50 protein-coding genes and 1 riboswitch (2 of these 51 running past the window's edge) are annotated in these 57,445 nt (G+C 60.6%); of the genes, 26 read left to right on the forward strand and 24 right to left on the reverse strand.

Annotated features, from left to right (window positions below; all coding sequences use genetic code 11):
* Positions 1 to 176, forward strand: partial view of an alpha/beta hydrolase family protein gene (locus HZ99_RS02615; protein WP_038441165.1) — the 3' end only. Its footprint begins 862 nt before the window's first position; 176 of the gene's 1,038 nt are visible here — the last part of the coding sequence; its start codon lies beyond the left edge, outside the window; the stop codon is at positions 174 to 176.
* Here the strand turns inward: HZ99_RS02615 and HZ99_RS02620 are convergent.
* Complete coding sequence (locus HZ99_RS02620; RefSeq protein ID WP_038441167.1) at positions 170 to 1,342, reverse strand: MFS transporter; 1,173 nt, start codon at positions 1,340 to 1,342, stop codon at positions 170 to 172. The two genes, HZ99_RS02615 and HZ99_RS02620, sit on opposite strands and share 7 nt — an antisense overlap.
* Positions 1,343 to 1,524: 182 nt before the next feature.
* Entirely contained in the window at positions 1,525 to 3,111 is a 1,587-nt protein-coding gene (locus tag HZ99_RS02625) for an ABC-F family ATPase (RefSeq protein ID WP_080727650.1), read from the reverse strand.
* A gap of 468 nt (positions 3,112 to 3,579) precedes the next feature.
* Here HZ99_RS02625 and HZ99_RS02630 point away from each other — a divergent pair, with 468 nt between their 5' ends.
* A complete protein-coding gene (locus tag HZ99_RS02630; RefSeq protein WP_038441171.1) occupies positions 3,580 to 4,392 on the forward strand; it encodes a class I SAM-dependent methyltransferase in 813 nt (270 codons plus the stop codon).
* A 126-nt stretch (positions 4,393 to 4,518) separates the two neighbouring features.
* Here the strand turns inward: HZ99_RS02630 and HZ99_RS02635 are convergent, their stop codons facing one another.
* On the reverse strand, positions 4,519 to 4,929 hold the full coding sequence (locus HZ99_RS02635) for a TIGR03067 domain-containing protein (RefSeq protein ID WP_051903008.1): 411 nt from the start codon (positions 4,927 to 4,929) through the stop codon (positions 4,519 to 4,521).
* Positions 4,930 to 5,331: 402 nt separating this feature from the next.
* Here HZ99_RS02635 and HZ99_RS02640 point away from each other — a divergent pair, with 402 nt between their 5' ends.
* From HZ99_RS02640 to HZ99_RS02655, 4 genes are all read left to right on the forward strand, one after another.
* A complete protein-coding gene (locus HZ99_RS02640) occupies positions 5,332 to 6,675 on the forward strand; it encodes an LPS O-antigen chain length determinant protein WzzB (RefSeq protein ID WP_038441173.1) in 1,344 nt (447 codons plus the stop codon).
* Positions 6,676 to 6,959: 284 nt separating this feature from the next.
* Positions 6,960 to 7,859: a lipid A hydroxylase LpxO gene (lpxO, locus tag HZ99_RS02645; RefSeq protein ID WP_038441175.1), complete on the forward strand. Its 900-nt coding sequence runs from the start codon at positions 6,960 to 6,962 to the stop codon at positions 7,857 to 7,859.
* 157 nt (positions 7,860 to 8,016) lie between these two features.
* On the forward strand, positions 8,017 to 8,334 hold the full coding sequence (locus HZ99_RS02650) for a hypothetical protein (RefSeq protein ID WP_038441177.1): 318 nt from the start codon (positions 8,017 to 8,019) through the stop codon (positions 8,332 to 8,334).
* Positions 8,335 to 8,353: 19 nt separating this feature from the next.
* A complete protein-coding gene (locus tag HZ99_RS02655; RefSeq protein WP_038441179.1) occupies positions 8,354 to 9,511 on the forward strand; it encodes a PQQ-dependent sugar dehydrogenase in 1,158 nt (385 codons plus the stop codon).
* An 81-nt stretch (positions 9,512 to 9,592) separates the two neighbouring features.
* Here HZ99_RS02655 and HZ99_RS02660 read toward each other — a convergent pair whose 3' ends face one another.
* Positions 9,593 to 10,072 (reverse strand): DUF1348 family protein, encoded by a 480-nt coding sequence (locus HZ99_RS02660; RefSeq protein ID WP_038441180.1) that lies wholly within the window; start codon positions 10,070 to 10,072, stop codon positions 9,593 to 9,595.
* Positions 10,073 to 10,111: 39 nt separating this feature from the next.
* Positions 10,112 to 10,675: a TetR/AcrR family transcriptional regulator gene (locus HZ99_RS02665; RefSeq protein ID WP_038441181.1), complete on the reverse strand. Its 564-nt coding sequence runs from the start codon at positions 10,673 to 10,675 to the stop codon at positions 10,112 to 10,114.
* Positions 10,676 to 10,799: 124 nt separating this feature from the next.
* Here HZ99_RS02665 and pssA point away from each other — a divergent pair, with 124 nt between their 5' ends.
* Both pssA and HZ99_RS02675 read left to right on the forward strand, forming a co-directional pair.
* Positions 10,800 to 12,143, forward strand: a complete 1,344-nt coding sequence (pssA, locus tag HZ99_RS02670) for a CDP-diacylglycerol--serine O-phosphatidyltransferase (RefSeq protein WP_038441182.1) — start codon at positions 10,800 to 10,802, stop codon at positions 12,141 to 12,143.
* A 349-nt stretch (positions 12,144 to 12,492) separates the two neighbouring features.
* Positions 12,493 to 16,179, forward strand: a complete 3,687-nt coding sequence (locus HZ99_RS02675) for a hypothetical protein (RefSeq protein ID WP_235205556.1) — start codon at positions 12,493 to 12,495, stop codon at positions 16,177 to 16,179.
* Positions 16,180 to 16,198: 19 nt separating this feature from the next.
* On the opposite strand, the gene HZ99_RS02680 is transcribed toward HZ99_RS02675, so the two are convergent.
* The 5 genes from HZ99_RS02680 to efeU all read right to left on the reverse strand — a co-directional run bounded on the left by HZ99_RS02680 (position 16,199) and on the right by efeU (position 21,818).
* On the reverse strand, positions 16,199 to 17,404 hold the full coding sequence (locus tag HZ99_RS02680; protein ID WP_038441184.1) for an MFS transporter: 1,206 nt from the start codon (positions 17,402 to 17,404) through the stop codon (positions 16,199 to 16,201).
* Between the two features lie 236 nt (positions 17,405 to 17,640).
* Entirely contained in the window at positions 17,641 to 18,453 is an 813-nt protein-coding gene (gene efeO, locus HZ99_RS02685) for an iron uptake system protein EfeO (protein WP_038441186.1), read from the reverse strand.
* 27 nt (positions 18,454 to 18,480) lie between these two features.
* Positions 18,481 to 19,764: an iron uptake transporter deferrochelatase/peroxidase subunit gene (efeB, locus tag HZ99_RS02690; RefSeq protein WP_038441189.1), complete on the reverse strand. Its 1,284-nt coding sequence runs from the start codon at positions 19,762 to 19,764 to the stop codon at positions 18,481 to 18,483.
* A gap of 14 nt (positions 19,765 to 19,778) precedes the next feature.
* Complete coding sequence (gene efeO, locus HZ99_RS02695; RefSeq protein ID WP_038441191.1) at positions 19,779 to 20,975, reverse strand: iron uptake system protein EfeO; 1,197 nt, start codon at positions 20,973 to 20,975, stop codon at positions 19,779 to 19,781.
* Between the two features lie 9 nt (positions 20,976 to 20,984).
* On the reverse strand, positions 20,985 to 21,818 hold the full coding sequence (efeU, locus tag HZ99_RS02700; protein WP_038441192.1) for an iron uptake transporter permease EfeU: 834 nt from the start codon (positions 21,816 to 21,818) through the stop codon (positions 20,985 to 20,987).
* A gap of 287 nt (positions 21,819 to 22,105) precedes the next feature.
* On the opposite strand from efeU, the gene HZ99_RS02705 reads away from it, so the two are divergent.
* Positions 22,106 to 23,122: an AraC family transcriptional regulator gene (locus HZ99_RS02705; protein ID WP_038441194.1), complete on the forward strand. Its 1,017-nt coding sequence runs from the start codon at positions 22,106 to 22,108 to the stop codon at positions 23,120 to 23,122.
* 182 nt (positions 23,123 to 23,304) lie between these two features.
* Here HZ99_RS02705 and HZ99_RS02710 read toward each other — a convergent pair whose 3' ends face one another.
* The 11 genes from HZ99_RS02710 to HZ99_RS02760 form a co-directional block, all read right to left on the reverse strand.
* On the reverse strand, positions 23,305 to 24,720 hold the full coding sequence (locus HZ99_RS02710) for an efflux transporter outer membrane subunit (protein ID WP_038441196.1): 1,416 nt from the start codon (positions 24,718 to 24,720) through the stop codon (positions 23,305 to 23,307).
* Positions 24,717 to 27,896, reverse strand: a complete 3,180-nt coding sequence (locus HZ99_RS02715; protein ID WP_038441197.1) for an efflux RND transporter permease subunit — start codon at positions 27,894 to 27,896, stop codon at positions 24,717 to 24,719. Before HZ99_RS02715 ends, HZ99_RS02710 begins: the two co-directional genes overlap by 4 nt.
* Before the next feature lie 15 nt (positions 27,897 to 27,911).
* The gene (gene mexE, locus HZ99_RS02720; protein WP_038447804.1) at positions 27,912 to 29,156 is read right to left on the reverse strand and encodes a multidrug efflux RND transporter periplasmic adaptor subunit MexE; all 1,245 of its coding nucleotides are present in this window, start codon (positions 29,154 to 29,156) and stop codon (positions 27,912 to 27,914) included.
* Between the two features lie 374 nt (positions 29,157 to 29,530).
* Positions 29,531 to 30,493: an arsenic resistance protein gene (locus HZ99_RS02725; protein ID WP_038441198.1), complete on the reverse strand. Its 963-nt coding sequence runs from the start codon at positions 30,491 to 30,493 to the stop codon at positions 29,531 to 29,533.
* 161 nt (positions 30,494 to 30,654) lie between these two features.
* Entirely contained in the window at positions 30,655 to 31,281 is a 627-nt protein-coding gene (locus HZ99_RS02730; protein ID WP_038441199.1) for a LysE family translocator, read from the reverse strand.
* A gap of 156 nt (positions 31,282 to 31,437) precedes the next feature.
* Positions 31,438 to 32,862, reverse strand: coding sequence for an ArnT family glycosyltransferase (locus tag HZ99_RS02735; RefSeq protein WP_235205557.1), 1,425 nt, complete (start codon positions 32,860 to 32,862; stop codon positions 31,438 to 31,440).
* Complete coding sequence (locus tag HZ99_RS02740) at positions 32,862 to 33,848, reverse strand: glycosyltransferase family 2 protein (protein WP_309544533.1); 987 nt, start codon at positions 33,846 to 33,848, stop codon at positions 32,862 to 32,864. Before HZ99_RS02740 ends, HZ99_RS02735 begins: the two co-directional genes overlap by 1 nt.
* Positions 33,829 to 34,236, reverse strand: coding sequence for a GtrA family protein (locus HZ99_RS02745; RefSeq protein ID WP_080727651.1), 408 nt, complete (start codon positions 34,234 to 34,236; stop codon positions 33,829 to 33,831). The genes HZ99_RS02740 and HZ99_RS02745 overlap by 20 nt, the downstream gene beginning before the upstream one ends.
* 185 nt (positions 34,237 to 34,421) lie before the next feature.
* Positions 34,422 to 34,985, reverse strand: coding sequence for a manganese efflux pump MntP (mntP, locus tag HZ99_RS02750; protein ID WP_038441204.1), 564 nt, complete (start codon positions 34,983 to 34,985; stop codon positions 34,422 to 34,424).
* A gap of 5 nt (positions 34,986 to 34,990) precedes the next feature.
* Positions 34,991 to 35,162: riboswitch (yybP-ykoY riboswitch) on the reverse strand.
* A 30-nt stretch (positions 35,163 to 35,192) separates the two neighbouring features.
* A complete protein-coding gene (locus tag HZ99_RS02755; protein ID WP_038441205.1) occupies positions 35,193 to 36,584 on the reverse strand; it encodes an ATP-binding protein in 1,392 nt (463 codons plus the stop codon).
* Complete coding sequence (locus HZ99_RS02760; RefSeq protein ID WP_038441207.1) at positions 36,581 to 37,243, reverse strand: response regulator; 663 nt, start codon at positions 37,241 to 37,243, stop codon at positions 36,581 to 36,583. Before HZ99_RS02760 ends, HZ99_RS02755 begins: the two co-directional genes overlap by 4 nt.
* Positions 37,244 to 37,401: 158 nt before the next feature.
* Here HZ99_RS02760 and HZ99_RS02765 point away from each other — a divergent pair, with 158 nt between their 5' ends.
* Genes HZ99_RS02765 through HZ99_RS02785 form a run of 5 tightly spaced genes read left to right on the forward strand, consistent with a single transcriptional unit; the run spans position 37,402 to position 42,161 of the window.
* Complete coding sequence (locus tag HZ99_RS02765; RefSeq protein WP_038441209.1) at positions 37,402 to 37,668, forward strand: PepSY domain-containing protein; 267 nt, start codon at positions 37,402 to 37,404, stop codon at positions 37,666 to 37,668.
* A complete protein-coding gene (locus HZ99_RS02770) occupies positions 37,668 to 38,213 on the forward strand; it encodes a cytochrome b/b6 domain-containing protein (protein WP_038441210.1) in 546 nt (181 codons plus the stop codon). Before HZ99_RS02765 ends, HZ99_RS02770 begins: the two co-directional genes overlap by 1 nt.
* A 50-nt stretch (positions 38,214 to 38,263) precedes the next feature.
* Positions 38,264 to 39,550 carry a sialidase family protein gene (locus HZ99_RS02775; protein ID WP_038441211.1) on the forward strand — a complete coding sequence of 429 codons (1,287 nt, stop codon included), beginning with the start codon at positions 38,264 to 38,266 and terminating at the stop codon, positions 39,548 to 39,550.
* Positions 39,550 to 40,134 carry a hypothetical protein gene (locus HZ99_RS02780; protein WP_038441212.1) on the forward strand — a complete coding sequence of 195 codons (585 nt, stop codon included), beginning with the start codon at positions 39,550 to 39,552 and terminating at the stop codon, positions 40,132 to 40,134. The genes HZ99_RS02775 and HZ99_RS02780 overlap by 1 nt, the downstream gene beginning before the upstream one ends.
* Entirely contained in the window at positions 40,134 to 42,161 is a 2,028-nt protein-coding gene (locus HZ99_RS02785) for an LTA synthase family protein (RefSeq protein WP_038441213.1), read from the forward strand. Before HZ99_RS02780 ends, HZ99_RS02785 begins: the two co-directional genes overlap by 1 nt.
* A 31-nt stretch (positions 42,162 to 42,192) precedes the next feature.
* Here the strand turns inward: HZ99_RS02785 and HZ99_RS02790 are convergent, their stop codons facing one another.
* A complete protein-coding gene (locus HZ99_RS02790) occupies positions 42,193 to 42,954 on the reverse strand; it encodes a type 1 glutamine amidotransferase (RefSeq protein ID WP_235205558.1) in 762 nt (253 codons plus the stop codon).
* A gap of 75 nt (positions 42,955 to 43,029) precedes the next feature.
* A complete protein-coding gene (locus tag HZ99_RS02795; RefSeq protein WP_038447807.1) occupies positions 43,030 to 43,923 on the reverse strand; it encodes an AraC family transcriptional regulator in 894 nt (297 codons plus the stop codon).
* Between the two features lie 136 nt (positions 43,924 to 44,059).
* Here HZ99_RS02795 and HZ99_RS02800 point away from each other — a divergent pair, with 136 nt between their 5' ends.
* The 10 genes from HZ99_RS02800 to HZ99_RS02845 all read left to right on the forward strand — a co-directional run bounded on the left by HZ99_RS02800 (position 44,060) and on the right by HZ99_RS02845 (position 53,943).
* Positions 44,060 to 44,803, forward strand: coding sequence for an SDR family NAD(P)-dependent oxidoreductase (locus HZ99_RS02800; RefSeq protein WP_038441215.1), 744 nt, complete (start codon positions 44,060 to 44,062; stop codon positions 44,801 to 44,803).
* 18 nt (positions 44,804 to 44,821) lie between these two features.
* Complete coding sequence (locus HZ99_RS02805) at positions 44,822 to 45,223, forward strand: VOC family protein (protein ID WP_038441216.1); 402 nt, start codon at positions 44,822 to 44,824, stop codon at positions 45,221 to 45,223.
* A gap of 281 nt (positions 45,224 to 45,504) precedes the next feature.
* A complete protein-coding gene (locus HZ99_RS02810; protein WP_038441217.1) occupies positions 45,505 to 46,452 on the forward strand; it encodes an AraC family transcriptional regulator in 948 nt (315 codons plus the stop codon).
* A 107-nt stretch (positions 46,453 to 46,559) separates the two neighbouring features.
* Positions 46,560 to 47,936, forward strand: coding sequence for a Rieske 2Fe-2S domain-containing protein (locus HZ99_RS02815; protein ID WP_038441219.1), 1,377 nt, complete (start codon positions 46,560 to 46,562; stop codon positions 47,934 to 47,936).
* On the forward strand, positions 47,933 to 48,421 hold the full coding sequence (gene benB, locus HZ99_RS02820) for a benzoate 1,2-dioxygenase small subunit (RefSeq protein ID WP_038441221.1): 489 nt from the start codon (positions 47,933 to 47,935) through the stop codon (positions 48,419 to 48,421). The genes HZ99_RS02815 and benB overlap by 4 nt, the downstream gene beginning before the upstream one ends.
* 10 nt (positions 48,422 to 48,431) lie before the next feature.
* A complete protein-coding gene (benC, locus tag HZ99_RS02825; RefSeq protein ID WP_038441223.1) occupies positions 48,432 to 49,454 on the forward strand; it encodes a benzoate 1,2-dioxygenase electron transfer component BenC in 1,023 nt (340 codons plus the stop codon).
* A 10-nt stretch (positions 49,455 to 49,464) separates the two neighbouring features.
* Positions 49,465 to 50,226, forward strand: coding sequence for a 1,6-dihydroxycyclohexa-2,4-diene-1-carboxylate dehydrogenase (locus tag HZ99_RS02830; protein WP_038441224.1), 762 nt, complete (start codon positions 49,465 to 49,467; stop codon positions 50,224 to 50,226).
* Between the two features lie 53 nt (positions 50,227 to 50,279).
* A complete protein-coding gene (locus HZ99_RS02835) occupies positions 50,280 to 51,614 on the forward strand; it encodes an MFS transporter (RefSeq protein ID WP_038441225.1) in 1,335 nt (444 codons plus the stop codon).
* 40 nt (positions 51,615 to 51,654) lie between these two features.
* Entirely contained in the window at positions 51,655 to 52,902 is a 1,248-nt protein-coding gene (locus HZ99_RS02840) for an OprD family porin (RefSeq protein ID WP_038441226.1), read from the forward strand.
* Positions 52,903 to 52,998: 96 nt separating this feature from the next.
* Complete coding sequence (locus tag HZ99_RS02845) at positions 52,999 to 53,943, forward strand: Dyp-type peroxidase (protein ID WP_038441227.1); 945 nt, start codon at positions 52,999 to 53,001, stop codon at positions 53,941 to 53,943.
* A gap of 155 nt (positions 53,944 to 54,098) precedes the next feature.
* On the opposite strand, the gene HZ99_RS02850 is transcribed toward HZ99_RS02845, so the two are convergent.
* Positions 54,099 to 55,013: a LysR family transcriptional regulator gene (locus HZ99_RS02850; protein ID WP_038441229.1), complete on the reverse strand. Its 915-nt coding sequence runs from the start codon at positions 55,011 to 55,013 to the stop codon at positions 54,099 to 54,101.
* A gap of 247 nt (positions 55,014 to 55,260) precedes the next feature.
* On the opposite strand from HZ99_RS02850, the gene HZ99_RS02855 reads away from it, so the two are divergent.
* Together HZ99_RS02855 and HZ99_RS02860 are read left to right on the forward strand one after the other, a co-directional pair.
* Positions 55,261 to 56,283, forward strand: coding sequence for a zinc-dependent alcohol dehydrogenase family protein (locus HZ99_RS02855; protein WP_038441230.1), 1,023 nt, complete (start codon positions 55,261 to 55,263; stop codon positions 56,281 to 56,283).
* A gap of 700 nt (positions 56,284 to 56,983) precedes the next feature.
* Positions 56,984 to 57,445, forward strand: the 5' end (the start) of a protein-coding gene (locus HZ99_RS02860; RefSeq protein WP_051903010.1) for a hypothetical protein. The gene runs 948 nt beyond the window's last position; the window shows 462 of its 1,410 coding nt (coding positions 1-462); the start codon lies at positions 56,984 to 56,986; its stop codon lies off the right edge, out of view.

The raw sequence follows: 57,445 nt of genomic DNA on the forward strand, positions 1-57,445 counted from the left end.
TCTTCATGGCCCCGTGCGATGACGCACAACTGGCGCTGATGCCGACGCTCTGTACGGATGCCGATGGGGTGGACCGTGAGGGCATTCACCGCGACCTGGTCTCCGAGGCCGGGCGTTTTTTCAGCCGCACCCTTGGCCAGCATTCGCGGGCCGGCATGCAGACCGCGGATCAGTAGGCCCGGCGCATCAGCAGCAAGGTCAGGCCCAGGCCCGTGATGGACAACAGCGCCGCACAGAAGAAAATCCATGAGTAACCCAGGTTCAACGCCACCGCGCCCATCAAAGGCCCGGCAATCGCCAGTGCGAGGTCAAAAAACACGGCATAGGCACTCAGCCCGGCGCCCCGGCTACTGGCGGGTACCTGTTTGATGGCCTCGACGCCCAATGCCGGGTACACCAGTGATAGGCCGAAACCGGTGAGCCCGGCGCCGATCAGAGCGACGCCGGGAGAGGGTGCAAGCCACAGCAGGACCAGGCCGAGGGTTTCCAGGGTCATGCAGGCAATCGCTGCACGAAACCCGCCAAAGCGTTTAATGCTGGAAATAAACAACAGGCGCGACAGGATAAAGCAGATGCCAAATACCGTCAGGCACCAGGCGGCGCCGGTCCAGCCGCGACTGAGGTAGAACAGGGTAATGAATGTGGTGAGCGTGCCGTAGCCGATGGACGCCAGGCACAAGCTGGTGCCGAACGGCGCAATCCGCCCGAACACTGCCCAGAACGGCAGGCGCTCGCCGCGTACCACCGGCACCGAGGGTTTTTTGCGGATCAGTACCAGGCCCAGGGCCGCCAACCCTGCCAGGGCGGGACCCAGGCTGTTATAGCCATATTGCGCAACCATCACCACGCCCAGCGGTGCGCCAATGGCGATGGCGCCGTAGGAGGCGATGCCGTTCCAGGAGATTGAGCGTGCGGTGTGTTCGGTGCCGACCTGGCCCATGCACCAACTGATGGTGCCGACGCCGATCAGGCCCTGGGCCACGCCTAGCAGCACGCGGCCGACAATCAGAATTCCCAGGCTCAGGCTGGGCAGGCTCTGTAGCAGCGTGGCGACCCAGGTCAAGACGCCGCTGAGCAGGATGCCGCTCAAGCCAAGCACGATGGCGCGTTTGGTACCGACGTTGTCCGACATGCGCCCGGCCATGGGGCGGCTGAGGAGGGTGGCCAGGTACTGCGAGCCGATGGTAATGCCCGCCACTACGGCACTGAAGCCCAGTTGCTCATGGACGTAGCCGGGAATCACCGCAATCGGCAGGCCGATGCAGATAAACGCGATAAAGGTATAGAAGACGATGGAGACGATCTGCAAGGTGATCGACAGGGAGCTGGGAGCAGCGGGCATGGAGGCTCATTCGCGGCGGGGCGGTGAGCGCATCATGGCAAGGGCCAGGGAGAAAAGGAAGCAGGCTAACGATAGTAGGCGCCGGCTTGCCGGCGACGGCGGTCTCAAGCGCGCTATCGCCGGCAAGCCGGGCGCCTCCAGGCGATGGCGTCAAGGCCGTCATCGCCCGGTTCAGGCGGTGCTTAAAATACGACGCCCTGGCTGCGCAGGTAGTCGTCATAGGTGCCGCTGAAGTCGATGACGCCACTTGGACTCAACTCGATGATGCGGGTGGCCAGGGACGAAACGAACTCACGGTCGTGGCTGACGAAGATCAGTGTGCCCGGATAGTTCTCCAGCGCCAGGTTCAGCGCCTCGATGGACTCCATATCCAAGTGGTTGGTCGGTTCGTCCATGACCAGTACGTTAGGCTTTTGCAGGATCAGCTTGCCGAACAGCATCCGGCCTTGCTCACCACCGGAGATGACTTTCACCGACTTGAGGATCTCGTCGTTGGAGAACAGCATGCGACCGAGGGTGCCGCGGATCACTTGTTCGCCCTGGGCCCACTGGCCCATCCAGTCGAACAGGGTGACGTCGTCTTCGAAGTCGTGGGCGTGGTCCTGGGCGTAGTAGCCCAGTTCAGCGGCATCGGTCCACTTCACGCTGCCGGCGTCCGGGGTCAGTTCGTTGACCAGGGTGCGCAACAGGGTGGTCTTGCCGATACCGTTCGGGCCAATGATCGCCACGCGCTCGCCGGCTTCAACCTGGAAGCTGAAGTCCTTGAACAGCGGCTTGCCGTCAAAGCCTTTGGCCATGCGCTCGACGATGACCGCCTGGCGGTGCAGTTTCTTGGTCTGCTCGAACCGGATAAACGGGCTTACACGGCTCGAAGGCTTGACCTCGGCCAGTTGGATCTTGTCGATCGCCTTGGCACGGGACGTGGCCTGCTTGGCTTTCGAGGCGTTGGCCGAGAAGCGGCTGACGAAGGATTGCAGCTCGGAGATCTGCGCTTTCTTCTTGGCGTTGTCCGACAGCAACTGCTCGCGGGACTGGGTCGCCACGGTCATGTACTCATCGTAGTTGCCTGGGAACAGGCGCAACTCGCCGTAGTCCAGGTCAGCCATGTGGGTGCACACGCTGTTCAGGAAGTGACGGTCGTGAGAGATGATGATCATCAGGCTGTTGCGCTGGGTCAGGACGTTTTCCAGCCAGCGGATGGTGTTGATGTCCAGGTGGTTCGTCGGTTCGTCGAGCAGCAATACTTCCGGATCCGAGAACAGCGCCTGGGCCAGCAATACGCGCAGCTTCCAGCCAGGGGACACTTCGCTCATCGGGCCGAAGTGCTGCTCGATGCCGATACCCAGGCCCAGCAGCAGTTCACCGGCTCGGGATTCGGCGGTGTAGCCGTCCATTTCGGCGAACTCGGTTTCCAGCTCGGCCACGGCCATGCCGTCTTCTTCGCTCATTTCCGGCAGCGAGTAGATGCGATCGCGCTCGGCCTTGACCTTCCACAGCTCTTCGTGACCCATGATCACGGTATCGATCACGTTGAATTCTTCATAGGCGAACTGATCCTGGCGCAGCTTGCCCAGGCGCACATTCGGCTCCAGCATCACCTGGCCGGCGGATGGATCGAGGTCGCCACCGAGGATTTTCATGAAGGTCGACTTGCCGCAACCGTTGGCACCGATCAAACCATAACGGTTACCGGCGCCGAACTTGACCGAGACGTTCTCAAACAGTGGCTTGGCGCCGAACTGCATGGTGATGTTAGCTGTGGAGATCAATTACTTTACCTATCAATAGCTTGGAGTGCGCTTATTTGGGCCGGGCCCCATTCGGAGCCCAGGCCAACGGGCATGCGTCAACAGCGACATCAAGGCGTGAAGCCCTGTCGCCGAGCAGAAATATGGGGTGCATGTTGGAATTTGGCGCGCATTGTCGCATATGTAAGGCGCGAGTTATATGACAGGCAGGTTTGTCAGGCGGGGAGAAGTGCCTGGTTTGTCTGTTTTGGCTTGAAGTTCTACAAAATTCATCGAGTTGTATCGAAATTGTATCGATTGTCAGATCCAGTGTTGATAACAGTTGAACATCTAATGGCCGTGGATTAAGTTTCCACCGTTCGCCCTGCAGTGATGGCTCTTTACCGGTTCAAGGATGGCGAGGCTGTCGGTGCGGGGCGAACCACCTTCTGCTTCCCTGGCGGCGCTCATTGCCATTGTGTTGCGCGTGCCCAATAGTTTGGAGACGCAATGGACACGCTGTCTGCTCAACAGGTTATCGCCAGTAACAAGGCGGCCTGGAACGAATCCGCCGAACATCATAAAGCTACCGACCACTGGCAAAGCCTGCTGGCTGCGGTAGGCAAGCCCGGTTTTTCCTGCCTGGATCCCACGCTGACGGCCTTGTTAGTGCAAGTGGGCATCGAGGGGAGGGACGCGGTGCAGCTGGGTTGCAACAACGGCCGTGAGAGCCTCTCACTGTATGGCCTTGGTGCCAGTCACGTGGTCGGGATCGACCAATCCGATGCGTTTCTTGCACAGGCGGCTGAACTGGCCAGCCGGTCACCCCATTCACCCGAATTCGTCGAAGCCGATATTCATCATCTGCCAGAGCGTCTGCAGGGGCGCTTTGATATCGCCCTGATCACCATCGGGGTGCTGAATTGGATGCCGGATATCACACTGTTTATGCGCCATGTTGCCAGCACCCTGAAGGAGGGTGGAACGCTGGTGGTCTACGAGACCCATCCCTTCCTGGAGGTGTTTGACCCCGAAGCGGCCAACCCGATGCTGCCCGCCACCTCATACTTTCGCCGCGAGCCGTTTGTGCAGCGCGAAGCGATTGTCTATGAAGGGCAGAACAACAGTGCCACCGCTGCTTCCTACTGGTTCGTACACACCTTTGGGGAGGTTGTCAGCGCGGCCATCGCGGCGGGGTTGCAGATCAGCCATTTGGAGGAGTATCCGCACTCCAATCGCGAAGAACTCTATGACCAGTACGAGAACCAGCCGGCGCAATTGCCGATGTGCTACACGCTGACGGCCGTCAAACGCTCGGCCTGAAGGCAAAAAAAGGCCCGCTGGGGCGGCGGGCCAAGGGATCTATCTGAGGAGTTGGGTTCAACCTATCGTGTTAAACGTGAAGAGGGTGTGAAAACCCTGCTGTAAAAATGAATACTTCCCCTCCGTTCAAGATCTGCGCACAAATGTACGCATTGTCTGCCCTGGCGTCGTATTGAAATGCGTTGGCCGGGGCATGCCTTCATCCGCAGCAATAAAGACGAAGTACTTATCATCCAGGGTGTAGCTCGCGGGCAGGGATTTGCCGGCGTCGGCGCCTATGGCGTCAATCCAGGTGATGCTCTTGGGCGTCGTGCTGGCGTCCAGGGTAAAGCGCCCCTTCAGTAATACCTCGCCCTCCAGGGTCATGACCTGGAACTGGTCTCCCTCAATCGTGGTTAGCGCGCCGGGCGCACTGTGCTCATCCGGTGGGTTGGCGATGCCGCTGTCTTCCAGGGCGATTTGCTCCCAAGTGCCTTGCAGCGCCTGGCTATCCTGTTCGTTCGGGCACGGCGTACCGCGTGAATAGGGCGATGGCATACAAAAAATCCTTTTTTGATGGGGCATAAATAACGGGCCGCAACTACAAGAAATATCTCCTATCAAGTTTAGAAAGAGGTTTTGCAGGAAATTTCCTAAAGTTGTGCTTCAGTCGGGTTTTTTCCTTTGGCAGCAGATATTTAAAGCAATTTTGACATATCGTGAGAGCGATATTTCTCGATATGTCGTCTACGCTGGTCTATGTCCTATATGACATTAATCTTTCCGAAGGAAAACAATCTCGATGTTGTAGGGATTTTTTCAGTGACTGAATGGTCGGATGACCGTTGCCTCGTATCGTATTAGCCATGTCCAGGGCGTTGCCCCTGTATTTTCAGTTGGTTATTCAGATCTATCGTGTAGTGGGCAGCCAGCGTCCACTTTTTGAAGGGTGTCCCCATTTTGAATAGAACTCCCCAGGTTCAAGCCCCCGTGGTATCCGACGAAATTGATTTATTTGACCTGTTCCACTCGATTTGGCGGCAAAAGAAACTGGTCATCGGTTGTACCCTTTTTGCAGGCCTGGTTGGCGTTGGTTATGCGTTGTTGGCGCCCCGTGAGTATCAGGTCAGCAGCGTGCTGCGTCCGGCCGCTATCAATGAGTTGGACGCACTCAATCGCTCAGAGGTCTACAAGCTGCCGCCGGCAGATGCCCTGGCCAAAGTGGGCGCGCAGTTGGACTCGTACGATGCGCGGCTGAACTTCTTCAAGGCCAACCCAGGCTTGTTTGAAGCGTTCCAGAAACCGGGACGCAGCCTGGAGCAGAGTTTCGAGGCGTTCAACCGCAACTCGATCAACCTGATTCTGCCCGACCCGAAGAAAGCCGACTCCTTGAGCAGCTATATTCGCCTCGAATTGCAGTACCCCACGGACATGGACGGCGTCGCGATTCTCAATGGTTTTGTCGACTACGCCATTGCCGCAGAGCGTGAGCAAGTGGGCGCCGATCTCAAGGTGATCGTCAACAACCGCCTCGCCGAGCTCAAAGGCAAGATTGACGCGGCGCGCTCCAATTATGAAACCGACAAGGAATCGAAAATCGCCAAGTTGCTGGAGGGCGACAAGCTCAAGCGCGCGCAGCTTGAAGATGAGCTCAGTGCCCTACGCTTGCAGATGAAAATGCAGCGTTCCAACCGCCTGGCAGAGTTGAACGAAGCCATCTCGATTGCCAAGTCCATGGGTATCAAGAACCCGACCACCCCTTCGTCCATGGCCGATGTCGAGCGCAGTGGGTCCAGCCAGGTGATGCGCACCGAGGTCAACAACCAGCAGATTCCCCTGTATTTCCTCGGCACTGACGCCCTGGAAGCCGAGCGCAAGGCCCTGCAACAACGCACCAGCGATGATTTCACCAACAACCGTGTCGCGGAAATCGGCAAGGAACTGCAGTTGCTGGAGGTCAATCGCCAGGTCGAGGTCATGAAACGGCGGGGCAATGAAGATATTTTCCTGCAGGATGTCGAACCCTTGCGTGCCGAAGTGGCACGCCTGCGTGGCCTGAATATCGATATGAGCACCTTGAAACTGGTGACGATTGACCGGCGTGCCCAGGAGCCGCTGAGCCCGGTCAAACCGAAAAAACTGCTGGTGGTTGCGTTAAGCCTGGCGGTCGGGTTGCTGCTGGGGATGTTCGTTGCCCTGGTGCGCCATCTGGTCCAGACGCGTCGCAAGGCGGTGGAATATTCAGCCTTGGACGATGACCGTTTTACCCGGCGTGAACGCAAGGATGACCCGCCATTAGGCTAAGCCTTACCGCTCCTTTCCCGGGTTGCGTCGCAGCCCGGCATACCCGCCACCGCACTTTCGAGGTGGCGCGGCTACACAATTGCAAGACACCTTTTCACAATTCTTAGTTAACCTTTGGTTACAATCTGTGGCTAAAATAACTGCCACTGGCCACTATCCGAATGGTCTCCAAGACACTCGTGGGCCTGTTAATGAATTGTGATTTCATGTGCTGCATTTTCCATCCCTGGCCCGGCAGGGCCTAGAGGAGCAGCCTGTACTCTTCTGACATGTGACGAATTCCCGTGAAACTCATCATTGTTGCTCTCTACGTTGTCTCCATTGCGTATGTACACCTGCGTGGCCGGGTGCGACATAAGCTGGGCCGTCAATTAAGCGACCACTCGACCTTCCTTGCACCGGTCAATTGCTTTCTCTACCTGTTTTCCAGGCTGCCCGGCCGCCCGTACCTTTCGCCCAGCGACTTTCCCGACCTGAGCCCACTTCAGGAGCATTGGCAGGAGATTCGCGAGGAAGGCCAGAACCTGATGCGCGCCGGGGAGATCAAGCGTTCGGACCAATATAACGACGTAGGTTTCAACTCCTTTTTCAAGTCGGGCTGGAAGCGTTTCTACCTCAAGTGGTACGGCGACAGTCACCCCTCGGCCATGAAGCTGTGCCCACGTACGACTGAGCTTGTACAAAGCATCGGCTCGATCAAGGCGGCGATGTTTGCCGAACTGCCGCCCGGCTCCAAGTTGGTCCGCCATCGCGATCCTTATGCCGGCTCCTATCGCTACCACCTGGGGTTGGATACGCCCAACGACCCGGGCTGCTACATCAACGTGGACGGCGAGAACTATTACTGGCGTGACGGTGAGGCCGTGATGTTCGATGAGACCTACATCCACTATGCCGAAAACACCACGGCACAAAACCGCATCATTTTGTTCTGTGATATTGAGCGACCGATGAAGTACCGTTGGGCCGCGGCGTTCAATCGCTGGTTCAGCCGCAACGTCATGGCCGCCGCCGGCTCGCCCAATGATGCCGGAGACAAGACCGGTGGCTTGAACCGTGCCTTTACCCGCCTGTACAAGATCCGCCTGCGGGGCAAGGAACTGAAAAAGCGCAACCGCACCCGTTACTACCTGGAGAAGTGGGCGATCTTCGCTGGCCTGGCAGTGGTTTTCGTGCTGGTCTGAGGGCCAGCCTTTTCAAGCGGGGACTCCCGTAGAGCGGTATCTGGGGCGTTGGAAAAACTGTGTTACACCTGCCTGGAAACTATTTAGTTACCAAATCCGAACCCAGCGCGTAGCGTGGTATCGAATGCAGGTATTCCTCGCCCAGAGAATCTTTGTCATGAACAGCCGCACGCGCAGCCTTTTGGTGCTGGTCCTGGGCCTTGCCTTGAGTGGCGGGGTGCAGGCGCAGAACCTGCCCGGCAACAACAATCCGTATAACAGCCCGATCAAGCGGGCCAATCCCAACAGTATGCAGGGCACCCAGCCCAATATGCCTGCCACGCGCGGCACCTCTGTCGCACCGGTGCCTCGCCCGCCAACCCTGGAAAACGGTGGTATCGGCAACCGTTACCCGCAACGTGATGCGCCACCTTCACGCCCCGTCACCCAACCTTCAGCCCCGACGCTAGATGCCAATGGCAATCGCCGGCCCTGAACGAAAGGAATCCCACGGTATGTTTCTACGCAAAGCCTTTTTAGCGACCTGCTGCGCCAGTGCGCTGGCAACCGCGCTTCCCACGTTTGCCGCCGATACCCGGCAGTTCCCAAGTGAGCAGGGCAGCATCACCGCGACCCCGATTGTCACCGGCCTGGACCATCCATGGGCTGTGGCATTTTTGCCAGACAAGCAGGGTTTCCTGGTGACCGAACGGCCAGGTGCACTGCGCTTTGTGAGCGCTGATGGCAAATTATCCGCACCGCTCAGTGGGGTGCCGCAAGTGTGGGCCAAGGGGCAGGGCGGTTTGCTGGATGTGGTGCTGTCGCCTGACTTCAAGGAAGACCGCCTGGTCTATCTGTCCTACGCCGAAGGTGGCGGCGAGGGCGGCAAGGCTGGCACCGCGGTAGGACGTGGCCGCTTGAGTGATGACTTGAGCGGCCTGAAGGACTTCCAGGTGATCCTGCGCCAGGAGCCCAAGTTGTCTACCAGTAATCACTTCGGCTCGCGCCTGGTGTTTGACCGTGATGGCTACCTGTTTGTAACCCTGGGCGAGAACAATGATCGCTCCACGGCCCAGGACCTGGACAAGCTACAAGGCAAAGTGGTGCGAATCTACCCCGATGGCCGGGTGCCGGATGACAACCCGTTTGTCGGTCAGCCTGGGGCCAGGCCGGAGATCTGGTCCTATGGCCAGCGCAACCCCCAGGGCGCAGCGCTGAATCCCTGGACCGGCACCCTCTGGGAAAACGAGCACGGCCCGCGCGGTGGTGATGAAATCAATATCATCGAGCGTGGCAAGAACTACGGTTGGCCCCTGGCGACCCATGGCATCAACTATTCCTTGCAACCAATTCCCGAGGCTAAGGGCAAGACCGCCGAAGGCACTGTGGGGCCCCATCATGTGTGGGAAAAATCACCAGCCATCAGCGGCATGGCGTTCTACGACGCCGATCGCTTCAAGGCCTGGCAGCACAACCTGTTTATCGGTGCCCTGGCCAGCCAGGAGTTGATCCGCCTGCAGTTCGACGGCGACAAGGTCGTCCACGAAGAGCGCCTGCTGGGCGAGCTGAAGGCACGGATCCGCGATGTGCGTCAGGGCCCGGACGGTTTTCTGTACGTGCTCACGGATGAGGATAATGGCGTGTTGTACCAGGTGGGGTTGAAGCAGGATTGACCCGTTCAGCTTGCCGGCGACAGCCGTGCAGCAGTTAGCGATGATGTGTCATCAAAACCTTCATCGCCGGCAAGCCGACTCCTACAGTCCCAGTTCGGACAGCCCCGGATGATCATCCGGGCGTCGCCCCAGCGGCCAGTGGAATTTGCGTTCGCTTTCCTTGATCGGCATGTCATTGATGCATGCATGTCGGTTGGACATCAGGCCGTCCTGGTCAAACTCCCAGTTCTCGTTGCCGTAGGAGCGGAACCAGTTGCCGGAATCGTCGTGCCATTCATAGGCATAACGCACCGCGATACGGTTGCCGGTAAACGCCCATAACTCCTTGATCAAGCGATAGTCCAGCTCCCTGGCCCATTTGCGGGTAAGGAAATCCTTGGCCTGCTCACGGTTTTGGGCGAATTCGGCACGGTTACGCCATTTTGTGTCCAGGGTGTAGGCCAGCGACACGCGCTGCGGGTCCCGGGAGTTCCAGCCGTCTTCGGCAAGGCGGATCTTTTCAATGGCCGATTGTTCGGTAAAAGGCGGCAAGGGCGGACGCACTTGTGCATTGGCGGTCATCTGACGGCTCCTTTAGAACGTTAATAGTTAAACCAACTTTCAAAGCGCCAATAATGTTCGCGCCATGCATTGCGCATTATCGGCGGCTGTTACATCACCCATGATCAGGGCGATGGTAATGGCGCCATCGACCAGGATCAGCAGGTGCGCGGCCTGTTTCTCCGGGGCAGGGGTGCCATGTGCCTTGCACAGTTCAAGCAGGTACTCGAACAGTTTGAGTTTGTGGGCCTTGGCCAGCAGCCGTACCGGGTCTTGCGGGTCACCGGTTTCGCCGCTGGTGTTGATAAAAGCGCAGCCACGAAAGTCTGCGGTGTCGAACCAGGCCTTGAGCGCGCTGAACACACCGAGCAGGCGGGCATCGCTACCTTTGTATTGCTCGACCTCGTGGCGAAGCCACAGCAGCCAGCGCTCGTCGCGTCGTTGCAGGGCGGCGATCACCAGTTCGTCCTTGTTGGTGAAGTAACGGTAAATACTTTTCCTGGAAACCCCGGCGGTTTTCACCAACAGATCCATGCCGGTGGCAGCAATGCCATGCCGGTAGATCAGTTTCTCGGTGACGTCCAGGATAATGTCGCGGGTTTCACTGCTGGTCATATCGTTCATGGGATAAACAGTAGAACGATCGTTCTTCTTGGTCAATGAATTATTTTAAGCCCCCAGTGGGCAGACCTGGAGAGCCCCATGGTGTAAGCTCTCGGGCTCTTCGGATTCGATCATTGCGAGCCCTATGCCGTCGTTATTCAAACGTTCCCTGCTGCCCAAGTTGCGCGGTTTCCCCCTGACCACCGATGGGATTGAGGTGCTGTCCGGCGCCGCCGAGTTTCGTCGCTGCCTGCTGGAGAAAATCGCCCAGGCCCAACACCGTATCTATATCGTCGCCTTGTACCTGCAACAGGACGAAGCGGGCCAGGAGGTGTTTGACGCGCTGCATGCAGCCAAGGCCGCGCGGCCCGAGCTGGACATCGTGGTGGTGGTTGACTGGCTGCGGGCCCAGCGCGGGTTGATCGGTGCGGGCAAACAGCCGGGCAACAGCGCCTGGTACCAGGCGATGACCCAGTCACACCCGACACACGTGCCGGTGTACGGCGTGCCGGTGCAGACCCGCGAGTTGTTTGGCGTGCTGCATCTGAAGGGCTTTGTGATCGATGACAGCGTGCTGTACAGCGGTGCCAGCCTCAACAATGTGTATCTGCACAAATTCGATAAATACCGCTTTGATCGCTATCACCTGATCCACAGCAAGCCACTGGCTGACTCCATGCAACACCTGGTGGAGCACGGCCTGGTGGCTTCCAAGGCGGTGTGCCGCCTTGATCTGCCCAACCTGCCCAGCACGCGCAGCTTGCGCAATGACATCGGCGACTTGCGCAGCCGGCTTAAGCACGCGACCTATGACACCACGGCCGGTCAGGCTGGCCTTGACGGGTTGTCGGTCAGCCCGTTGCTGGGGGTGGGCAAGAACAACCCACTGAGCCGGGTAATCTGCGAGCTGATCGCCAGTGCCCAGCAGCAATTGACCATCTGCACCCCGTATTTCAACCTGCCATTGCCGGTGACCCGGGAGATCAACCGTGCGCTGGCGCGAGGGGTGAAGATCGACATCATCGTGGGCGACAAGACCGCCAACGACTTCTACATCCCGCCCAGCGAGCCTTTCAGGATCATCGCCGCGTTGCCGTATCTCTACGAAATCAGCCTGCGTCGCTTTGCCAAGCGCCACCGGCGCATGATCGACAACGGCCAACTCAACCTGCACCTGTGGCGCGATGGGGATAACACCTATCACCTCAAGGGCATGTGGGTCGACGAGCGTTACACCTTGCTCACCGGCAATAATCTCAACCCCCGGGCCTTTCGCCTGGACCTGGAAAACGCCTTGCTGATCGACGACCCCCAGGGCCAGTGGCTGGCGCCACGGCGCAGCGAGCTTGAGGAGATTTACCAGCACACCACGCGGATCCAGGGCTACCAGCAGTTGCAGACGCTGGTGGATTACCCCGAAGCCGTCGGCAAGTTCTTACGCCGGGTCAGCCGGGTACGCATCGAGCGGTTGTTGTATCGGATCCTCTAACTGACCTGTCATCTCCAGGGTGCCGCAACGGCGCCCGTGCCTGCCGGCACGCCTGAAAACACTTCGTGTCAGTTCTTTAACCTGTGTTCCGAGTCTTCCTACAATCTCTCCAGGCTGGGCCTTGTAGCGTTGCATTGGCAGTTCTTGCGGAGAAGAACTCTCGCCCTCCCTTAGGTGAAGAGAACTGGAAATGTCGACATACAGTGTAAAGAGCGCAGACACTCCGTTTAACGTTGTGACAGGCATGGGGCAGGGCAACACACACCCTGAACCGACATCCTTATCGGTCAGTGCACTGCCGGCACCTGAAGTAAAAAGCGCGCCACCAACCTCACGTAATAAGTCCTCGATGCTTGGCCGGCTTACGCGAGTCAGGCTTGAATTGCCGCAGCAGCGCAAAAAGCGTGACAGCCCCACCGGCAATCGCGATTCGCCGCCGCCGGCTTTTCCATCGGCCGCAGAGGCTGCAAAAGACGATAAACAGCTGCAGGACGCTCTCACTCATTGGTTGAGCACCGGCAAACTCAAACGCAAGCCCATACCCGACAATGCTTCGATCAAGCCGTACGTGGACCTTTACCGCGACGCGGTGAAGGACGCGGCTGTGCAGGATTGGCTTGCGTCCAAAGGTTTCAGGTTATCGACAGTGCGCATTTACCGCGACGGCGTAGAGGGAACCGTGGTTCGCGATGGCGTTGAGACGAATCAACGATTTACCACGACCGATGGGTCTGGTTGGTGGGAGGTGAGTGGCAAGGTCAGGGCGGTTGAGCGGCTCCTATCGCCCAGCGACCTGGGGATCTTGCTGCCAGAGCCGAACACTGGTGACTTTATTCACGTTGACGTCATTCTCGATTTTTACGGGGTCAAGACACCAAACGAAAGCGGCAGTGGCACGCAGCTTGGCAAGCAACTTAAAGAAGAAGGCTGGCCCGGGATTCCCGAGCAAAAGCGCACCGATTGGCATCAGCAGTACACCCAACTCTTGCAGCAGAACAGCGACCAGGATGACCGTCCGCGTCTGGCCACTCAGTTGCAGGCGCTGGTCGAGGGCAAGGCACAGGATGACGATCTCGACCTGGCCGCGCAGAGTGTGGATATCGATCCCCAGTCGAGCCTGGCACAGAAAAGCCGCCCGCTACGGGAGCGTTTTGCGCAGTTCATGGCAACCCCTGCCTTCAGGGCGTTCGTCGATAAAATCGGTTTTGGCCAGGACGGTCACGTTTATCGCATCCATGATGGGCAGTTGGAACTACGCAACCGCCTGAGTCGTTGGACTTCGCTGCAAGCCTTTCTCGATGACGAGATCAGCAAGACTCTGGTTTTAGGCAGCGCAGAGGAAAAGGCCCGGGCCCTTGAGCTGAATGCAAGCTTGAATCGGTTGGTGGACATGGGCAAGGAAACCGGTGGCGCCCTGTATTCTGTCCCCCTGTATGACCTGCGCCAGGTCCTGGAGTATTCCGGGCTGGGGGCTCCTGACTCCGTCGCACAGGCACGTGTGGCACTCGACTGGCTGAACAATCAATTGCCCCCGGCGCCGATGGTGGCGGACTACGCGGGTTTAACACCCTACACCTGGGGGCCAGGGGCGCTGTCGCCCAACGACATCACGGTGCTGAGAACCCAAGCCAGCAGGCCGGGTTCGGTCACCGCACTGTTGTGCGACTTTTCGGCCGGGCCGAACCTGCCTGCCGACCCGGATCTGCAGCTTCAAGCGTTCTTCGATTCGCCCAGAGCCCTGGTTAAGGCACAGCAACTGGCGGTCACGCTGAATCTGGCTGAGGTCGCAGACGGCGCGGCGCTGACAAGGGGCGCTCGCCACCAACTGCTGGCGGTCGCGATCAAGGCAAGTGTGGTCAGCGATGTGCCAGGTGTGCCAGGCGTGGTTGCCGGCTATGAGATCTATCAACCGAGCAACCTCGGCCGCTCGATAAACCAAGTGCGCCAGGATATCCAAACGCATTTGATTGAACGCAAGGGGGCCAGCGCCAGCGCTGCACCATTGATCGCCCACCTGTTACTGGCACAGGCGGCCCCTGAGTTTCTGATCAAGCCAACGCCGAGTGTGCCAGCACAGGCCCCTGAAGCCCTGAAGTTGCAGCCTGGGCAGGTGAGCATCGGTTCGACTGCTTGGCTGAACCTGCGTCTGGGCTGCGCCATGGCTGAAAAGCTCGGAGGGGCGGGCAGTTCGCGAGCGCTGAACATCACCCAAACCCTGGCCCTGAGCCGACTCGATGCTGCGGGGCCTGCACAGGCAGAGCTGATCAAAAGCCTCGGCGCCCAACCCTTGCTGGACTGGGCGGTGATGGCCGGGATATTTCCCAAAACTTCCGATGGGCGCTACTCCCCAGGGGACTACCTGGCTGCCACACAGGCATTCACCGACCGGGAAAACAGCACTCGCGAGGCGTTCAAGACCCTGACGAGCGCACCACCCACCCGGACCAGCCTGCTGGTGCAGCAGTTGGCGACACTGTTTCCCGAATTGACTGAGGACGAGATCCGCAACTTCAAGCTCGAACTTGATACCGACGTGCCTTTTAACCCAAGGCGACATGGTCACCTGGAGACTCGCCAGCCCTACTTGACCGAAGTGCTCCTGACTGAACAGGCGGAGAAGGACCCGCTGGTTGCCGCGGGCGATTGGGTGAGCAACCTTTTTGGCGGTGAAAAAAAGTACACATTCATTCACCCCAGCATTTCCCAGGAAACCTTTAACGAAAGAATCAAAAACCTGCCGCTAATCGCGCCTTTGGTCACGCCGGCCGTGGACCAGTACATCGCCGATACCCGTAGTGCCCAGGCAACGGTGATCCGGTTGATGATCGCCAACGCACCGCTGGAGGTGCGCCGGGCATTTGAGGTCGGCAAGCTCGAATTCTTTACCGTGCGCGAAGAGACTGGGCAGCCCTTGAAGGACGATGAGGGCGAGCATTCCAAGGTGCAGGAAAAAAGGGGCAAGCATGGCCTGTTGATACGTTACGAAACGGGGGCGGCGACCCCGAGGTTCGGCTACTACGAAGTCTTCCCAGGCTTGATGAAAATGGTCAAGCGTGAGGACTTGAGCTACCGCCTTGGGCTAAATGGCGTGACGCAAAAAGGCCAAGTCCCCCATGGGCCTTTTGCTTATGTCCAGGAGGATTTTCGCCATGCAAAGCTGGAGAAGTTCGACTTCCAGGCCTATTCCCAGGGCTCCGACCCGCGTCCGGGGGTAGGGTCCAAGGTCATTCTTGAGCAGGCTCGCGAGCCGTTACCCGGCCAGATCTTGTCCAAATGGCCGGGCCCTGCCGCGGTCTATGTCCCCAATAGTTGGGCTTCGACTCGCTCGCGCGATATCACCAGGACCGTGCTCGACAACACGTTCGAGGACAAGCGCGAGCTGCTGCTGGAGTACGCCAATCAACCCACAAGGCAGCAGCGTCGCCGCAGCTACCCCTTTGATTCCGGCAAGATCCTGACCCAGGAAAACCTTAGGACGGTTCTCAGTCTTATCCCGTTTATAGGCGCGGTTGCCGACATTGCCGATGGGAACATCAAGGGCGGTATCAGGGGGCTGTTGATAGACTTTGCGTCATTTACGCTGACAGGCGGCCTGGCCAGCGCGAGGGCATTCTTCAAGGGGGTCAAGGCCGTTATCCCCTATAGCGGCCGTGCTTTTGGCCACGGCTTGAGGGAGAGCGGGCTGCTGGTTCGTAGTGTGTTCAACCCCCTGGATGGCAGCGTCGATGTGGTGAAATCCGCACTGAAAATCACCGAGCGCGGCAAGAGGGTGCTGGCAGGTGAGTTGGTGACTGTCGGTTCAGGCATTTACCTGCCCACCATAGCCTTTGAGAAGTGCCGCTGGGGGTTGGGCGCCTATGATGCCGTGCTTGGCAAGCCGCCTGCCGCCCCCCAACGGGTGGGCCAGTTGGGCGTGAGCCAACAGTGTGCGGTGTACGCCGTGCATATGAACGACAAGTGGTATGCGATCGACCCGGCGACCCTTAAACCTACCGGCGCTCCCCTGAACGACTTCACGGCAGATACCGTCATGTGAAAACCGGGTGGGCATCCGCTCAACGCGCTGCCGGGGCCGGCCACAGCGCAATGAGCAGCAGCAGGGCGGCGGCGACCAGGTACGGTAGCCGCGGCTCGACGGCATAGATCAGGGTCCCGGCCAGAGGCCCGACCACCACGCCCAAGCCTTGTGCTGCACCCACTGAACCGGCTGTAGCGCCTTGTTCCGAGGCATCCACCGCGTTGGCCGCCAGTGCGGCGAACGATGGGAAGATCCAGCCCATACCGGCCGCCGAGACGAAGAAGCACAGCCAGAGGATCCATGCCGTATCGGCGAACATGCTGCCGGCAAACCCCAGGGCCGAGACGATGGCGCCGACGCGGATCATCCGCAGCGGCGGCCATTGGAGTTTGCGCACCAGCAATTGCGAGCAGATCAGGGCCAGGCCAACCATCGTCAGGGCAATCCCGGCGGTTTGGGCGGCGTCGGCCGGGTTCATTTTCAGACGATCCAGGGCAAAAAAGCCCACGGTGATCTGGGCGATGGACACACAAAGCATGGCGGCAAAGGCCACCACCAGCGGCCGGCGCAAGCGTGGGTCAGAGAGGTTGACGGCCTTGGGCGGTTGCTTGAGGTGCAGTTCCTGGCGTGGCAGTTTCACCAGCAACACCAGAAAACCCAGCATCGGCAGCAGCGCCATGGCATAGAACGGCAGGCTCAGGCTGTAGCGGGCCAGCAGCGCGGCAATCGCCGGCCCCAGCACCAGGCCGCAGGCATTGGCCGCCCCCAGCGAGGCCATGGCTTTGGCGCGGTGGGCAGGCTCGATGTTGTCGGCGATCAGCGCATAGCCACCCACTGGAATCGCGGCGTAGAACACCCCGATCAAGCCACGCCCCAGCACCAGCCCGATAAACGCCAGCATGGCCGAGGGCAGCAACTGCAGGGAGGCGTCGATAAACACGCACAGCGCCCAGTACGCCAGGGTGAAACCGCCAGTGCCCAGCAGCAGCACTCGCCGCCGACCCACGCGGTCACTGGCCTGGCCCCAGGGGCGTGCCAACAGCATCCAGATCACCCCGGATACGGTCACCGCCGTACCGGCCTGCCACGTCGCCAGCCCCAGCACTCGGGCGATGGGGCCGATCAGCGAGACGAACGCCATCATCGCCATGGTGCAGGCCATATTGGCGATCAGCAGGGGGCGCAGGTTGAATGAGACGGTGGTGGGCAAGGCCGCATCAATGCGGGTGGCCGAATCGGGCATGGGAAATCTTCCGTGAGTGGGATCGATTGAACGTTATAGGTAAGACGGTTAAACGCAAAGCGCGATTAACCGAGATGATAGGGGTCTACAGCGGTGTGCGGGCTTGTACCTTTTCTGCTGGCTGACAGACCGCCATCGCCGGCAAGCCGGCTCCTACAGGGGTTCTCGGTCGGGCAGAAGTATTGGCCACGCCACAAATCAAATGTAGGAGCCGGCTTGCCGGCGATGGCGACCTGTCAGTTCAACCCCAACTTGCCGCGCAGGGTCGAGAGGTCTTCGGCCAGGGTATTGACCGGTCCGACCAGGGCCTTACGGTCGTTTTCCTTGACCTTGTCATAGGTTTCAAAGCCGCCATCGGCCGTCTTGTACTTGGCCAGGACGGTGTCCACCGTGGCGAAGTTTTTGTCGACCTTGGCCAAGAACACCTTGTCCTGCTGCTCGATCTGCCCGCGGAACAGGTCGACGATCTTCTTCGCCCCGTCAATATTGCCCTGGAAGTCATACAGGTCGGTGTGGCTGTAGCGGTCTTCCTCGCCGGAGATCTTGGTAGCGGCCACTTCTTCGAGCAATGCGGCAGCGCCACCGACGACTTTCTCTGGCGGGAAGGTCAGGCCGGCGACGCGGGCTTGCAGATCCTTGACGTCTTTGCTCAAGCCATCGGCGAGGGGGCCCAGGCCCTGGGTGCTGTGCTCGGCAAACAGGCTGTATTCAATACGGTGGAACCCGGTGAAATCCTCGGCCTTCACACCTTTTTCGTGATCGTCGACCCGGGAGTCGATCGAGGCGTCGAGGTCGCTGAACAACTCAGCGATGGGCTCGATGGCCTCGTAGTGCACGCGGGTGGGGGCGTAGAGTTTTTTTGCAGTGGCCAGGTCGCCTTTTTTCACGGCATCGGTGAAAGCCTGGGTCTGGGTTACCAGTTCATCGATCTTGTCGGTGACGTAGATCTTGTAGTCCGACACCGGGCCTACCAGGTCCAGGGGCGCCGGCGCGGCAAAGGCGGCGAGCGGAGAAAGGGTCAACAACAACGCGAGAGACGACTTTTTCATGGGGCGGTTTCCGCTGTGGACTGGGTTTTAAGTGTTGGCAGTGGCGTGCAGCAAGGTGCGACCGATGAAATCCCTGGGCCCGGTGACGCCCGGCAGCGTGAAGAAGTACCCGCCGCCCACCGGCTTGAGGTATTCCTCCAGGGGTTCGCCATTGAGCCGGGTCTGCACGGTAATGAAGCCTTTCTCCAGGTCTGCCTGATAGCAGATAAACAACAGGCCCATGTCCAACTGGCCGTTCTTGTTCACGCCGTTGGAGTAGTTGAACGGCCGGCGCAGGATCAGGTTGGCCTGGGTTGCGGCAGTGCGCGGGTTGGCCAGGCGGATGTGCGCATCGAGCTTGGTCAGTTTGCCTTCTGGGTCGTTGCGGTAGTCGGGCACCTGGGCTTCGCTGTGACCGCCCATGGGCGCGCCGCTGGCCTTGACCCGGCCGATGATGCTTTCTTGTTCCTGCAAGGGCGTGCGGTCCCAGCGCTCGACGAAATTGCGGATGATTCGCACGGCCTGGTAGCTGCCATTGGCGGCCCAGGCGGGCTCGTCACTGCCGGGTTGGACCCAGACCAGTTGGTCCATGGCTTTTGTGTCGGTGGAGTCCGGGTTGGCCGAGCCGTCGCGAAAACCCAGGAAATTGCGCGCACTCTGTGCCGGTTGCCCGGCCCGGGCAGGCGCCTGGGGCGGTACGCTGCCTTCCTGTTTCCAGCGCACCAGCAACAGGTCCGGCAGGTTTTTCACGATATCGCGCAGGGCGTGGATATTGGTGTCGGGCGTGTTGGCGCTGAACTGCAGGCTCAGGTCCCCGTGGCACTGCGCCGGCTCCAGAGCGTCGTTGGGGAAGCCGACCATACGAACCAAGCGTCTGGGCTTGGCGCCCGCCAGGCCGAAACGCTCATCGAACAGCGACTCGCCCACCGATACGGTAATCGTCAGGTTATCCGGGGTGACCACCGGGCCGAGAATCCCGGAGTCGGTGGGCGGTAGTTTCGGGTCGACTTGCGGCACGCTGCCGCCGGTCATCAAAAAGCCGATGCGCTCGTTGAGGGTGCGAAACAGCCGCTCCAGGTCCTCGCGGTCGCTGGCCAAGACATCGAACGCCACCAGCATCCCGCAGGCCGGGCGCGGGGTGACGATGCCACTCTGGTGCTTGCCGTGGAAGGCATGGTGGTCCTGGGTTTTCTCGCTGCTGGGCGCGGCAGTGACCTGGGCTGCCGCCATGGCCGGACAACTGAGGCTGCTGCCGGCAATCGCCGCGCCAGTGGCGGCCATGCCCAGCAACACACGGCGGCGCTGGGCGTTGAACTGTTCTGAGTCGCTCATCTAGTCGGTCGTCTTCACTTAAGGCCGGAAAGGCCAAGGGCTGGGTCGATTCCATCGAGTGCGGCGGCCAGAACCTTGGCCTTTTCGGCGATCTGCTGACGCTGATCGGCGGTAACGCTGTCATAGGTGCGGTAGTGGCCATCGACCTGCAGGCTGTCGAGTTGCGCCGCGAAGGTGTTGACCGCGCTATCGATCCCCGGTAACAGAGCCGTGGCGGACTTGGCCAACAACGGCCGCATCAGGTCCAGCACCTTGCGCGTCACCGCAAGGTTCGCGGCGAAGCCGTTCAGGTCGAGGTGGCTGTAACGCTCCTCCTCACCAGTGGTGGCGCGTACATCGGCCAGGCTGTTGAGGTTGCGCACCAGGATGCTCAGCAGTTGCTCGGGCGGCAGCGATTGCGCGAGCAACTGCTGCTTGAGGGCAGTGACATCGGCCAGCAGGCGCTGGGCAATGGGGCCCAGGCCGTCGAGGCTGTGTTGCGCGAACAGACCGTACTCCAGGCGATGGAAGCCGCTGAAGGCCGGGTCTTGTTCGCGCTTTTCGAAATAATCGGCACGGGCATTGATCGCATTGTCCAGCTCGGCCAGGCGCTGGGCCGCCGGGGCCAGTCGTTGGTAGGCCTCGCGCGCCGGCAGGTACAGGGACTGGGCTTGTGTGAGGTCGCCGGCGGCAATTGCCTGTTCGAGGGCATTGACGGCCTTGATCAAGGCGCCGCCCTGGCTGCTCAGATACACGCGAAACTCCGACAGCGGGCCGATAAAGGCAACCATCGACGGCTTGGCTCTGGCCTGAGCGTCGGACTCGGCAGTCGGTGTCACATGCAGGGTGCCACGGGGGTTGCTCAGCAGGCCGCAGGTGATGGTGTAGTCGCCCGGCGGCAGGTTGGCGTTGATCAGCTGGCTCAGGCCGGGGGCAATGTTTTCGCGCTCCTCGAGCACCAGTACGCCATCGAGAATTTCCCACTCCACCGCACGATCCGAACGGTTGATGATGCGAAAGCTCGCGCGGCCTGCCGGCACCGTCAGGGCATTGGGCTCGCAGGCATGGGCGTGGATGATCACGGGGATTTCATTGTGATTGACCAGGCGTTTGGCGGCGGCCAATTGGGCGGCGTAATAGAACAGACCACCGGCGGCGATCATCACGATCACCGAGCCGGCTAGCGCCCAGCGCAAGGCGCGGGGTGGCGAGGCAGGGGCTTGGTTTGGCAAAGGACAACCTTACTGGCTGGAAACGGAAGAGGGGGTGGCTGGCGCGGTGGGCATGAAGAACATCACCAACGCCACCGCCAGGTAAATCAGGTAGGCACCCAGGGTGCTGACGGTCGGCGCGTCTTGATAGCCGAGCATGCCAGCCAGCACTGAGCCCAGCGGGCCATCCATCGGCAGAGTGGCACTGAAATCGAACAGCACGCTCTGCAAGTGGTTCCACACCCCGGCTTCATGCAGGGCCTGCACCGAGTTGGCGAGGATGCCGGCGGCCACCACCAGGATGAACAACCCGGTCCAGCGAAAGAACGCACCGAGGTTCAGACGCATGCTGCCGCTGTAGATCAGCACGCCCACGATAATCGCCAGTACCAGGCCGAGCAGGGCGCCGATGGGGGCAGCGGGGCCTTCGCTCTGCTGGAAGACGGCCAACAGGAAGAACACCGTTTCCAGGCCTTCGCGGGCTACGGCGAAAAACACCATGGCGATCAGTGCGATGACCTGGTTGCGCGAGCCGGCCAAGGCGTGATCCAGGGATTGGTGCAGGGAATGTTTGATCGAGCGTGCGACCTTGCGCATCCAGAACACCATGGAACTGAGGATGCCTACGGCCAGCAGGCCAACGATGCCTTCGAACAGTTCCTGTTGTTTTTGCGGGAATTCGGCGCTGACCAGTTCCAGGCCGCCACCGACCAGCAGGGCCAGGGCGGCGGCGAGAAACACCCCGATCCACACCGCTGGCATCCATTGGCCGCGGCCGGTCTGTTGCAGGTAGCTGGCGATAATGCCAACGATCAATGCAGCTTCAATGCCTTCGCGCAGCATGATGAGAAAGGGGACAAGCATCGGGCACCGCAACGTAATTAGTTAGGGTGCTAAGTTGTAACATAATGATACTCATTACTAAACAGCGGATCTTGACGTTTTCTGAACAGCGACTGAACAGCCCTCTAAATGCCGCCCTAAGCCCTGTAGGAGCCGGCTTGCCGGCGATAGCGCCTCATCGTTGCCTGACAGACCGCAATCGCCGGCAAGCCGGCTCCTACACGGATATGCGAAATGCCGGGCCCCTCTGTTCCTTACAGGCCAACACGCTCCTACAATGGCCGACCTACAAGATTGAGCCCTTGCCCATGTCGGAAAAAGACACAATCTCCATCCACCTGGTTGGCGAAGCCCTGTTGCAAAGCTGCGCCCCCGGTGCAGCGACGCGGGAGGCCCTGAACAAAGTCGGGATCGACCCCGCCTTGTTGGCGCAGCCCGCCGCCCGGGTCCCGGCGCTGGCGTACGCGCGGCTCTGGCGCTTGTTGGCCCGGCGTCGGGATGATGAGTTCTTTGGCATGGACCCGCGCAAGTTGAAGTCCGGCAGCCTGGCGTTTCTGTGTCGCGCTTCGATGGCCCAGCCCACCTTGGGCGAGGCCCTGGAAACCGGCCTGGGCTTTCTGTCGCTGATGCTTGAACACCTGCCCGCCCAATTGGTACGCCAGCAAAGCCTGGCGGAAATTGTGCTGCTGGAGCCCGAGCCCGAACCGCGACGGGCGTTCACCTATTTTTGCTACTGGATGATCGTCCACGGCGTTGCCTGCTGGCTGGCTGGCCGGCGTATCCCGATCCTGGCCATCGAACTGCGCGGCGCACAGCCGGCGTTTTGTGATGATTACCAGGTGATGTTCTCCGACAATCTGCGCTTTGACCGGCCCCGCACCCGGATGATCTTCTCGGCCGACTGCCTCGACCTGCCGGTCAAGCGCAGCCAGGAGGAACTCAAGCGCTTCCTGGCCCAGGCGCCGGCCAATATCCTGGTCAAATACCGCGACCCAGACAGCCTGGCGATGCGCATCAAGCATGACCTGCGCCAGCGTCCGGCCCAGCTGTGGCCGGAAACCGAAAGCCTGGCCCATCAGTTGTGCATGTCCGCCTCCACCTTGCGTCGGCGCCTGGCCGAAGAGGGGCAGACGTATCAAGGGCTCAAGGACAGCGTGCGCAAAGAGCTGGCGATTGTCTGGTTGGCCGAGGCCGACATCAGCTTTGCCGAGATCGCCAGCCGCCTGGGTTTTGCCGACGCCAGCTCGTTCTACAAGGCCTTTCGCAAGTGGTCGGGCTCCAATCCAGGGCATTACCGCAGCTTGATTCTCACTGAAGCCAACTGAGTCAGATCGGCGCAACGAAACCAGGCGCTGCCTCGCCGGGGGCTCGACAGCTCCCACCTTTGATCTGTGCGGCCTGAGCTACGTGTTTGACGGGCTTCAAACAGGCAAAAAAAGCCCCATGACCGAATGGACCACGGGGCTAAAAATTGGCTGGATGCGACCAACCAAAGGAGCTCTTTACGTTACTTGAGGCTGGCGACGGTGGTTTCTGGTTGCCAGCCGCCACCCAATGCCTTGTAGATCGCCACGATGCCGCGATACAGGTCCACCTCGGCCAGGGCCTGGGCGTCTTCGGCGAGCAGGCGTTCACGCTGGGCGTCGAGCAGTACGAGGAAGTCGGCAGTGCCTTCGCGGTAGCGAATTTCGGCGAGATCGGCCGCAGCCCGGCTGGATTCGCTTTGACGGATAAGGGAAACCAGGCGTTGCTGGCGTTTGCCGTAGTCGCTGAAGGCGTTTTCTGACTCTTCCAATGCCAGCAGTACTTGCTGCTCATAGGTGGCCAGGGCGCCATCGGCCTCGGCATCGGCGCCGCGCAAACGGGCGCGTACACTGCCCAGGTCAAAGGCTGCCCAGGTGATGCTCGGACCCAGGGCCCAGGCATTGGCGGCGGATGAGCCGATCTGCGAGCCCCGGCCTGCGGTAAACCCAAGGAAGCCGCTGAGGCTGACCCGTGGAAACAGGTCGGCCTTGGCCACGCCGATACGTGCGGTGGCCGCTGCCAATCTGCGTTCGGCGCTGAGAATGTCCGGGCGCCGTTGCAGCAATTGCCCTGGATCACCAATCGGCAAGGCTTTGGCAATCGCTGGCAACTCGGCCGGGCTCAGGTCCACGTTGAGTGTGTCCGGGCGCTGGCCGAGCAGGGTGGCGATGCGATTGCGCTCGCGCACTTGTTCGGCCTGCAATTGCGGCACGCTGGCTTCGACCGCTGCCAGACGGGCATCGGCGCGTACTACATCCAACTGGTCACCGACCCCGGCGTCACGCAGGCTTTCGGTGATGGTGCGCGAATCCTGCTGGTTCTTCAGGTTGGCCAGGGCGATTTTTTCCCGCAGTTGCGCGCCGCGCAGTTGGCCGTAGGCGTCCACCAGTTCGGCAATCATGCTGACTTGCAGTTGATAGAGGTCGGCTTCGGCCGCCTGCTGGTCGGCGTCGCTGGCTTCCAGGTTGCGCTGGATACGGCCAAACAGGTCCAGCTCCCAGGCCATGTCCAGGCCCAGGTCATAGCGTTCGCTATTGACCCGGCGGGTGCTCTGGCCGGGGATCTGGCCCTTGGCCAAATCGCTGCTGGCGCGGCTGGTGATGGTCGGCATCGCGTCATTGCTGGCGTCATCGCGAATCGCCCGGGCCGCCCGCAGGCGGGCAAACGCTACCCGCAGGTCACGGTTGCCGCTCAGCGATTGGACGACCAACTGGTTAAGGGTCGGGTCCTCGAACTGCTGCCACCAGATGCCTTCGAACTTGGCGTGGTCGTACTGCTTGGCATCGGCGGCGGACGTGATAGGGGCCGCCTCCAACGGCTGGGTTTTATAGTCCGGGCCGACGGCACAGGCGGCGAGCGCCAGTACCAACAGGCTCGGCAGGAATACTTTCACACTCATTGCTGTGTCTCCAGCTTCAAGGCCTTGGCCGCTTTACGCGCTTGGCTGCGTTCCACATAACGGCGGATCAACACGTAGAACACCGGCGTCAGCAACAGGCCGAAGAAGGTCACCCCGATCATCCCGGAGAACACCGCCACACCCATGGCGTGACGCATCTCGGCACCGGCACCGCTGGAGAGCACCAGAGGCACCACGCCCATGATGAAGGCGAACGAGGTCATCAGAATCGGCCGCAGACGCAGGCGGCAGGCTTCCAGTACCGCTGCCAGCGGGTCGAGGCCTTCTTGCTGTTTATCCTTGGCGAATTCGACGATCAGAATCGCGTTCTTACAGGCCAGCCCCACCAGGACGATCAAGCCGATCTGGGTGAAGATGTTGTTGTCGCCGCCGGACAGAATCACCCCGGTGATGGCCGACAGCAGGGTCATCGGTACGATCAGGATCACCGCCAGTGGCAGGCTCCAGCTTTCGTATTGGGCGGCCAGCACGAGGAACGCCAGCAGTACGCAGAGCGGGAACACAAACAGCGCGGTATTGCCCGAGAGGATTTGCTGATAGGTCAGGTCGGTCCACTCGTAGGTCATGCCGTTGGGCAGTTCTTCTTTGAGCAGTTTTTCGATCGCTGCCTGAGCCTGGCCCGAGCTGTAGCCGGGTGCCGCGTTGCCATTGATCTCGGCGGTGATAAAACCGTTGTAGTGCATCACGCGATCCGGTCCCGAGGTGTCGCTGACCTTGATAAAGGTCGCCAGCGGGATCATCTCGCCCTTGTTGTTGCGCACTTTCAACTGGCCGATCTGCTCGTCTTCAAGGCGGAACTGTTGTTCGGCCTGTACGTTGACCTGGTAGGTGCGGCCAAAGCGGTTGAAGTCGTTGGTATACAACGAACCCAGGTAGATCTGCAGGGTATCGAAGATATCGCTGATCGCCACGCCATGGGTCTTGGCCTTTTCACGGTCGATGGCTGCATCGACCTGGGGCACGTTGACCGTGTAGCTGGTGAACAGGCCAAACAGTTCCGGCACGTTGTGGCTCTTGGCGATGACGTTCTGCACTTCTTTGTACAGTTCCTCGTAGCCCAGGTTGCCACGGTCTTCGACTTGCAGGCGGAACCCGCCAATGGTGCCCAGGCCCTGTACCGGCGGCGGCGGGAAGATCGCCATGTAGGCTTCCTGGATATCGGCGTACTTGCCGTTCAGGGCGCCCGCGATTTCACCGGCAGACATGCCTGCACCCTTGCGCTCGTCAAAAGGTTTCAAGGTCACGAACACGATGCCGCTGTTGGGGCTGTTGGTGAAGCCGTTGATCGACAGGCCGGGGAAGGCCACGGCACTCTCCACGCCCGGTTGCTTGAGGGCGATATCCGACATGCGCTTGATCACGTCTTCGGTGCGATCCAGGCTCGAAGCGTCGGGCAGTTGGGCGAAGGCCACCAGGTATTGCTTGTCCTGGGCCGGGACGAAGCCGGTGGGGGTATGGGCAAAACCGAACCAGGTCAGGACCATCAGGCCTGCATACAGGAACAATGCGATGCCGCTACCGCGAATCACCCGGCGCACGGTGCTGACGTAGCCACCACTGGCCCGCTCGAAGAAGCGGTTGAACGGGCGGAACAACCAGCCACCGAACAGCTTGTCGAGCACCTTGGAGAAGCGATCCTTCGGTGCGTCATGGCTGCGCAGCAACACGGCGGCCAGGGCAGGGGACAAGGTCAGCGAGTTGAACGCCGAGATCACCGTGGAAATCGCAATGGTCAAGGCAAACTGCTTGTAGAACTGCCCGGTCAAGCCGCTGATAAATGCCGCCGGGATGAACACCGCACACAGCACCAGCGCCGTGGCAATGATCGGGCCAGTCACTTCGCTCATGGCTTTTTCGGTGGCCGGGAACGGTTCAAGGCCCAGCTCGATATTACGTTCGACGTTCTCCACCACCACGATGGCGTCGTCCACCACGATCCCGATGGCCAATACCAGGCCGAACAGCGACAAGGCATTGAGCGAGAAGCCAAACAGGTGCATGACCGCAAAGGTGCCGATCAGGGATACCGGCACGGCCACCAACGGAATGATCGAGGCGCGCCAGGTCTGCAGGAACAGGATCACCACCAGCACGACCAGGACCAGGGCTTCGAACAGGGTGTGAACCACGGCTTCGATCGAACCCCGTACGAAGATGGTCGGGTCATAGACGATGCTGAAGTCCATGCCTTCGGGGAAGCTCTTTTTCAGCTCCGCCATCTTGTCGCGCACTTCGTTGGAGATCTGGATCGCGTTGGAGCCCGGTCGCTGGAAGATCGGAAGCGCCACCGCCGGCTGGTTGTTGAGCAAGGAACGCAAGGCATACTGGCTGGAGCCCAGTTCGATTCGGGCAATGTCTTTGAGGCGAGTGATTTCACCGTTATCGCCCGCGCGAATAATGATGTTCTCGAACTCCTCCTCGGTCACCAGGCGCCCCTGGGTGTTGACTGACAACTGGAAGCTGGTGGCACTCGGTGCAGGCGGCGCGCCCAGAGCGCCGGCGGCTACCTGGCGGTTCTGCTCGCGAATCGCGGCCACCACATCGCTGGCCGTCAGGTTGCGCGAGGCGGTCTTGTTTGGATCCAGCCAGACGCGCAACGAGTAGTCACCCATGCCGAACAACTGCACGTCACCGACACCGCCCAGGCGCGCCAGCTCATCCTTGATATTGAGGATCGCGTAGTTGGACAGGTAGAGCATGTCGTAACGCTGGTCCGGTGAGGTCAAGTGCACCACCATGGTCAGGTCTGGGGAGGCCTTGTCCACGGTGATACCGATGCGTGTCACTTCTTCCGGCAGTTTGGGCTGGGTACGGGTCACCCGGTTCTGCACCTGCACCTGCGCATTGTCCAGGTCGGTGCCCAGGGCGAAGGTGATGGTCAGGGTGATCTTGCCGTCGGCGGTCGATTGCGAGGACATGTAGAGCATGTTCTCGACACCGGTGATTGCCTGCTCCAGAGGCGCGGCTACGGTTTCACCGATGACTTTGGGGTTGGCGCCCGGGAAGTTGGCGCGCACCACCACGGTCGGCGGCACCACTTCCGGGTATTCGCTGATCGGCAGCTGGAACAGCGAGATCGCGCCGGCGATCAGGATCAGCAGCGACAGCACGGCTGCGAAGATCGGCCGCGAAATGAAGAACTTGGAAAAATTCATCTTGTGTGTAGTCCCTTAACCGCGTGGAGTCGCGACACTGGCGAGTTTGGGCGCGGCTTTATCCGGCGCCACTTGCTCCAGGTTGCTGGCTTCAAGCGCTTGTCGTTGTTTTGCCAAAGCGGCGAGGGTGGCCTGGCTGGCCATCGGGATCGTTTCCGGGACAACCGGCGATCCGGGGCGCACTCGCTGCAGGCCCTTGACAATAATGGTGTCGTCCTTGCTCAGGCCGCTGCGCACGATGCGCAAGCCTTCGATCTTGGGCCCCAGTTCCACAGCGCGGTAGACGGTCTTGTTGTCGCCATCCATCACCAGCACAAACTTCTTGCCCAAGTCGGTGCCCACGGCTTCATCGGAGATCAGTACGGCGGAGTAGGTGCCGCTGCCGACCAGCTTGAGGCGCGCATACAGGCCGGGAGTGAAGCGCCCGTCGCTGTTATCGAACACCGCACGCCCACGGATGGTGCCGGTGGCCGGGTTGACCTGGTTGTCGACAAAGTTCATTTGGCCCAGGTGCGGGTTGCCATCTTCGTTGGACAGGCCCAGGTACACCGGGGTGGTGGCGCCGCGACGGCCCTGGCGCGCCAGTTCGGTGTACTTGAGGTACACGCGCTCATCGGCGTCGAAGTAGGCGTAGACCTTGTCGGTGGAGACCACGCTGGTCAGCTCGGTGACATCGGCGGTGACCAGGTTGCCGGCAGTGATTGCCGCGCGGCTGACACGGCCACTGATGGGCGAGGTGACGCGGGTGAAGCTCAGGTTCAGGCGGGCCAGGTCCAGTTGCGCCTGGATCCCGGCCACGGCGGCGCGGGCTTCCTGGGCGGCGGTGGTCCGGGAGTCGGCCAGCTCGGCGGAAATTGCATTGCTCTGGCGCAGGCGCTCGCCACGCTGGGCCTCGTTGTCACTGCGCGAAGCCGCGGCCCTGGTTTGTTGAAGCTGGGCTTCAAGGCGTCGCACTTCAGCCTGGAACGGACGCGGGTCGATCTGGAACAACAGGTCGCCTTTCTTTACCAATGCGCCTTCGATGAAGGCTACCTGGTCGATCTGGCCTGAGACCCGTGGGCGAATCTGTACGGTTTCCGGCGCCTCCAGGCGGCCGGTGAACTCGTCCCATTCATTGACCGGTTGTTCCAGGACCTTGGCGACGCTGACTTTGCTGGCAGGCATGGCGGCTGCTTGTTCGGGGGCCTTGCCGCATGCGCTCATCACCAGCACGGCCAACAGGGCCAGGGGATAGCGCAAATGTTTGAGTGACTTTTCCATGAGGTGCATCCGCCAATGTATTTGAGATGGGCGGATCATGCTTGGCAGTGTGCTATCTCACGAATCGAATGAAACAAAGGTAACTATCATCCGGAATGATATAAGCGCCGAGAAAGCCCTCTAGCATGGGGCTTTCGTTAGGGAGCTATCAATAGCGCTGATGACAAAAGACCGTTGCACAAGCGGCAACGAAATACGTCAGTTGCCCTATGTTCCGTGCGCCGGGGGTGAAGGATGCTGCAGGTCTTCCTGCCTGCTTCAGGACTGCCTCATGAATTGGGGGATTGGGTCGTTGCCAGCGAACATGCCTCGCGCACGGTGGCGCAACCGCGTTGGCCATGTTGGGTGCGCTGGCGCGCGACCCGGGCGCAAGCCTAGCGATTGCGCCAGACCAGGGCTGGAATCACCCGGATATAGATCAGCTCAAACACCAACTCGATCAAGGTCTGGGTAATGATCGCCGCGGCGGCCAGCACGCGCAGGTCTTCCGGCAAGGCCAGCGCCAATGGCAGCACCACCAGCGAGTTGCGGGTGGCGCTGCTGAAGGTGACCGAGCGCGCCATTGTGGCGGGTAGGCGCAAGGCCCTGGCCGTCAGGGCGCCAATCACCGGGGCGAGCAACATGAAACCGAGGTACACCGGGATCAACGGCAGTAACTGCTCGATCTGCTGCGCCACGTACGCGATCTGCGAGCCAATCACCACGAGCAACACCGCGGCCATGGCGGGCACTGGCATCCACGCCCAACCTGCGTTCCAGCGTTCTACAGAGGGCGAACGACCGGCCCCGGCACTCGTCAGCACAGCCAGCAGCAACGGTACGGCGATCAGCAGCACAAACGCCTCGACAAACGGGCCGATGGCGATTGCGACCGCTGTTTCATTGCCTGGAATCAGGGCCAGGTACAGTGGCAGCAGCGCCAGTTGCAGCAACAGCAGCAAGGGCGTGGCCGCCAGGGTCAATCGGGCATCGCCTTTGCCGATATGGGTAAACACCACCACGTAGTCGATGCACGGCGTCAACAGCACCAGGAGCGCGCCGATCAGGATCGCCGGTTGATCGTGCAGGCCGCGGGTAATGGCCCAGACGAGCAGGGGGATCAATACAAAGTTGGCCAGCAGCAATGCGGCGATGAAGCGTTTGTTGGCCAGGCCCTGGCGCAGTTGCAGAAACGGGATTTGCAGGAACATCGCGTACATCAACACTGCAATTGCCGGGGTGACGAGGGCGCCTAGCTTCTGCGCGACGTGAGGGGTGAGCAGGCCACCGACGGCGGCGATGATGACCGCCACGAAGTAGATCGGGATCTGGTTCTGCTCAAGTTGGTCTCGGTTCACGGAGTGTCCTTGTTACGGGTGTGGTGCTGTTTGTGGCGTGCAGGGTAATCGAAACCACTGCCGATGAGTTGATTGGACAAGGCTCCGGTACGGTAGGCGCGAGCAAGCTCGCACCTACACGGTATTGGGGCAGGCGGGATACAGCGCGTGTTTGAGACGGTTTATTTTTGGCTGAGGGCCGCCACTGAAAGCCCGGATGCGACGAAAGTCAGGCCGGCCCCCACATTCAGGCCATTGACGACTTTTGGCTTGCGTTGCAGCCATGTCGACAGGCGTGTCGCAAAAATTCCCATGAGCGCGAAACCCAGGGCCGTCACTGCCGCGAACCAGGCGCCGTACACCATCATTTGCACAGTGACCGAGCCCAATGACGGGTTGACGAACTGCGGAATAAAGGCGAGTACAAACAACCCAGGCTTGGGGTTCAGCGCGGCTGACAGGAAACCGGTGAGGAAGATGTTTTTCAGCGGTTGCCGCGCCGCAGGCTTGAAATTGATCAGGCTGCGCGAACGCAAGACCTTGATGCCCAGCCACAGCAGGTAGCTGGCGCCGATGACCTTGACCACCCAGAAGGCCACGGCAGATGTCTGCATCAGCAGGGTCAGGCCCAGGGAGGCCGTGGCGACGTGAAACAGAATCCCGGTCCCCGACGCCACTCCCGAAACGGCCGCCGCCATGGGGCCCTGGCTCAGTCCCCTGGCGATAGCCAGGAGGTTGTCCGGGCCGGGGGAGAGCACCAGCAACAGGCAGGCAGCGGTATAGGTCAGCCAGATATCCAGCGGGAACATAACGACACTCCTTTCGTTAAAGGTTCAGGGAGGCCATCGTGCTCCAGCGGTGTGCCCAAGATCAAGCACCTGTGTGGGAGTGGGTTTGCTCCCACACAGGGTCGCCTGGGGCTGTCAGGACAAGCCAGCAGGCGATCAGATCGTCGCCGGTTTGCCTCAGGGGCGAACGCCCAGCGCATTGGCCCGTGGATCACATCGGAACAACACACTCTGGCTGGCACGCAGCTGTTCGACGCAATTGAACGGCTGCAACCCCTGGAGACCACGCTTGAGGTCACGTTCCCTGCGGGCGATGTAGAACGCACGGTCATCGGGCAGGGTGCTCAAGTCCTTGACCTGGCGAGCCTCGCCGTCGGTATAGAACTCTCCCGAATAGGAGCGGCGGCCCCAGTAGTAAAGGCTCCCAGGTGCGCTGGTCTGCAATTGCTGCCAGGCGTTGGCGAGGTCGCGCTGGTTGTTCGGCCGATCAAAGGAGCGGCCATCGATGGCGGCGATCGGCAGCAACACCGGCAGCAGCAACGCCAGGCCCAGCCCACCGACAGTTTTGCCGGTACTCCAGGATGTCTGTTTCAGCGCGCCGGCCAGTAACAGGCTCCATGCCGGCAGGGACGGCAGCAAGTATGTCCACAGGATATTGCCAGAGAACGTGAAAAACGCCGGCGTTGCCAGGGCCCATAGGGCGATGAACACGTAGTAGCGTCCCGACAGGGCCGCGCGGCGAACGCCAAAGTAAAGCGCGGGCAACAGCAGCGTCCACGGGAAAAAGGCCAGCAACAGATCCAGCCAGATAGCGCCAGTGGGCCGGGCATGGGCACTGCCGTACAAGTCACCGGCCCAATCGCTGACTACATAGCGCTTCCAGTGCTCGCCGACGAGGAAGTAGTCGAGGAAACCAGGTGTGCGCTGTTCGGCAATCAGGTACCAGGGCACGGCGACCAGCAGCATCAACGCGATGCCGCTGAGCCAGGGCAAGTGCAGGAAAGCGCGCCACTGGCGGTAGTAGAGTGTCCAGACTGCCGCAGGAATGGCGACCAGGACCACCGCCAGTGGCCCCTTCGCCAATAGTCCGAGCCCCAGGCCGGCAAACCCTGCCAATGCCCAACGCCGATCTCCCTGGGTTACACCGCGCCAAAAGCCGTAGGTGGCCAAAAGGACCGAGAAACTCAGAGCAGGATCCGTCAACACCACGCCCGCCGACAAGAGGCCGAGGGTCGAGCTGGAAAAGATAATCGCCGCCAGCACGGCGGTTTTTTCATCCACCTGCTCACGGGCAAAGCGGATGATGATCAGGCAACTGGCGACATGAAACAGCCAGGCCGGAAAACGAATGGCAAATTCATTGATGCCCAGCAGCTTCATGCCCAGCGCCTGGCTCCAGAACGACAGCGGTGGCTTGCCCCAAAAAGGCACATCCAGCTCGAACAGCGGGGTTACCCAGTTGCCGAGTACCAGCATCTTGCGCGCCATTTCCGCGTAGCGAGCTTCTGAAGTGTCCATCAGCGGGTACAGCCCCAGGCTCGCCAGGCGCAGGCCCAAAATAGCGATCAATACCAGCCATAGCGTACGGGTCGTCATAATCATCAGTGGTTTTCTTGTTCGCGAGGGTGTGTGTGGCAGGCGCGTTCCGGTCGTTCGGGGGCGTCGCCGAGCAGGTTGTCGAGCAGGTAGATGGGACGCTGCCTGACCTCGCTCAACGTGGCTCCCAGGTATTCGCCGATCATCGCGATGCCCAGGGCGATGAACGCGGCGATACCCATGATCACGTGATGGGAGTTGAAGGTGTTGGCGCTCACCTGATAGATGATAAAGACCAGGGTCGCGATGAAAATCACCAGGCTGAGCAGGCTGAACCAACGCAACGGTTTGCGTGACAGCGCCAATACACCTTCGATGCCAAGGTCGATCAGTGCCAGCGGCCCCCATTTGCTGAGTCCGGCGCTGCGCGGCTCTCGGTCGTAGGGCAACTCGATGGTGTTGAACCCCAGCCAACTGACCAGGCCCTTCATGAATCGTGTGCGCTCTGGCAGGCCGCGCAACGCTGCCAGGGGCGCGGGGCCAATCAGGCGGAAGTCGCTGACGTCGGCAGGAACATCAAACTTGTCGACCAGGAAGTTCATCAGTTTGTAGTAGAGATGGGCACTGATACGTTTGCTTGACGTATCAGACACGCGACTGCGGCGTTGCATATTGACGATGTCGCTGCCGGTCAGCCAGTGATGAACCATCAAGGGAATAAGTTCGGGTGGGTCTTGTAAGTCAGCATCAATAAACAACAGCGCATTGCCGCCTGCGTAATCAATGCCGGCGACCATGGCTGCTTCCTTGCCGAAGTTACGGCTCAGGTTCAGGCAGCGGACACCAGGCGCCTGGCAATAGTCTGCCAGCAGGGTCAGTGTTTCATCGCGGCTGCCGTCATTTACATACACGACTTCATAACGAATGGTGAGTGTTGTAAGTACTGCCATTAGCCGCTTATGAAAAAAAGGCAGGACTTTGGCTTCGTTGTAACAACAAACAATCACACTGAGCATCGGACGAGGGGGGCGCTCAGCTCTTAATAGATTCATGGCGAAAGCTCCAGTGCTGGTTGATTTGGTAAGTGATCAACGTCAGGGCGCAGGTGGTTATCACCTGCATAAGCCATAGGCGCTGGGGCCAGTGCTCCAGAAGGAACGCCATCAAGGCCAGGTTTATGCCGTTGTAGACGAGGGCAGTGATGCTAAAGCGCAGCCATTGAAAAGTGTCGGGCGGGCGAGACTTTGTGAATGTCCAGCGTTTGTTACCTTGATAACTTACGACGGTGCCGACTATTGCCCCCAGTAATGTTGCAAACAATGCTGGCAAAACCGTCAATAATAACAAAAGTGTTATGTAGTGAGCGCCAGTGGCAAGTATTCCAACTGTTAAGTAATGGGGCAGGCGTGCGGAGGAGTTACGGGGCGCAGGGGATGTCATCGAGAGAACTACACGTATTCAGGAGTCTGTATGGCGCTGACTTTAACGACTCGCGGAGGCTGGCGTGTGAAAAAAACGTCTAATGGCGCAGATATTGCCAAAGTGTAATTTTAGTGTTGGTTAGTTGTTAGAAGTTGCCGGTAGAAAGGGACGGTCGGCCCCTTTCTGCCAGGATACGTTGATGATCAGACCGACAGATGCTCATACAGAATCGTGGCACCGACGATCATCAGTACGACGCCGCCCACGATCTCTGCGCGTTTACCGAACAGGGTGCCAAGGACTCGGCCGAGCATCACGCCAATGGTCACCATGGTCATGGTCGCTACGCCGATGGCCGCTGCCGCCACCCAGATGTTCACATCGACAAACGCCAGGCCGACGCCGACCGCGAGGGCATCGATGCTGGTGGCAAACGCCGTGACGGCGAGGACCAGGAAGGAATGCTGGCCGTTTTTCTCTTTGGCCTCGTCTTCGTGCTTGAGGCCGTTGTAAATCATGTGCAGGCCCAGCAGCACGAGTAAGGTGAAGGCTATCCAGTGGTCCCAGCTCTCCACCCAGCGTGTGGCGGCCTGGCCGATCACCCACCCGATAATCGGGGTGATGGCTTCGATGACACCGAAAATCAAGCCGGTGCGCAGGGCTTCGCTCAGGCGTGGTTTGTGCAGGCTGGAGCCTTTGCCGATAGCGGCGGCAAAGGCATCCGTGGACATGGCCAGGGCCAGGAGAATGAGGGAAAAAGGGTTCACGGGCGATCTTCCAGTCGGGCTATGAGTCAACGACACATCCACACGCCCGACGTTAGGCATGGAGGTGTCGCTGGTCTCACCAACCAAAAGGTGTTCGTACCACGGCAGGTTGCCGAGAATGTTGATACGAACGCTTGCGAAAGACTCGCAAGCAGGCTACTCCCCAACGAGGTCCGGGATCTTATGCGGGCAAACATGAAAAAAATGTCAACGACCACCAGGCAAGTCGGACGCGCCCTCGTTGATTCGCAGTTCAGCGCACAGCCCACCCTGGGGCAGGTTGTACAGTTGCAGGCTGCTGCCGATCTTGCTGACGATCATCTGCACAATCGCCAGCCCCAATCCGGCGCCGTTGGCATGCCCCCGGCTGTAGAACCGTTCGAACAGGCGCGCATACTCACCTTCGTCGATGCCTGGGCCGGCGTCCTCGATACTGATGTACACCGCCCCGGATGCCTGCGGCTGCACCTGGACGCGGACCTCGCTGCCGCGCGGGGCGAAGTTCAGCGCGTTGGTCACCAGGTTCTGCAGGGCGATGGCCAGGGCGACGGGGTCGGTCTTGACCTTGCAGTGGTGGTCGCTGTCGAGGGTCAGCTCGATGCCCTTTGCCAGGGCCAGGGGGGTCAGTTCGGCCAGTTCCTCACGCACCAGCGCGGTCAGTTCCACGTCGCATCGATCAGGGTTGGCCAGGCGCGGCTCGATGCGCGCCATGGTCAGCAATTGGCTGGCGATGCGCGTGGCGCGGTCTACGGCACTGATCAGAAACTCCAGTGCTTGCTCCCGTTGTCCTGGGGTGCTGGCCAACTGTGCGTTTTGCGCATGGATCCGCAGGATCGCCAAGGGTGTGCGCAACTCATGGGCGGCATCGGCGATAAAACGTCGTTCCCGCGCCAGCAGGTTGTCGATCTGTTGCAACAGGCGATTGAGCGCAGTCTGCATGGGTTCGAGGTCGTGGGGCAGGGGGTGCAGGTTGAGCGGCTTGAGGGTTTCGGTATTGCGTCCACGGATGGTGTGGGCCATGGCACGCAACGGCTGCAACCCCCAGCCGATGGTCAGCCAGATCAAGATGGCGAGCAGCGGCACGCCAATCACACTGGGCCACAGCGTATGGCCGACGATGCGCTGGATCAGATCCTGGCGGATGTCATCGCGCTCGCCCACCCAGATCAGCAGCCCTTGTTGCGGGTCCTTGAGCAGGAAGGCGCACCAGTCGTTACCGTTGTCCATCAGGTCATGGGCGCCCAGGGTCGCGGGTGGCGCCTGCAGTTGCGGGGCTTCGGCCGAACGCACCAGCAACTGGCCGTCACTGCGCCACACCTGGAACGTCAGGCGCGTTTCGTAAGGGTGCGCCGCTCCGGTGTCACCCACGCGGCTCATGGCGTCGTCGAAGGCCTGGTAGAGCCGGTTCCAATCGTTGTCACCCGGCGCACGCTGCGCCAGCACGCCTTGCAGCAGGCGCGCACTTTGCGCGAGCTGGGCGTCATACACTTCTTCGATCTCGTGGTGGCTGTCGCGCAGCACCAGCCAACTGATCAGCACATCACCCAACAGGACGAGGATGAGTACCGGTACCAGGATGCGTGCGCGTATCGACGTCATGGCTTGAGCTCCATCACATACCCGACGCCTCGCACCGTGCGGATCAACTCGGTCGAGAGCTTTTTGCGCAGATTGTGGATCAATACTTCCAGGGTGTTGCTCTCAACCTTTTCCTGCCAGCCATACAGGGCCCGCGACAAGCGTTCGCGGGTCACCACGTTACCGGGGCGTGCCAACAACTGATGGAGCAACTGGTACTCCATCGGCGTCACCACCACCGGGTTGCCGTGCCAGGTGACCTGTTGGCCGACAGGGTCCAGACACACGCCCGCATGTTCCAGCAACGGCTGCGCACGGCCCTGGCTGCGCCGCAGCAAGGCACGGATGCGTGCCTTGAGCTCCTCGACATCGAAGGGTTTGATCAGGTAGTCGTCAGCACCGGCATCCAGTCCGGCAATCCGCTCGGCGGTGCCGTCACGGGCGGTGAGGATCAATACCGGCAGATTCTGTTGCCTGTCGCGCAGTTGGCGCAGCAGGGCCAGGCCGTCGAGGCGTGGCAGGCCAAGGTCGAGCAACAACAGATCGAAGCTTTCGCTGCACAACGCATGCAGCGCACTGGCACCGTCCTGCAACCAGTCCAGGGTGTAGCCTTCGCTGCCCAGGGCGACGCGGATGCCTTGGCCGAGGGCGCGATCATCTTCGACCAACAATAGGCGCATGGTGTGTTCCCGGTGTGATATCGGCGGCATCATGCCGTTGGCGGAGCGGGTATGGCAGCCCGGGCGACGGGAAACATGTAACCACTCATTTCCAGCTAAGACTTCATTAAGCTTGGTTTTGCACAGTGAGGCCTTCCTCACCGAGCGAGAGTATTCCCATGCGCAAAATTCTGCTGTTGTCCCTGATGGTTGCCAGCCCCCTGGCCCTTGCCGGCCCGCAATGCACCACGGCTGAGCGTTCGCAATGGCAAGACCCGCAGGCGTTCCAGGATCAGTTGAAAGCCCAGGGCTACGAGATCAGCAAGTTCAAGATCACCGACGGTAACTGCTACGAGATATATGGATTCGACAAGGACAAGCGCAAGGTGGAGATCTACCACGACCCGGTCAGCGGCAAAGCGGTCAAGACCGAGATCAAGGGCTGATGCCAGGCAACTCCATAGCACTGTGGGACCCGGTGGTCAGGCTGTTTCACGTGTCCATCGCCGGGGTCTTTGTCGCCAATTACTTCTTCACTGAAGCCGGCGGCGATTGGCATGTCTGGCTCGGCTACTACGCCATGGGCTGGTTGCTGGTCCGGTTGCTGTGGGGGTTTGTCGGGCCACGCAGCGCGCGCTGGGCAGATTTCTGGCCGACCCCGGCAAGGCTCGCAGCCCATGTGCGCGCTCTGCGCGCCAGGCGCCCGGAGCATCGTCTCGGGCACTCGCCGTTGGGCGCATTGGTGATGATTTTGATGCTCCTGGCGATGTTGACGGCAGGCCTGAGCGGTTGGGCCATGGAGGAGGTCGATGTCTTATGGGGCGCCGATTGGCCGCTGCTGGTGCACGAAACTGCGGTCGATGGCCTGCTGGTACTGGTCTGCCTGCATCTCGCCGCCGCGGTATTTGAAAGTTTCCAGGTGCGCGACAACTTGCCGCTATCGATGCTGACCGGTCGCCGGCGTCGGTTGCCGGATGATTCTGCGCACTGAAGCCGCTGTTCTGTCTTCACTCCCCACCCTGCATTTGCCATGAGCTCACTATGCGCGTGCTGTCTTTTCCCCTGAAATTCATTCTCGCCAGCCTTGCCCTCTGCCTGGTCTTCTGGGCAGCCTGGCGCAGTCATCCGGCCCACGTCCTGGCGCCTTTCGCGCGGTCTGCCGTGCCTCTGGCCGCCAGTGCCGAGCCTGTCTACAACAGCCGGTTCGTGTCCTCCCAACTGGATGACTTTGTGCATTCGTCGTCAGTCACTGCACTGCCGGGCGGCGACTTGATGGCCGTGTGGTTCGCTGGCTCGCGCGAAGGCGCCGCCGACGTGCAGATCCGTGTCGCACGGTTCGATGCCAAGACCACGGAGTGGGGCGCCGAGCATGTATTGGCGACCCGCGAGTCGACCCGCGATGGTACCGGGCGCTACATCCGCAAGCTGGGCAACCCGGTGATTGCCCTCGCGCCGGATCAACGCTTGTGGATGTTCTATGTGTCGGTGTCTGTGGGCGGCTGGGCAACCAGCGCGATCAATGTGATGGTCTCTGAGGACCTGGGACGCAACTGGTCGGCACCACGGCAACTGATCACGTCACCGTTTTTCAATGTCAGCACCCTGGTACGTGCCGCGCCGGTTTTTCATGCCGATGGCTCGATTGGCTTGCCGGTCTATCACGAACTCATGGGTAAGTTTTCCGAGTACCTGTACCTGAGCGCGGATGGCGCGGTGATTGATAAATTCCGCATCAGCCGGGGCAAGCATTCGCTGCAGCCGACCATCGTGCCCCTGGATGAACGCCGCGCCGTGGCGATGCTGCGGTATGCCGGCGATACCCATCATCGTGTGCTGGCCAGCCGTACCGATGATGCCGGGCAAACCTGGAGCGAGCCGTACCCACTGGAACCGGCCAACCCCAACTCATCCCTGGCGGCAGTCGGCACTGCCGGCAACGGCTTGCTGGTGGCGCTCAATGATCTGCGTGATGGGCGCTTCAAGCTCAGCCTGTATGGCACCGACGCAGACCTCAATGACTGGCGCAATGTGATCGAGTTGGATCAATCACCGGATCCGCTCGGCCAACCCTTCGCCCCCGACGCCTACAAGGCGATCATCGGCGCGGGCTTCCGCGCCTCCAGCGGTGCGCGACGCTTGCCGTTGGAACAACGCTTCCTGAGCAACCTCGATTACCGGGTGTGCAAGCCTCGGGGCTGTGATTTCGAGTATGAGTACCCGTATTTCAGCCGGGGCCAGGACGGTGTGTATCACCTGGTTTACTCATGGAATAACACCTTTATCAAACATGTCAGCTTCAACGAAGCCTGGCTGGCGGAGCGCCTGTGATGCTGACGCTGTGGCAGGCTCATTTGACCTTCATCCTCCTTGGTTTTGTCCTGCTCGGGTCACTGCGCTGCGTGCAGCCCTGGCGCCCGTGGCTGCTGCCGGGGTTGGCGCTGCTCAGCTTCATCCCGGCCAATGGCCTGCCGCTGGCGGCGTATGTACGCAGTTTTACCGATGATCTGGCGATCAGCACCCTGGTTCTGCTGGGCTGGGCAAGCCTGGTGCGGTTGGGGCTGGTCGAGCCGCAAGCGCCACGGGCGCGCGTCCAGGTGCTGGTGCTGTTTGTACTGCTGGCGGCGTTGTTGTACCCGGCCACCATGGGCCTGACTTACTTCGACCCTTATCGCTGGGGCTTCAACCCAAGGCCGATGATTGTGCTTGTCGCGCTGCTCGCCTTGGGGCTGTTGTGGCTGCGCAATGCTTTGGCGGTGTGGATGCTGGGGCTGGGTACGCTGGCCTTTGCGCTGCGCCTGAAAGCGTCGGAAAACTACTGGGACTACCTGATCGATCCGTTGCTGGTGGGCTATTGCCTGGTGGCGGGCGGTGCGCTCTGTCTCAAGCGCGTCAAACTGCATAGAGGTCAATGATGGGGTGGTTGCAATCACGGCGCCTGCGCTATGGCGTAGGGGCGATAGGCCTGGCGTTCTTGCTGTTTGCAGGGCTGCGGCTGGTGTTTGTGCTGGGGTTTTCCGGCATTGATCCTGCGCAGTTAGCGGATAACCGACAATCGCTCGACACCCTGGGTATCGGCTTGCGTTTCGACCTGCGTCTGGCGGTGCTGCTGGTGCTGCCGCTGGCGGTGCTGGCGTGGATACCGCGCTGGAACCTGGTACGCGTCACGTGGTTGCGCACTGTGGCACGGGGCTATTGGCTGCTGGCGCTGGGCATCGTCGGCTGGGTATACATCCTCGACTTCGGCCATTACGCCTACCTCGGGGTGCGGCTTAACGCTAGCGTGCTGCGTTATCTGGAAGATGCACAGATCTCGCAACAAATGGTGTGGCAGACCTATCCGGTACTGTGGATCGCTCTTGGCTGGTTGTTGGTACTGGGTGTCTGGTTCTGCGCTTTCGTAGGGCTGGAGCGACTGACGCTGGCGCGCAGGCCGCGTTTCATTGGGCGCGTGTCGCTGGCATTCGGGAGCGGCCTGGGAGTGATCGCCGTGCTGTTGGCGCTGCTTGGGCGCGTCGAAAACCTCAACCTGCAAAACCCGGTGCCGCTGCGCTGGAGCGATGCGTTTTTCTCCGGCAACGGCAAGATCGCGGCACTGGGCCTGAACCCGGTGCTGTTTTTCTACGACACGCTCAAGGCCGGGCAGGCGCAGTTCGATGAGCCACAGGTGCGCGAACATTATCCGGTGGTTGCCCGCTACCTGGGGGTGGACCGCCCCGATCCACAGAGCCTGACGTTCGAGCGTGAGCAAAAGGTGCAGCCGTACCGCCTTGGCGCAACCCCGAACGTGATGTTTGTCATGCTGGAGTCCCTCGGCACCAGTGCGGTCGGTGCGTATGGCAACCCGCTGGACCCTACGCCAAACCTCGATCGGCTGGCGGCCCAGAGCTGGTTTTTCAAACACTTCTACGTACCGGTCACCGGCACTGCAAAAACCGTCTGGGCCAGTATCACCGGCGTACCGGATGTCACACGCCAGGAGACGGCGACCCGCCACCCCCTGATCACTCGCCAGCACACACTGATCAACGCCTTCACCGACTACCAGAAGCTGTACATGATTGGCGGCAATGCCGGGTGGGCGAATATCAATGCCCTGATCCAGCAGAGCATCGACGGCGTGCGCTTGTATGAAGAGCGCCACTGGCAGTCACCGCGTGTCGATGTGTGGGGCATTTCCGATCTGGACCTGTTCAAGGAAAGCGACCGGATCCTGCGCGATCTGCCGCAGGACCAGCCGTTTTTTGCCTATGTCCAGACGTCGGGCAATCATCGCCCGTTCACCATTCCTTCGGACAATGATGGTTTCAAGCGCAGCCACCTGTCCCTGGACCAGGTGCAGGCCGCCGGCTCGCGCAGTGTCGAACAGTACAACGCGGTACGCCTGCTGGACTTCAATATCGGCAAGTTGATGGAGATGGCCAAGGCGGGCGGTTACTACGACAACACGATCTTTGTGTTCTTTGGCGACCACAACACCCGTATCAGCCAGATCCCCCATATGCCGCCGGCCTTCGAGCAACTGGGCCTGGAAAGCAACCATGTGCCAATGCTGATTCATGCCCCGGGCCTGCTCAAGCCCAGGGTGATCGAGGAGGCGGTGGGGTTGGCGGACCTGCTGCCGACGGTCGCCGGGATGGTGGGGGTGGCGTTCAACAATGGGGCGATGGGGCGCGATATCCAGCAACCCGCCCCGGAGGGCGAGCGTGTGGTGCCGCTGGTTTTGCGCGAAGGTACCTTCCCGTTGATCGGCGGGGTCACCCAGGACTATCTGCTGCAAATGCAGCATGACGGCAGCGCGCCGACCCTGCACGACCTGCGCTCCCCGACCCCCCTGGAAAACGTGGCGGCGCAAAACCCCGATGAATTCCAGCGCCTGGTCGACCTGACCCGGGGCCTGCATGAAAGCGCGCGGTTGATGCTGTACCGCAACGTGCGCTGAGGCCAGGCGGTTTGAGTTCAGCCCTGGATCTTTACCCAGCCTGGTAATCGGCAACAAGCTTGTCCAGGAACGCAAACAGCGTTTGGTTCATCTCATCGTAATCGTTAGCCCGCAGCGCCTCGGGCTGTTGGACAAAGCGCCGATCGGTGAGCGTCGCCAGTTCCGCCTCAGAGGCCTGGATCAACAGCTCCACAACCTCTTTGGTGAGTTCCATATGGCATTGAAAACCGTATACCAGCGGGCTGTATTCGATGATTTGGCGTGGGCAGCCCTCACTGTAGGCAAGAATCCTGGCGTCCTCAGGCAGTCCTGGCATATCACCGTGCCAATGGCCGACGTCCAAGCCGCGCCCGAAGTGCGAAAACTTTGGATTGGCCAGGCCCTCTTCGGTTAGCCGAATCGGGAACTTGCCAATTTCCTTTTCTGGGCTGCGGCTGCAAGTGGCACCCAGGGCCTCTGCGATCAATTGCGCGCCCAGGCAAACCCCGACCACCGCACGTCGAGCCGCGATGGCCTGGTTGATGAGTTCGCACTCGGCAAGCGCATTGAAGTGCGGGCATTGCTGCTGCGTTGTCGAAGGGCTCTGCGGGCCGCCCAACACCACCAGAAGGTCGAACGCGTGCACTTGGGTTGGCAGTGCATCCTGTTGGTAGACACGGGAGTAGCTGGCTTGATAATCGCGAGCCTTGACCCAGTCCTCAAATGCCCCCGGGGCTTCGAATGATTCGTGCACTACAAAATGGATTTTCATCGTGTACACCTCAGATTCAGCGGACGTCAGCGCTGTGGTCAAACAATATTGGCAGGTGGTTCATGCGTATTTTTGCGATTACACAGCGACACAATACAGCATAAATGACACAATGTGTCATTTGTTGGCGACCCTCGTTTCACCGAGGATCCTTCGGGCGTCTTGTCCGGGAGGCAGCCCAAACACCCGTGCATAATCTCTACTGAATTGCGTCGCGCTTTCATAGCCGACCTCGAAGGCAGCAGCCATGACACTCCTGGCGTTGGCCACCATCAGCGTTCTGGCCTGGAGCAGGCGAACCCGTTTCTGATACTGCAAAGGGCTCAGATTGGTAACTGCCTTGAAGTGGCGGTGAAATGCCGAGACGCTCATTGATGCGCATTCTGCCAAGTGTTCTACGCCAATGGGTTGTGCGAAGTCACGGCGGATCCACTGGATTGCCCTGTTCACGCGGGCCATCGCCGTATCCGGCGCTGCGATCTCCCGCAACATCCAGCCATGGGGGCCCTGGAGTACACGGAATATGATTTCTCGCTCATAGACCGGGGCCAAGGCTGCGATGGCGTCCGGGTCGCCCATCAACCGCAGCATTCGTACCCAGGCATCCATCAGGTCGGCCGTGACTGAGGCGACGCTAAACCCAAGGCTGTGCTCAATGCGGCCGACAGGTTTGGGCAGGTCGCAAAACAGCGTCGACAGCACCGCCGGGTCAAGTGTCAGACTGACTGCCAAGTAAGGATCTCCCGATACGCTCGGATGTACAGACCCCACAGCGGGCAGATCGATGGACATGACGAAATAGGTCGCCGGGTCATAGCGCAGTGTTCGATCCCCCACGGTCATGCTCTTGCTGCCTTGCAGGATCAGATTAATCATGGGGTCATAGACTGCCGCGAGCATGTGTTCGGGGATTTTTCCCTGAACCATGGCCACGCGGGGAATGCCCGTCTCGCTACGGCGATTTTCAGCCTTGGCCGCGAGGGAGCGGAGTTCGTTCAGTTGATTGTCCATGCCGGACATGCTGACGGCAGCACCCAGTGCCGTGCAAGCAAAAAGCAGAAACAGGCAGGTTTTGAGTAGGAATGGGTACGATCCAGGCGGTTGTGATGCGTACTGTGGACGCACCTAAACCACAGAGGAACAGCAGATGAGCGTAATCGTCATTACCGGCGGCAGCCGTGGAATCGGCGCCAGTGCCGCCGAACACATTGCTCAGCGTGGCCTGGGGGTCATCCTGACCTACAACGTCAATCCCCAGGCCGCCGCTTCGGTTGTGGAACGCATCGAGCGAGCCGGTGGCAAGGCTGTCGCGCTAAAGCTCGACGTGTCTGATCTGGGGAGTTTCGTGGCCTTTCGACAGTCCGTGGTGCTGGCCTTGCGAGATACCTGGGATGCCACCACGCTGAGCGGCCTGGTCAATAACGCCGGCTACGGCCTGTTCAATCCCTTGGCGACCGTCACCCAGGCGCAGTTCGATGGTCTGTTCAACGTGCACCTCAAAGGCCCGTTTTTCCTGACCCAGGCACTACTGCCGCTGTTCGCGGAAAATGCCAGTATCGTTAACCTGACCAGTGCCACTACCCGCGTCGCCACTGCAGGTGTCGCACCCTATGCAGCGTTCAAGGGTGGGCTCGAAGTGCTCACTCGTTACATGGCCAAAGAGTTCGGCGAGCGGCGTATACGGGCCAACGCCGTATCCCCCGGCGCCATTCGTACCGAATTGGGGGGTGGACTGAACAACGAATTCGAAGCGCTGCTGGCGGGGCAAACGGCACTCGGTCGGGTGGGTGAGCCGCAAGACGTCGCGCGGGTCATCGCTATGCTTCTGTCGCCGGAGGGGGCTTGGATCAATGCCCAGACCCTCGAAGTTTCCGGCGGCTACACCATCTGAACACTTGAGGCGTTTGCCATGTTGGATCATCTCTTTTTGTCTGTGAGCGATATCGCACGCTCCAGCCGTTTCTACGAGGGCACCCTGACCGCGTTGGGTATCACCGCGCGCCTGGACTACGACGGCAAAGACGGCCCCACGGGGCATCCTGACTTAAAAGGCTTCGGTGCCAATGGCCGGATGTTCTTCTGGTTACGCGAGGGCGTTGTCGAAGGGCGCGCGGTACATGTTGGGTTTGTCGCAAACAGCAAGGCTGAAGTTGACGCCGCCTATGCGGCGGCCATGAGTCAGGGGGCGGTCGACAACGGCGCGCCTGGCGCACGCCTGCACTATGACCCCAATTACTATGCCGCCAATGTGCTGGACCCGGATGGATACAGCCTGGAGTTTGTCTACAAAAACTGGCAGCACACCCAATGAATACGCAGCCAATACCCATCCGGATCCGGGACAAGAAATTCGCGTCGGTCCACCTCGGCCGCACCCGCCGGTGCTCATTTGTTTCGCTCAAACCGGCGAACACGTATCAAGACGTGTCGCCATCTAGGCAGTGGCGAGTTGCATAATGCCCGGCCTAGTGCGGGTTATCGAAGCGCAACAAGTTCACCATACCTACTGGGTATCCCTGTAGACCTTATCCATATTGGACGGCCATTACGCCACGCCTCAGCCTGAGGCCAATAACTATAAAGAGGCGCACCATGACCGTGCTATTGAGTGAGCGCAGCCAGATTTTCCAGGGTGCCGATGCTTATGCCGTGTCGGATTATGTCAACCAGCATGTCGGCAGCCACTGTATCCGCCTGCCGCCCAAGGGCCGGCCCATGGCGAGTATCAGCCACCGGACCTTTTCCAGCCTGGACTTGTGCCGTATCAGCTATGGCGCGCCGGTACAGGTTACGTCGGTGGCGCTGGAAACGATCTATCACTTGCAGATCCTGCTGACCGGGCATTGCCGTTCCAACTCACGGGGTGAGGAGCATATCTTCGGGCCGGGGGAGATCCTGCTGATCAATCCGGATGACCCGGTGGACCTGACCTATTCCGCCGACTGCGAGAAATTCATCATCAAGTTGCCGGTGCGCTTGCTGGAAAACGCCTGCCTGGCGCAGCAGTGGACGCTGCCACAGCCGGGTATTCGTTTTGCGGCTGCGCGCCATGCACTGAGTGAAATGGACGGCTTCCTGCAATTGCTCGGGCTGATCTGCCATGAGGCGGAAAACGCCGCCGAGCCGCAAGTGCAAGGGCTGTATGAGCGGATCGTGGCCAATAAACTGTTGGCGCTGCTGACCAGCAACGTGTTGCGGGTGGTCCCCCAGGAAGGCCAGGGTGGTGGTTTCGAGGCCGTGCGTGAGTTTATCGAGGCGCATCTGGGCGAGGACATCAGCATCGAACAGCTGATGGCCGTGGCCAAGGTCAGCGAGCGTTCGCTCTATAGCCTGTTCGAGCGCCAGGTGGGCCTGTCGCCCCGTGATTATGTGCGCCGGCGCAAGTTGGAGCGGGTGCATGCGCGCTTGCAACTGACCACCGCGCGCAGCGTGACGGAAGTGGCGCTGGACCACGGCTTCATGCACTTGGGACGTTTCTCCGAGGCCTACCGCAAGCGCTTTGGCGAATTGCCTTCGCAGACCTGGAAGCGCCATCGATAAGCGGCTTGCGCCAGCCGGATAATGAATTGCAGGAAGCGGATATTGAGGAGCGGGACGAGCACGTACGGTGAGGGCGCCTGATACAAGAACAACGGAGGGCCTGCCCCATGACCAGTACACTCGACCGCCTCGCTGTGCAACTGCGCGAGTCCGTTCAGGAAGATCCCGCCACCGGGGTGTTCCGTTGCCGCCGCGACATTTTTACCGACCCCGACCTGTTCGCCCTGGAGATCAAGCACATCTTCGAAGGGGGTTGGATCTACCTGGCTCATGAAAGCCAGGTGCCCGACATCAATGACTACTACACCACCTGGATTGGCCGCCAGCCGGTGGTCATCACCCGTGACAAACATGGCGCCCTGCATGGGCTGGTCAACGCCTGTGCCCATCGTGGCGCCATGTTGTGCCGGCGCAAACAGGGCAACAAGGGCTCGTTCACCTGCCCATTCCACGGCTGGACATTCAGCAACGCCGGCAAGCTGCTCAAGGTCAAGGATGGAAAGACCGGGGCCTACCCGGACAGCTTCGACTGTGACGGCTCCCACGACCTCAAGCGCCTGGCGCGCTTCGAAAACTACCGGGGGTTCCTGTTCGGCAGCCTCAGCGAGGCGGTGCCGCAACTGAGCGATTACCTGGGCGAGACGCGGGTCATCATCGACCAGATGGTCGACCAGGCGCCCCTGGGCCTGGAGGTGCTGCGCGGCAGTTCATCCTATGTCTATGACGGCAACTGGAAGCTGCAGATCGAAAATGGTGCCGACGGCTATCACGTCAGCTCCGTGCACTGGAACTACTCGGCGACCATGAGCCGGCGCAATTATGAGGCGCAAGGCACGCGGACCGTCGACGCCAATGGCTGGTCGAAAAGCCTGGGCGGGGTCTACGCCTTCGAGCACGGGCACATCCTGCTGTGGACGCACCTGCTCAACCCCGAGGTGCGTCCGGTGCACGCCCACCGCACGGCACTGGCCGAACGCCTGGGCCAGGAACGCGCCGACTTTATCGTCGATCAGACCCGCAACCTGTGCCTTTACCCCAATGTGTACCTGATGGACCAGTTCTCCACCCAGATCCGTGTGGTGCGGCCTTTGGCGGTGGACAAGACTGAAGTGACGATCTATTGCATGGCGCCGATTGGCGAAAGTGCCGAGGAGCGGGCGACGCGGATCCGCCAGTACGAAGACTTCTTTAACGTCAGCGGCATGGGCACTCCGGATGACCTGGAAGAGTTCCGTGCCTGTCAGACCGGCTACCAGGGCGCGACCACCTTGTGGAATGACCTCAGCCGTGGCGCCAAACAGTGGGTTGAAGGCGCTGACGAGAATGCCCGGGCCATGGGCATGCACCCGCAACTGAGCGGGGTGAAGACCGAAGACGAGGGCTTGTTCGTGCGCCAGCACGCCCATTGGGCCGCCAGCCTGCAACGGGCGATCGAACGCGAACAGCAAGGCCTGATTGCCAGCGACCGGGAGGTGCAGCCATGAGCCTGCCCCGTGAACGCCTGCTGGACTTTCTCTACCGCGAAGCACGCCTGTTGGATGACCGCCAGTGGGATGAATGGCTGGCGTGCTACTCGCCCAAGGTGGAGTTCTGGATGCCCGCCTGGGATGACCACGACACCCTCACCGAAGACCCGCAAAGCGAAATCTCGCTGATCTACTACCCCAGCCGGGACGGCCTGGAAGACCGCATCTTCCGGATCAAGACCGAACGCTCCAGCGCCAGCACGCCCGAGCCGCGTACCGTGCACCTGCTCAGCAACCTCGAAGTGCTGGCCGACGATGGGCCCCAGGTGGCGCTGCGTTTCAACTGGCACACCCTCAGCCACCGCTACAAGACCACCGACAGCTATTTCGGCACCTCCTTCTATGACCTGGATATACGCGGCGAGCAGCCGCTGATCACGCGCAAAAAGGTGGTGCTGAAAAACGATTACATCCACCAGGTGATCGACATCTACCACATCTGAGGACACCGCCATGACATATGCCATTGCCCTGAGCTTCGAGGATGGGGTAACCCGTTTTATCGACTGCAAGGTGGGGGAGAAGGTACTCGATGCCGCTTTCCGCCAACGTATCAACCTGCCCATGGACTGTTCGGACGGTGTCTGCGGCACTTGCAAATGCCGCTGTGAAACCGGCGCCTATGACTTGGGCGACGACTATATCGAAGACGCCCTGAGTGCGGACGAAGCCCAGGAACGCCAGGTGCTGACCTGCCAGATGGTGCCGCACTCCGATTGTGTGATTGCCGTACCGGTGCCATCGAGCGCCTGCAAGACCGGCACCACGTCGTTTGCCGCGACGTTGCTTGGCATGACTCGCCATGCCGATGCCGCATTGGAAGTGAGTTTCCAATTGGATCAGGCTCCGCTGTTCCTGCCTGGCCAGTATGTGAACATCGGCGTGCCCGACAGTGGGCAGACGCGCTCCTATTCCTTCAGCAGCCGCCCTGGTGAGACCCACGCCAGTTTTCTGATCAAACATGTGCCGGGCGGGTTGATGAGCGGCTGGCTGGAGCGTGCCCAGCCGGGCGACAGCGTGCCGATCACCGGGCCGTTGGGGAGTTTTTACTTGCGTGAGGTAGTGCGGCCACTGTTGTTGTTGGCGGGCGGCACCGGCCTGGCGCCGTTTCTGTCGATGCTGGAAGTGCTGGCCCAGCGTGGGGAAACCCGGCCGATTACCCTGATCTATGGGGTGACACGGGATCAGGACCTGGTGTTGGTCGAGGCCCTGGAGGCCTTCGCCGGGCGGCTGCCCGACCTCACTGTCGTTACCTGCGTGGCCGACCCGCAGAGCACGCACCTGCGCCAGGGCTATGTCACCCAGCATATGGCCAGCGAGGTGCTCAACGGCGGCGATATCGACGTTTACCTGTGTGGGCCGCCGCCGATGGTCGATGCGGTGCGCCAGCACTTCAAGAGCCTGGGGCTGAGCCCTGCCAGTTTCCATTACGAGAAATTCACCCCCAACGTTGTCGCCAGCTCTGATGCGGCCTGAGGAAATCAGCATGAACCCACGTTTTGACCGCAAGGTTGCGCTGGTCACCGGCGGCGCCCAGGGCATCGGCCGGCGCGTTGTTGAGCGTTTGCTGGAAGAGGGGGCCTGGGTGGTTGCAGTCGATCGCTCGGAACTTGTGCACGAACTGCAGCACGCACGGGTGCTGACCTTGATCGCCGACCTGGAGCAGCACGCCGAGTGTGCCCAGGTGATGGCCGCTGCCAAGGTGCGTTTCGGGCGCATCGATATCCTCGTCAACAATGTTGGCGGGACTATCTGGGCCAAGCCCTTCGAGTACTACACCCAGGCGCAGATCGAAGCCGAGGTGCGCCGTTCGCTGTTCCCCACGCTGTGGTGCTGCCATTGCGTGCTGCCCTACATGCTGGAGCAGGGCAGCGGCGCCATCGTCAATGTGTCTTCGGTTGCCACGCGCGGGGTCAATCGGGTGCCGTATGGCGCAGCCAAGGGCGGGGTCAATGCCCTGACCGCCTGCCTGGCCCTGGAGACCGCCGGCAGCGGGATTCGCGTCAATGCCACGGCACCCGGCGGCACCGAGGCCCCGCCGCGCCGCATCCCGCGCAATACCCAGCCCCAGAGCGAGCAGGAGCGCGTGTGGTACCAGCAGATTGTCGACCAGACCCTTGATAGCAGCCCGATGAAGCGTTACGGCAGCATCGACGAGCAAGCGGGCGCGATCCTGTTCCTGGCTTCTGACGAGGCCTCCTATATCACCGGCGTGACCTTGCCGGTAGGAGGTGGCGACCTCGGCTGATTCGCCTTTACCAGCAGACATTGACTCACAACAACAATAAAGAGAGCACTGCCATGCGTACCCATGACGTCCATTCGATTATCGATAATGCACCGTTCAACCGTTTTCACTGGCTGATCGTCAGCCTGTGCGCCTTGCTGTTGATCTTTGACGGCTATGACTTGTTTATCTACGGCGTGGTCCTGCCGTCGATCATGCGCGAGTGGGGCCTGACGCCCTTGCAGGCCGGGGCGCTCGGTAGTTATGCGCTGTTCGGCATGATGTTCGGCGCGTTGATCTTCGGCACCCTGGCGGACCGCTTCGGGCGCAAGAAAGGCATCGTCTTTTGTTTCGCGCTGTTCAGCCTCGCCACGGTGTTCAACGGCTTTGCCAGCAGCCCCACTGAATTCGGTATCTGGCGCTTTATCGCCGGGCTCGGTTGCGGCGGGCTGATGCCCAACGCGGCGGCGCTGATCAACGAATATGCGCCGAAGAAAGTGCGCAGCACGTTGATGGCCTTCATGTTCAGCGGCTATTCCCTTGGTGGCATGCTCGCCGCCAGCGTGGGGATCTTCATGCTGCCGGCCTACGGCTGGTCGTCGATGTTTTTCGTGGCGGTCATCCCGCTGCTGCTGTTGCCGTTGATTGTGCTGTGGCTGCCCGAGTCCATTGGTTTTCTGATTCGCCAGGGGCGGGTGGAGCAGGCACGAGCGCTGCTGGCACGCCTGGCGCCGGATACGCCGATCGGCCCTGGGGATGAACTGCTCATCACTGACGTCAAGAGCAAGGGGGCGTCGGTGGTGGAGCTGTTCCGCCATGGCCTGGCCGTGCGCACAGCGATGATCTGGACCGCGTTTTTCTGTTGCCTGCTGATGGTCTATGCCTTGAGTTCGTGGTTGCCCAAGCTGATGGCCGGGGCGGGTTACAGCCTGGGGTCGAGCCTGTCGTTCCTGATTGCATTGAACCTGGGGGGCATGGCCGGGGCGCTGATCGGTGGGCGCCTGGGGGATCGGCTGAACCTGGTGAAAGTGGTGATCAGCTTTTTTGCCGCCGCCGTGGTCTCCATCAGCCTGTTGGGCATCAACAGCCCGATGCCGGTCCTGTACCTGCTGATCTTTATCGCAGGGGCCACCACCATCGGCACGCAAATCCTCCTGTATGCGGGAGCGGCGCAACTCTATGGCTTGTCGATTCGTGCCACCGGCCTGGGTTGGGCCTCCGGCATCGGGCGCAATGGCGCTATCGTCGGCCCGTTGTTGGGCGGCGCGCTGATGGCGATCGAACTGCCCCTGCAGCTGAATTTCATGGCCTTTGCCATCCCCGGAGCCATTGCAGCGCTGGCGATGACGGTGTTCGCCCTCAACGAGCGACGCATCCGTATTACCTTGCCCGCGGCCCAGGCGCTGTAACGGCCCCAACCTGTCGATAATAAAAACAAAGAGCACCGACATGAGCACACAACGTATCTGGCTTTCCCTGCTAGGGCTGCCCTTTGCGGCAACGGCGGGCGAGGGTGGTTTTTTCGCGGGTTCCACGGCCACCTTGCAGGCCCGCAACTATTACTTCAGCCGCGATTTTTCCGACATCGTCGGCACCAACCCGCAGTCCAAGGCCCAGGAGTGGGGCCAGGGCTTTATTCTTACCTACAAGTCCGGTTACACCCCAGGCCCGGTGGGCTTTGGCCTGGATGCGCTGGGCACGCTGGGCCTGAAGCTCGACAGCAGCCCGGACCGGGTCAACACCGGCCTGCTGCCGGTCAAGGACGATGGCCGCGCCGCCGACGACTACAGCCGCCTGGGCCTGGCTTTCAAGGCGCGCCTGTCCAGGAGCGAATTGAAGGTTGGCGAGTTGCAGCCGAACCTGCCGGTGCTGGCTTTCAGCGACATTCGCCTGCTGCCGCCCAGTTACCAGGGGCTGAGCCTCAGTTCCAGTGAAATCACAGGCCTCACCCTGCAGGCCGGGCACCTGGCCACCACCAGCCTGCGCAACGAGGCCGGTGACTCGAAGATGATCGCGATGCTCGGCCATGTGCCACAGCGCGGGGCGAAGAGCGATGCGTTCAACTATGCCGGCGGCGACTACACCTTCAACCGTGAGCGCACCAGCGTCAGCCTGTGGCATGGCCAGTTACAAGACATCTACGCCCAGGACTTTATCGGCTTCAAGCACAGCCAGCCGTTCGGGACATGGGTACTGGGCGTCAACCTGGGGTACTACACTGCGCGGGAGGATGGCGAGCAGTTGCTCGGCAACATCGACAACCAGGCGTTTTTCTCGCTGCTGTCGGCCAAGCGTGGTGGGCATACCTTTTATGCCGGTTATCAGGCGATGTATGGCGACAGCGCCTTCCCACGGGTCTTTGCCAATGTCACGCCGCTGGGCAACGAAGTGCCCACCTATGAGTTCGCCTATACCGACGAGCGCTCCTGGCAGGTGCGCCATGACTACAACTTCGCGGCATGGGGGATTCCGGGGCTGAGCACAACCGTGCGTTACATCACCGGCGACAACGTGAATACCGGTGGCGGATACGAGGGCAGGGACCGCGAGCGCGACCTGGATATCGGTTATGCCGTGCAAAGCGGCGTGCTGAGTGGCTTGGGGATCCGGCTGCGCAATGTCATGGCACGCTCAAACTACCGCAGCGATATCAATGAGAACCGGTTGATCCTCAGCTACACCTGGACGCTGCTCTAGGGGCTGCCCTGGCGACGTGTTTATATCGTTTAGTAATGGGTGTAGGATTTTTTACTCTCTCCTTTAACCGTGGAGCTGCGTGTGGAACCCATAACGATGAACCCGGAAATTGATCCTCAACCCGTGTGTAGCCCGATTACCAGCAGCGCCATTTTCATGGTCGCCACACTCGCCCCTGGCGATGAGGCGGCCAACACCGTTCGCGAGTGGTGCGGCGATATTGCAGCCCTGACGCGCTCCGTGGGCAAGCGTGTGCCTGATGGCAACCTGACCTGCGTGTGCGGCTTTGGCTCCACCGCCTGGGATGCGCTGTTCGGTAGCCCGCGCCCGGCCTCTCTGCACCCGTTTCAGGCAGTCGGGGTCGCCGGGCGCATGGCGGTCGCGACCCCTGGGGATGTGCTGCTGCACATTCGCGCCGACCGCATGGACCTGTGTTTTGAACTGGCCACGCAAATCATGGCGGCCCTGGGCGATGCGGTGACCGTGGTGGATGAGGTCCAGGGTTTCCGCAATTTTGATATGCGCAGCATCATCGGCTTTGTCGATGGCACCGAGAACCCCACCGGGCGCAAGGCCGTGGGCTTCACCATCGTCGGTGAGGAAGACCCGGCATTCAGGGGTGGCAGCTATGTGCTGGTGCAGAAGTACCTGCACAACATGAGTGCCTGGAACGCCCTGTCCACCGAGGCCCAGGAGCGGGTGATCGGGCGCACCAAACTGTCGGATATCGAATTGGGCGATGAGGTCAAGCCGAGCAACTCCCACAGCGCCTTGACCACCATCACCGAGGATGGCGAGGAGGTGAAAATCCTGCGTGACAACATGCCATTCGGCCGGCCCGGGGCGGGGGAGTTCGGAACGTACTTCATCGGCTATGCCCGTTCGCCACAGCCGCTGGAGAGGATGCTGGCGAACATGTTTGTCGGCCAGCCCGCCGGCAACTATGACCGGCTGCTGGATTTCAGTACGGCGGTCACCGGCAGCTTGTTTTTCGTGCCGTCGGCGGATCTGCTGGAGGAATTGGCTGAGCGGGAGCCCTAAGGCTGGCAAGGCTCATTTTGCCACTGCCGACATCAGCAACTTGCGGATCCTCCCTGTGACTGCACTTTTGGTGCCTGGCTCCAAAATCCCCACTTGTCTGGGCTTGAGGAGTATCTGGAGAGCAAGTGGGTACAGATTGCTCAGGTGACGGCCTTTCAGAGACTGTCAGGATCCCCGAAAAACATCTGAATCCGCGAACGCAACCACCGCTCTCCCGGATCGTTATCCTGGGAACCGCGCCACGCCATATGTAATTCAAAACTGCGTACCGGCAACGGCGGGTCTTCGGCGCGCAGGCCGCCGGCTGCGGTCAGGGCTTCGGCGGTGTAGTCCGGTACGGTTGCGAGGATGTCGGTGCCGGCCAGCAAGGTACCCAGGCCATTGAACTGCGGAACCGCCAGTACCACATGGCGCTTGCGATCGAGTTTTTCCAACTCTTCATCAATAAACCCGCTCAGGTCGCCGGCAAATGAAACCAGGGCGTGGGGACGGGCGCAGAAGTCGTCCAGGCTCAAGGTGCCGGGCATGCTGTCGGCGCGCAACAGTTTAGGCAGGCTGCGGCGCAACAGTTTGCGCTTGGCGTTGGCCGGCAGGTCGGCGGTGTAGCTGACGCCAATGGAGATTTCCCCGGAGGCCAGCAGGCTCGGCATCAGGATGTAATTCACGCGGCGGACCACCAGTACGATGCCCGGCGCTTCGGCACGCAGGCGTTTGAGCAGTTGCGGCAGCAAGGCAAACTCCACATCGTCCGACAGGCCGATGCGAAACACCGCGGTGCTGGTGGCTGGATCGAATTCGGCGGCGCGGCTGACGGCGGTGGAAATCGAGTCCAGGGCCGGCGAGAGCAGGGCAAAGATTTCCACGGCCCGAGCCGTGGGCTCCATGCTGCGCCCGGTACGCACGAACAGCGGGTCATCGAACAGCCCGCGCAGGCGCGACAAGGCCGCACTGATGGCCGGCTGGCCGAGGAACAGTTTCTCGGCGGCACGGGTCACACTGCGCTCATGCATCAAGGTTTCGAATACGATCAACAGGTTCAGGTCGACACGACGCAGGTCGTTACGGTTCATCTTGTGTCCTGGCAGATTCAGCGAACTTGACGTGAGCGGCCACATGACAACAATGGCCGGCATGAATCTTACGGGGAAAGGCTGGTACTCTGCACCGGCTAATTCAGTTTTCCTACGCCACCAAGGGTATTTTCCTAAGCGGTGGAATCAATGACAGACATGACGACTATTAATGGCGACCGGTGGCCTTGCCCCGAAAGCCCAGATAAAGTTCATGGCATTAGAGGTTACTTTGGCGAGGTTTGCGATGTCCCGCACGATCCGTTTTCACAAGTTTGGTCCGGCCGAGGTGCTCAAGTGCGAAGAGCATGAAGCCACGTTGCCCGCACCGGGCGAAGTGCAGGTGCGTGTCGAAGCGATTGGCATCAGTTGGTACGACATTCTCTGGCGGCAGAACCTGGCGTCTTCCCATGCCCGCTTGCCTTCGGGCCTTGGCCATGAAATGGCCGGCGTAGTGATGGCGGTCGGCGAGGGTGTCAATGACCTGGCGGTGGGCGACAAGGTCGCCAGCTTTCCGGCCGAAAGCCCCAATGATTACCCGGTGTATGGCGAGCAGATTGTGCTGCCTCGTTCGGCCCTGACCCGTTACCCGGATGTCTTGAGCCCGGTACAGGCCAGTGTGCACTACACGCCACTGCTGATTGCCTACTTTGCCTATATCGACCTGGCACGGGTCAAGCCGGGGCAATTCGCCCTGGTGACGGACGCCAGCCATTGTGCCGGGCCTTCCTTCGTGCAACTGGGCAAGGCCCTGGGCGTGCGGGTGATCGCGGCCACCAAGTCGCCCGACGAGCGCGAATACCTGCTGTCCCTGGGTGCCGAAAAGGTCATCGTCACTGAAGAACAGGACTTGCTGATGCAAATCAACAAGTTCACGGATGGGCGGGGCGTCGACGTGGTGTTTGACGGCTTGGGCGGCCCGCAGATGTCGCTGTTGGGCGATGTCCTCGCACCCCGTGGCAGCCTGGTGCTCTATGGCCTGCAAGGTGGCAACCAGACACCGTTCCCGGCCTGCGCAGCGTTCCAGAAGAACATTCAGTTCTTTGTGCACTGCATCGGCAACTTCACCGGCAAGCCGGAGCTGGGCATCGCCCAGGACCAGGTTGCGCTGCAACGGGCCCTGCGTGAGATCAACCAGCTGACCGCAGATGGCATGCTGGTACCGCTCAAGACTCGGGTATTTGCGTTCAGTGAGTTTGTCGATGCCCATCGTTATATGGACGAATGTCCGTGCCGCGAGCGGGTGGCGTTGCAGGTTGAAGCCGTTTGATCTGTGGGAATGTTCGCAAAGGGACGTTCTACCTGTGCCTGCCATGGGGCAAATACGCCATTTAGAAGGACAGGATCTACGCCTGCGCTGAGCCTGGCCCGCGGATTTTTTCCCCGCAAAACCTGCCTTTGATGCCGCCGCTGCTCTGAATCCCAGAGCAGCGGCGTTTCATTTAGGGGCTGCTGCAACTACCGGCCCGGCAAGCTGCACTGGTTTTTACGCTCAGTCTGTATCTTTTAATCATCAATCAAGCGCTGATAATTGCCCGGTCACTTTCATCTCAAGGACTGAGCAATGATTGCAGAAAACAAATCCAAACAGCGGCTCGCCATAACTAATCAGCTGCCTTGTATATCGACCCAAGGATATGGGGCGATAGATAGGGCTTTTAAGTGCGCGCGAACTAAACCCTATTTTTGCCGTGCGCTGTATATGTCAGATCATTCTTTATTGTATGAGTTAAAAGTCGGTAGGCGATTGTAAGACGGTTCCTAGGCTTGCCTGCAGGCCTGTGTAGGCGCTTTCTTCAGCGGGTGATGGCATCTTCGCCGGGACATTCCAACTGGCGCTTTGTTGTGCGGTGCTAACATTTAGCTATCAGCTTTATCGCAACAAACGTCAATTCCAAGTAAACAGCAGATCGGACAGGCACGCCCAATTGCTTGCCCGCAACTGACAGTTAACCTCAGGTAGTAAAGCTATGAGCGCTATTCACGAACAAGCCATGAATTATGTTTACCAGCAAGTATTGCAACGGTTGCAAGGCTATTTCTCGCGAGCGGAGCGCACTGCACTTCAGTTGTTGATTCAACGGTTGATTGTGGCCGCAGGCGGCATCGAGCAGATCGGTGACTACAAAGTGCTGGTCGCCCATGGGGGCGGCAAAGGCAGTAGTCACGCCCTGGCCTTCCTGCGTGCCGCCCAACTGACCATCGCCGGGCGTGCGCCGCGCAGTTTTCAATTGCGCGTGGCAACCCTGCGCCATACCGGGATGACACAAACTGCGCTGGACAGCATTCATCGAGGCTACAGCGCCTTGTTTTTCCATGATGACCCCAGGGTCGAGCTGTTGATGGTGGAAAACCAGGAAGTTTTCCCCTTCAACCACCTGCGCCCGGCTTCCACGGGGGGCCAGGATATTGGCCGACGCAATATGTTGATG

Origin of the sequence: Pseudomonas fluorescens, from assembly GCF_000730425.1 — a bacterium.
GTDB classification, from domain to species: Bacteria; Pseudomonadota; Gammaproteobacteria; order Pseudomonadales; family Pseudomonadaceae; genus Aquipseudomonas; species Aquipseudomonas fluorescens_X.

What these genes read in the sequence shown, in the direction of transcription:
- HZ99_RS02620 (WP_038441167.1), bottom strand. Translation starts at nt 1,342, where the DNA reads ATGCCCGCTGCTCCCAGCTCCCTGTCGATCACCTTGCAGATCGTCTCC.
- HZ99_RS02630 (WP_038441171.1), top strand. Translation starts at nt 3,580, where the DNA reads ATGGACACGCTGTCTGCTCAACAGGTTATCGCCAGTAACAAGGCGGCC.
- HZ99_RS02635 (WP_051903008.1), bottom strand. Translation starts at nt 4,929, where the DNA reads ATGCCATCGCCCTATTCACGCGGTACGCCGTGCCCGAACGAACAGGAT.
- HZ99_RS02650 (WP_038441177.1), top strand. Translation starts at nt 8,017, where the DNA reads ATGAACAGCCGCACGCGCAGCCTTTTGGTGCTGGTCCTGGGCCTTGCC.
- HZ99_RS02655 (WP_038441179.1), top strand. Translation starts at nt 8,354, where the DNA reads ATGTTTCTACGCAAAGCCTTTTTAGCGACCTGCTGCGCCAGTGCGCTG.
- HZ99_RS02660 (WP_038441180.1), bottom strand. Translation starts at nt 10,072, where the DNA reads ATGACCGCCAATGCACAAGTGCGTCCGCCCTTGCCGCCTTTTACCGAA.
- HZ99_RS02665 (WP_038441181.1), bottom strand. Translation starts at nt 10,675, where the DNA reads ATGAACGATATGACCAGCAGTGAAACCCGCGACATTATCCTGGACGTC.
- pssA (WP_038441182.1), top strand. Translation starts at nt 10,800, where the DNA reads ATGCCGTCGTTATTCAAACGTTCCCTGCTGCCCAAGTTGCGCGGTTTC.
- HZ99_RS02675 (WP_235205556.1), top strand. Translation starts at nt 12,493, where the DNA reads ATGCTTGGCCGGCTTACGCGAGTCAGGCTTGAATTGCCGCAGCAGCGC.
- HZ99_RS02680 (WP_038441184.1), bottom strand. Translation starts at nt 17,404, where the DNA reads ATGCCCGATTCGGCCACCCGCATTGATGCGGCCTTGCCCACCACCGTC.
- efeO (WP_038441186.1), bottom strand. Translation starts at nt 18,453, where the DNA reads ATGAAAAAGTCGTCTCTCGCGTTGTTGTTGACCCTTTCTCCGCTCGCC.
- efeB (WP_038441189.1), bottom strand. Translation starts at nt 19,764, where the DNA reads ATGAGCGACTCAGAACAGTTCAACGCCCAGCGCCGCCGTGTGTTGCTG.
- efeU (WP_038441192.1), bottom strand. Translation starts at nt 21,818, where the DNA reads ATGCTTGTCCCCTTTCTCATCATGCTGCGCGAAGGCATTGAAGCTGCA.
- HZ99_RS02705 (WP_038441194.1), top strand. Translation starts at nt 22,106, where the DNA reads ATGTCGGAAAAAGACACAATCTCCATCCACCTGGTTGGCGAAGCCCTG.
- HZ99_RS02710 (WP_038441196.1), bottom strand. Translation starts at nt 24,720, where the DNA reads ATGAGTGTGAAAGTATTCCTGCCGAGCCTGTTGGTACTGGCGCTCGCC.
- HZ99_RS02715 (WP_038441197.1), bottom strand. Translation starts at nt 27,896, where the DNA reads ATGAATTTTTCCAAGTTCTTCATTTCGCGGCCGATCTTCGCAGCCGTG.
- mexE (WP_038447804.1), bottom strand. Translation starts at nt 29,156, where the DNA reads ATGGAAAAGTCACTCAAACATTTGCGCTATCCCCTGGCCCTGTTGGCC.
- HZ99_RS02730 (WP_038441199.1), bottom strand. Translation starts at nt 31,281, where the DNA reads ATGTTCCCGCTGGATATCTGGCTGACCTATACCGCTGCCTGCCTGTTG.
- HZ99_RS02735 (WP_235205557.1), bottom strand. Translation starts at nt 32,862, where the DNA reads ATGATTATGACGACCCGTACGCTATGGCTGGTATTGATCGCTATTTTG.
- HZ99_RS02740 (WP_309544533.1), bottom strand. Translation starts at nt 33,848, where the DNA reads ATGAATCTATTAAGAGCTGAGCGCCCCCCTCGTCCGATGCTCAGTGTG.
- HZ99_RS02745 (WP_080727651.1), bottom strand. Translation starts at nt 34,236, where the DNA reads ATGACATCCCCTGCGCCCCGTAACTCCTCCGCACGCCTGCCCCATTAC.
- HZ99_RS02755 (WP_038441205.1), bottom strand. Translation starts at nt 36,584, where the DNA reads ATGACGTCGATACGCGCACGCATCCTGGTACCGGTACTCATCCTCGTC.
- HZ99_RS02760 (WP_038441207.1), bottom strand. Translation starts at nt 37,243, where the DNA reads ATGCGCCTATTGTTGGTCGAAGATGATCGCGCCCTCGGCCAAGGCATC.
- HZ99_RS02765 (WP_038441209.1), top strand. Translation starts at nt 37,402, where the DNA reads ATGCGCAAAATTCTGCTGTTGTCCCTGATGGTTGCCAGCCCCCTGGCC.
- HZ99_RS02770 (WP_038441210.1), top strand. Translation starts at nt 37,668, where the DNA reads ATGCCAGGCAACTCCATAGCACTGTGGGACCCGGTGGTCAGGCTGTTT.
- HZ99_RS02775 (WP_038441211.1), top strand. Translation starts at nt 38,264, where the DNA reads ATGCGCGTGCTGTCTTTTCCCCTGAAATTCATTCTCGCCAGCCTTGCC.
- HZ99_RS02780 (WP_038441212.1), top strand. Translation starts at nt 39,550, where the DNA reads ATGCTGACGCTGTGGCAGGCTCATTTGACCTTCATCCTCCTTGGTTTT.
- HZ99_RS02785 (WP_038441213.1), top strand. Translation starts at nt 40,134, where the DNA reads ATGGGGTGGTTGCAATCACGGCGCCTGCGCTATGGCGTAGGGGCGATA.
- HZ99_RS02795 (WP_038447807.1), bottom strand. Translation starts at nt 43,923, where the DNA reads ATGGACAATCAACTGAACGAACTCCGCTCCCTCGCGGCCAAGGCTGAA.
- HZ99_RS02800 (WP_038441215.1), top strand. Translation starts at nt 44,060, where the DNA reads ATGAGCGTAATCGTCATTACCGGCGGCAGCCGTGGAATCGGCGCCAGT.
- HZ99_RS02805 (WP_038441216.1), top strand. Translation starts at nt 44,822, where the DNA reads ATGTTGGATCATCTCTTTTTGTCTGTGAGCGATATCGCACGCTCCAGC.
- HZ99_RS02810 (WP_038441217.1), top strand. Translation starts at nt 45,505, where the DNA reads ATGACCGTGCTATTGAGTGAGCGCAGCCAGATTTTCCAGGGTGCCGAT.
- HZ99_RS02815 (WP_038441219.1), top strand. Translation starts at nt 46,560, where the DNA reads ATGACCAGTACACTCGACCGCCTCGCTGTGCAACTGCGCGAGTCCGTT.
- benB (WP_038441221.1), top strand. Translation starts at nt 47,933, where the DNA reads ATGAGCCTGCCCCGTGAACGCCTGCTGGACTTTCTCTACCGCGAAGCA.
- benC (WP_038441223.1), top strand. Translation starts at nt 48,432, where the DNA reads ATGACATATGCCATTGCCCTGAGCTTCGAGGATGGGGTAACCCGTTTT.
- HZ99_RS02830 (WP_038441224.1), top strand. Translation starts at nt 49,465, where the DNA reads ATGAACCCACGTTTTGACCGCAAGGTTGCGCTGGTCACCGGCGGCGCC.
- HZ99_RS02835 (WP_038441225.1), top strand. Translation starts at nt 50,280, where the DNA reads ATGCGTACCCATGACGTCCATTCGATTATCGATAATGCACCGTTCAAC.
- HZ99_RS02840 (WP_038441226.1), top strand. Translation starts at nt 51,655, where the DNA reads ATGAGCACACAACGTATCTGGCTTTCCCTGCTAGGGCTGCCCTTTGCG.
- HZ99_RS02845 (WP_038441227.1), top strand. Translation starts at nt 52,999, where the DNA reads ATGAACCCGGAAATTGATCCTCAACCCGTGTGTAGCCCGATTACCAGC.
- HZ99_RS02850 (WP_038441229.1), bottom strand. Translation starts at nt 55,013, where the DNA reads ATGAACCGTAACGACCTGCGTCGTGTCGACCTGAACCTGTTGATCGTA.
- HZ99_RS02855 (WP_038441230.1), top strand. Translation starts at nt 55,261, where the DNA reads ATGTCCCGCACGATCCGTTTTCACAAGTTTGGTCCGGCCGAGGTGCTC.